The organism is Cupriavidus necator, from assembly GCF_040578825.1.
GTDB classification, from domain to species: Bacteria; Pseudomonadota; Gammaproteobacteria; order Burkholderiales; family Burkholderiaceae; genus Cupriavidus; species Cupriavidus necator_E.
Genome location: NZ_JBEFLI010000058.1, coordinates 1 through 47,938 on the forward strand (window position 1 = coordinate 1; position 47,938 = coordinate 47,938).

The window sequence follows — 47,938 nt, forward strand, 5'->3', positions numbered from 1 at the left end:
CTCGATGCCTGCCCCCACCCTGCCTCCGCGCATGCCTGCCGTGCGCCTCGCCATCGTCACCACCGCCCTGCTCGCCGGCTGCGCCACCGGCCCGCAGGCGAATCCCGACGATCCGCTCGAGCCGATGAACCGCGCCGTGTACACGGTCAACGACAAGCTCGACCAGTACGTGGCCGTGCCGGTGGCCAAAGGCTACAAGGCGGTCACGCCGGAGCCGGTGCGCACCGCGGTCACCAATTTCTTCTCGAACCTCGCGGACGTGGGCAACTTTGCCAACAACCTGCTGCAGGGCAAGGGCGTGGCGGCGGCGGAGAGCTTTATGCGGGTGGCGGTCAATTCAGTGCTGGGGATCGGCGGGCTGATCGATATCGCCACGCCGGCCGGGCTGCCGAAGCATTCGCAGGATTTCGGCCTGACGCTGGGCACGTGGGGCGTGCCGTCGGGGCCCTACCTGGTGCTGCCGTTCTTCGGTCCCAGCTCGTTCCGCGACGGCGTGGGCCTGTACGTGAATTTCTGGTTCGACCCGGTCACCTATACCGAGCCGGCGGTGCGCAATTCGCTGTTCGGGCTGAACGTGGTCGACACGCGCACCAACCTGCTGGCCGCGACCGACCTGCTGAAGCTGGCGGCGCTGGACAAGTACGCCTTCGTGCGCGACGGCTACCTGCAGCGGCGCCGCTCCCTGCTGGGCGATAGCGCGGCGCTGCCGGACTATGGCGAGGACGAGGACGACGCCGGGGCTGCCGCGCCAGCGCCGGCCGCGCCCGCTGAACCGGTTGCGCCGGCCGGCACGCCGGTGCCCGCGCAGCCGTCGGCGCCGCGCTGAAGCAACCGATAGCTGCCAGCCGTCAGTTGCCCCAGCCGTCAGTTGCCGATACCCAGCAACACCACCTCGAACGTCAGCGTGGCGTTCGGCGGGATCGTGCCCGGCACGCCGCGCGCGCCGTAGGCCGTCGACGCCGGGCAGGTCAGCTTGGCCTTGCCGCCCACCTGCATCGCCTGCACGCCTTCGGTCCAGCACGGGATCACCCGGTTGAGCGGGAACGAGATCGGCTGGCCACGCTTGTACGAGCTGTCGAACTCCGTGCCATCGGCCAGCGTGCCGCGGTAGTGGACCTGCACCGTGTCGGTGGCCTTGGGCGACGCGCCATTGCCCTTGACCAGGTGCTGGATGGTCATGCCCGAGGCCAGCGTCTGCGGCGCCGCAGCGGGAGCGGCGGGCGCGGCCGGGGCCGACGCCGCGGGAGCGGCCGCCGACGCGGCGCAGGCGAACGTCAGGGAGCCGAGGAAAAGCGCAAGTGTCTTCATGGGAAGCCCGTTGTGATGTGGTGTTGGGATGCGGCAGTTTAACCGAGGCCGGATAGTGGGCCTGCTGCCCGGCGGCGCAAGCCGCACGCGCCGCAGCGGCACATAGCGCACAACGCGCGCGCGCCGGCGGCGGCTGCGTGGGTTTTAGACGCCCTGCTCCGTTGCACATGCCGTTTTGCCGTCTACGATGGTTGTTGACGGCCCGACACCTGTCGGGCGCACGGAGGGTGTCATGGCACACACGGATTCCAGGGGCCTCGCGGTCTCGACACAGAACGCCCGCTCGGTCGAACGGTTCGAGACGGCCCTGCGCTTGCTGAACGGCTACTACGGCGACCCGCTTGCGGTGATCGACACGGCGCTGGCGTCGGATCCTGACTTCGCCATGGGCCATGCGCTGCGTGCCGGGCTGATGGTCACCTCCGGCGACGGCACGGTCGAGCCGATGCTGCGCCAGAGCGTGGAAGCCGGTGAAGCGCTGGGCGACCGTGCCAACGAGCGCGAGCGCCGCCATCTCGCCGCCGCGCGCGCCTGGCTAAACGGTGACTTCAGCCGTGCCAACCGGCTCTACGGCGATATCGTGACGGATCATCCACGCGACCTGCTGGCGCTGCAGGTAGCCCACCTGACCGACTTCCTGCTGGGCCAGTCTTCGATGCTGCGCGACCGCGTCGCACAGGCGCTGCCGCACTGGGATGCCGCCATGCCCGGCTATGGCTATGTGCTCGGCATGCACGCCTTCGGCCTCGAAGAAACCCAGCTGTACGAGCGCGCCGAAGAACGCGGCCGCCGCGCGCTGGAACTCAATCCGCGCGACCCGTGGTCCGTGCACGCGGTGGCGCACGTCATGGAGATGCAGGGCCGGCTGGCCGAGGGCATCGCGTGGCTGGACGGACGCCGCGGCGACTGGGCCGACGACAATATGCTGGCGGTGCACAACTGGTGGCACCTGGCGCTGTTCCAGCTCGAAGAGGACCGCACCGACGATGTGCTGGCGCTGTACGACCGCTATATCCAGCGGCCCGCGCCCGCGATTGCGCTGGACCTGGTCGACGCCACCGCGCTGCTGTGGCGCCTGCACCTGCGCGGCGTCGACGTGGGCAAGCGCTGGCAGCCGATTGCGGATGACTGGCTGGCGCGCGGCGCGGCCGGGTACTACGCCTTCAACGACGTCCACGCCGTGATGGCAAGCCTGGGCGCCGGCCGGCGCGAAGCCACGCGGGCCCTGCGCGCCGCGCTGCAGCGCGCGGAGCTTGGCGACGGCACCAATGCGATGATGTCGCACGACGTGGGCCTGCCGGTGGCCGACGCGCTGATCGCGTTCGAGGAGGGCGACTATGACACCGCGGTCGAACTGCTGATGCCGGTGCGGCTGGTGGCGCAGCGCTTCGGCGGCAGCCATGCGCAGCGCGACGTGATCGGCCTGACCCTGATCGAAGCGACGCTGCGCGCCGGGCGCGCCACCCTGGCCAACGCGCTGACCGCCGAGCGTGCCGCGCTCAAGCCGATGAGCCCCAGCCTGTACCGGCTGGTGCGGCGCGCCGATGCGTGCCTGTCGCAGGGCCGGCGCGCGACGGAGCAGGGGCGCTGAGCGCCGCCTATACTGCACCTATCCCGAACGGAGGCCCGCTCCATGCCAAGCATCGTCCGCACCCTGCTGCGCCCTGCCCTGGTCACCGCCTGCGCCGCGCTGGCGCTGGCCGCGTTGCCCGCCGTGGCCCACCACGGCTGGTCTACCTACGATGAAACCAAGCCGATGACGCTGACCGGCAAGATCGTCGAGAGCCACTACGAGAACCCGCACGCGCATATCCGCATCGATGCCGGCGGCAAGCGCTGGCTGGCCATCCTGGCGCCGGTGTCGCGGATGGAAGCGCGCGGCGCCACCGCCGACAAGGTCGCGGTGGGGCGCGAGGTGACGCTGGTCGGCTACGCCAGCAAGGAAAAAGCGGACGAACTGCGCGCCGAACGCATCACCATGGACGGCAAGACCGTCGAGCTGCGCTGACCTACCGCGCGCGGCATGTCGGCATGGCTGGCGCAATGGGCTGACTGGGGCGCCGCGCTCGCCCGCCTGCCGTTTTCGGCGGCGCTACGCAGTTCCGCCTGGGCCTACCCCGCGGTCGAGATCGTCCACCTGGCGGGCATGGCGCTGCTGTTCGGCTCGATCATCGTGGTCGACATGCGCCTGGCCGGGCTCGGCCGCCAACTGCCGGTGACACTGCTGCTGCGACACGCGCTGCCGTTTTCGGTGGCGGCCTTTGTCGCGGTCGCGGCCAGCGGCGTGCTGCTGTTCATGGCCCATGCCGATGAGCTCGCCGCCAATCCCGCCTTCCTGGTCAAGCTGTGCCTGATCGCGCTGGCGCTGGCCAATGTGCTGTGGTTCCACACCGGGCCATATCGCAGCCTGCGCGATGACCGACGGGGATGGGACGTGGGCACCGAGCCGCCGGCCGGCGCGCGCATCAGCGCCATCGTGTCGGTGGTGGCGTGGCTGCTGGTGATCTGCGCCGGGCGGCTGATTGCCTACGTCTAGCGCCTTCCGCGGCGCACTTCCCGGTCAGCGTCAGATCGTCTGAAGGACACGGAACGGATGAAACGGCTTGTGGTGGAGGACGAGGCCAAGACCGGCGAATACCTGCGCCAGGGGCTGAGCGAGGCGGGCTTTGTCGTCGACCTGGTGGCATACGGGCTGGACCTCGACGTGATGCTGCCCGACGTCGATGGCTGGCACATCGTGCAGGCGCTGCGTGCCGCGGAGAACACGGTGCCGCTGCTGTTCCTGACCGCGCGCGACAGCGTCGCCGACCGGGTCAAGGGCCTGGAGCTGGGCGCTGACGACTACCTGCTCAAGCCCTTTGCGTTCTCGGAGCTGCTGGCGCGCGTGCGCACGCTGCTGCGCCGGGGCACGGCGCAGATGGCGCTGGACCGCATCCAGGTCGCCGACCTGGTGCTGGACCTGAGCCGGCGCCGCGCCACGCGCGCGGGCCGGCGCATCACGCTCACCCGCAAGGAATTCGCGTTGCTTGCACTGCTGGCACGGCGCCGCGGCGAAGTGCTGCCGCGCTCGCTGATCGCCTCGCAGGTGTGGGACGTGAATTTCGACAGCGACAGCAATGTGATCGACGTCGCCATCCGCCGGCTGCGCGCCAAGATCGACGATGACTTCGCGCGCAAGCTGATCCAGACCGTGCGCGGCATGGGGTATGTGCTGGAAGAGCCGGACGACGCAGAGGACGGGGAATGAAGCTCCGCTTGTCGCTGACGACGCGGCTCACCATCCTGTTCTCGCTGTCGTCGGCGGCGGTGCTGCTTGGCCTGGGCGTGCTGATCTGGCTGGCGATGGACCGCCATTTCGCCGACGAGGACTATGCGGTGCTGGGCGACAACATCCGGCTGATCCAGAAGATCGCGGCAGAGGGCCCGCCCGCAGCGGTGCCGCAGCGGCTGGCCGAGACGCTGGAACACCATCCCGGCTTCGTCGCGCAGGTGCGTGGCGCCGACGGCAGCGTGCTGTACGCCACCCAGGGCTTCGATTTCGGCAAGGCGCTGGCTGCCGCGGCCCGGCTGCCGGCGCCGCGCGATATCTTCGCCCCGTTTGCCTGGGAACAGCATGGCCAGGCCTACCGCGGCATGCGCGCGCAGGCGCCGGTGCCCGCCGGACATCCCGGGCCGCTGCAGATCGTCGTCGGCATGGACACCGCGCTGCACGCCCACTTCATGCACGCATTCCGGCAATCGCTGGCCTTCTACACCGCGCTGGCCGCGCTGGCCAGCGGCCTGCTTGGCTGGTGGGCCGCGCGCCGCGGGCTGGCACCGCTGCGCACCATGGCCTCGCGCGCGCGCACCGTCACCGCGCACAAGCTCGACGAGCGCATGCCGGTGGAGGCCGTGCCGGTCGAGATGGCCGACCTGGCCACGACGCTCAACGCCATGCTGGAACGGCTGCAGGACGATTTCCGGCGGCTGTCCGAGTTCTCGTCAGACCTCGCGCATGAACTGCGCACGCCGCTGACCAACCTGATGACGCAGACCCACGTGGTGCTGTCGCAGCCGCGCGATGCCGCCAAGTACCGCGACGTGCTGGCCTCCAACGCCGAGGAACTGCAGCGGCTGGCGCGCATGGTGTCGGACATGCTCTATCTCGCCAAGATGGAGCACGGCATCACGCTGCCCAGCGCGGAAGCCATCGACGTCGCCGATGAAGTGGCCGCACTGTTCGAGTTCTACGACGCGCTGGCCGAGCACAAGGGCGTGCGCCTGCAGCAGCGCGGGACCGGCCGCATCACCGGCGACCGGCTGATGCTGCGGCGCGCGCTGAGCAACCTGCTGTCCAACGCGCTGCGGCACACACCCGCGGGCAAGGGCATCGTGGTCGAGATCGCGCCGCGCGCCGACGCCGTCGCGGTGATCGTCGAGAACGAAGGCGAGACCATCCGGCCCGAGTTGCTGCCATCGCTGTTTGACCGGTTCTTCCGTGAGGACAAGTCGCGCGCGCGGCCCGATTCCGAAGGTGCGGAAGGTGCAGGGTTGGGGCTGGCGATCACGCAGGCCATCATGGCCGCGCATGGCGGCAGTATCGCGGTGGAATCGGCGGCGGGAAGGACGCGCTTCGTGCTGACGTTCCGGGTGCCGGACGACCGTGCGGGCGGCCAGGCCGACAGTATCGCCGGGGTCTCCGGCACAGCAAAAAAAGCCACCCACGCCAGGTAAAGACATTGGGGGAGCTGGCGTGGGCGTGAAGACCGCCAGATGCGGCTCCGGCGGCGCTTCGATGCTACGCAAATCCGCCTTCGGCGAATGGCAACAATTGTCACGGCGGGCGTCCCGGCGGGGAGCCGGCAAGACTCAGCCAGCCGGCAGCTCGATGCGGAACACGGCCCCCGCGCCGGCGGCGCTGCGCACGGCGACCTTGCCGCCATGGCGTTCCGCCACCGCACGCACCAGCACCAGGCCCAGGCCGGTGCCATCGGGTGCGCCCTGCTGGCCCTGGTGCAGCCGCACGAACGGCTCGAACAGCCACGCCTGGTCCGCCTGCGCGATGCCGGGGCCATGATCCTGCACGGCGATGACGAAGTGCCCGGGCTCGCGCGCCAGCGATACCGTCACGGGCTGGCCCGGCGGGCTGAACTTGATGGCGTTGCTGACCAGGTTGGCGATGGCGCGCGCGAGCAGCGCGGGCTCGCCCTGCATCAGCACGGGGTCGTCCGGCAGCTCGACCTGCAGCGGCACGTTGCGCGCCTTGGCGAGCGCCCACAACTGGTCGGTGGCATCCAGCACCAGGCTGCCGAGCTCCACTTCCATCAGCGCCAGCGACTGCGACTCGGCGCGCGCCACGCTGATGAAATCGTCGGCCAGCGTCATGGTGCGGCGCGCGTGGGCAGCGATGCGGGCAAGCACATTGCCATCGGCAGCGTCGGCGCTGGCGCCTTCGCCATCCTTGCGCGCGCGCCGTTCGTGCAGTTCGATCAGCGCCAGGATCGAGGCTTGCGGCGAGCGCATGTCGTGCGACAGGAAGCGCAGCATCTGCTCGCGCTGGCGCTCGGCAATGCGGATCGCGGTGATGTCGATGACGCTGACGATCAGGCCCGCCACCGCGCCGGTCTCGCCATGCAGCGGCGCGCCGTGCAGCAGGTAGCGGCGGTCGCCGCGGCCGCCGACTTCGATGCCACCTTCGGGCACCTGCGCCGGCGCCGTGCTGGCGCGGGCGTGGCGCTCGTGCAGCGCCTGCCAGTAGGCCAGCGCCGGCGCGGGGGCCGGGAACAGCGCCTCGATCACGGCGCGGATCGCGGGCCGCGGCCGTTCGACGTCGCCGGCCTCCCTGGGCGCTGGCGCGGCCGCGCCGCCGAGCACCGCCGGGGCCAGTGCCACGCAGCGGCGGTTGGCCAGCATCACGCCGCCGTCGAGGTCGCACATCGCGGTGGCATCGGGCAGGCTTTCCAGGCCGTCGGACAGGAAGCGGCGCATGCCGCGCAGCCGCGCGCTCATGCCGTAGACCGCGCGCATGCGGCTGTCGAGCGTGGCGCCACTGTGGCGCGGCGCCGGCATCAGGCCGGGTTCGCGCTCGAGCCGCGCCAGTTCGTCGGACAGGAAGCGCAGCGCCGCCTCCTGCCGCAGCCAGCTCCATAGCGGATAAAACAGCAGGCAGCCCAGCACCGCCGCGGCCGGCGCGAACCACAGCCGCGCCAGCGCCAGCAGCGCGAGCGAGCCGAGCAGCAGTCCGGCCAGCAGCACCCCGGTGGCCACCAGCGCGCCGCGCGGCGGCAGCCGCAGCGCGGCCAGCGCCGCCAGCAGCACCGCCAGCAAGGTGCAGGCAATTTGCCAGCCACGCGGCACGGCGACGATGGCATCGCCATCGGTCAGCGCTTGCAGCGTATTGGCGAGGATCTCGACGCCGGTCATGCCGCGGCCGTCGCGCGACACCGGCGTGGGCAGCACGTCGCCCATGCCGGTCGCCATGGCGCCCACCAGCACAGCCTTGCCGGCAAAGCGCGCCGGATCGACGCGCCCTTCCAGCACGTCGCGCGCGGACACGCGGGCAAAGCTGCCGGGCGGGCCGGCATAAGGAATGCGCACGCGGCCGCTGCGTTCCCAGCCGTTGGCTTCGGTGCTGTGCGCGCGCTCCTGGCGGTAGCTGTCGAGCGGCCGCGGCGCGCGCCCGAACGCCGCCATTACGGCGGCCAGGTGCGGCACGCCGGTGCCGGCCACCGGATGCGGGCCTTCGCGCAGGTAGACCTGGCGCGCCACGCCATCGGTATCGACCACCATGTTGATATGGCCCACCGCCGCGCCCAGCCCGGCCAGCGGGTAGCGCACCAGCATATCGGCACCGGCATGTTCGGCCACCACCGGCAGCACGACGTTGCCGGCCTGCGCCAGGCTGCGCGCCAGCACCGCGTCGTCCTGCGGATAGCGGGTGTCGCGCTCGGAGAGGATAACGTCGACGCCGATCACGCGCGGCCGGGCCGCGGCAATGCGTTCGACCAGTTGCGCCAGCACCGCGCGGCGCCACGGCCAGCGGCCGATGGCGGTGATGCTGGCGTCGTCGATGGCGACGAGGACGATATCGTCGCGCGCGGGATGGTGCTGGGCGCCGATGGCGATGTCATAGGCGGCCAGGTCGGCGCGCTCGGTCCAGCCCTGGCGCCCCGCCAGCGCCACCAGCGCCAGCACGGCCGCGGCCAGCAGGCACCATTCGACCAGCGTGCGGCGCCCGAAGGCACGGCCGGGCCCGGCCGTGCCGGCCAGGGTATCGCCGTCAGCGGAGCCTGATGCCGCCACCGCTGTCCGCCCCCTCGCCGGTGCCACCCGTGCCCACGCCGACCGCGCCGCCGTTCCCGTCGCGCAGGTAGGCGAAGATCTCGATGCGCTGCGGCGCCGAGAACGCACCGGCCTCAGGCGCCGCACCGGGCGCAGCGCGCGCGACGCGCACGTAGTAGACGCCCGGCGCGGGGCGCGGCAGGTCGATGGCGTTGGCGCCGACCCGCTCGTCGGCCAGCAGCGTGGCAAAGCCGGCATCCGCCGACACCTGCACGCGGTAGCCGGCGCCGGCGGCCGTGTCGTCAGGCCAGCCGATATGCAGGGCGCTGCCGTCGTCGCGCAGGTCGGCACCGGCGGCTCGGGTTCGACGCGGAAGCCGACGGGCGCCGACCACGGGCCTGGCAGGCCCTTGCCATCGACGCTGCGCACGCGCCACCACCAGCGCCCCGGGGCCAGCGTTTGTGCGGCGGTGGTGGCGGTGGCCGAGTGCAATGCGGCCTGCCGCGTGAAGCCGGCATCGGCGGCAAGCGCCAGCTCGTAGCGGGCAGCGGTTGGCACCGCGGCCCATTCGAAGGCCACCGACCGGCCATACCGCACCGCATCGACGGCGGGCTGCAGCGTGAACGGGGCCGGCGGGTTCAGGCGCACGGACACCGGTGCCTGCGCGCCGTGGCCGGTCAGCTGGTTGGCGTCGACAGCGCTCACGCTCAGGTACAGGGTGCCTTCGGGCAGGCCGTCGATGCGGGCCGTGGTGCCGGTGGTGGTGCCGGTCCAGAGCAACTCGCTCAGCGCCGCATCGCGCGCCACCAGCACGCGGTAGCCGGTGGCGCCGGCCACCGGCTGCCACGTTGCGTCGAAAGCGGGCCCCAGCACGGTCTCTTGCGGCGGCAGCAACGCCGGCGCCGGCAGCAGCGCCACCGGTACCGACAGCCGGCCGGCGGCCGACACGCCGATGCCGTAGCCGGCCCCGACCGATGCCGCCGCCGTCATGGCATGACCCGCGGCAGCGCTGCCACCGCGCGCCGCGCGCACACCGACGCGGCCCTCCAGCACCTCGCTGCGGCTGCCGGCCTCATCGGCGGACACGCGGTAGCGCGTGCCGCGCACGCCGGTCACCATCATCGGCGTATGCAGCTCGAAGCGGCCCACGCCGCCGCCCTCGGGCGCCACGCGGGTATCGGCGGCGCCCTTGTCGATGCGGATCACGGTATCGGTCAGCCCGCTGCGCGCGAACGTGCGCAGGCGGCGCACCGCCACCGTGGTGGCGGGCGGCAGCGTGACGCGGGTGCGGTCGGGCAGCTCCAGCGTGACCGAGCCGCCCGCGGGCGTTTCGATGCGAGCGTTCTCGTCCAGCGTCATGCCGGGCTGCACCGGGCGGCCATTGGCGCGCACCTCGCCCGCCACGTACACCACGCGCGCCGACGAAGCTTGTTCGGGAATCTGGCTCAGCGGGATGCGCAGCTGCGAGCCGGGCACCAGCCGGTAGGGATCGGCCACGCCGTTCAGGCGCTGCAGGATGCGCCAGCCCTCGGGCGAGGCCATATAGCGCCCGGCCAGCGCGATCAGTGTGTCGCCGGGCTCCACCACATAGAGGAAATCGGCGCCCTGCGCGCCGGCGGGGCCGGCCTGGACCGGGCCGCTCGCGCCAATCGAAAGCACCGTTGCCAGCAGCGACGCCAGCACGGCATCGCCCCTGCACTGATTCCACTTACGCATCCGCCCCGGCCTCGTCCACCTCCGCTTCGGCAGCGGTGATGTCTTCAAAGCGATAGCCGTGCGAATACACCGAGGTCAGCCGCACGCCGTTCTCGGGGCGCAGCGCCAGCTTCAGGCGCAGCCGCGAGATATGCGTGTCGAGCGTGCGCGAGCCCGCGCCCATCGAGCGGCCCCACACGGCCTGCTCCACCACCTCGCGCGCCAGGAGGCGGCCGGTATTGCGGAACAGGAAGAGCGCCAGCTCGTATTCGCGCGGCGACAGCGTGGCGGGCTGGCCGCCGATGGCGACGGTGCGCGTGCGCGGGTCGACGGTGTAGTTGCCGCGCCGGATCAGCTCGACCTCCTGCGCGGCCTCGGGATAGGCGCGGCGCAGCAGCGAACGCACGCGGGCGATCAGTTCGCCGGCGCGGATGGGCTTGAGCATGTAGTCGTCGGCGCCGACGGCCAGGCCCGCGACAATGTCGGCCTCGTCGGTGCGGCTAGTGACGAACAGGATCGGCGGCATATTGCCGGACTTCTGCCGCACCCAGCTCACCAACTCATAGCCGCTGGTGCCGGGAAGCTGCCAGTCGACCACCAGCAGGTCGTAGGCCCGTTCGCGCAGTGCGCGCAGCAGGTCGGCGCCGTTGGCCAAGGACTCGCATTCGAAGCCCGCCTCGCCCAATATCTGCCGGATCAGTTCGGCCTGATCCGGATCATCCTCCACGGATGCAATTCGCATACCTCTACACCCTTCTGCCAGCTTCCGACTGCAACTGCGGTCTCTGCCACGGCATGTCTACGGCTCGGCCGGCAAGTCATTCCTCGTATTCATCCCAGCGGGGGGACGCGGCCGTCGATCTGATCCGACGGGCCAGGCCGAAGCCCGCCGGCTGCCGCAATGTTACCTAATCGCGGCCCCATGCGTCGAGACTCCTGTCGTGGGGTATGGGCCTCAACTCCGCATCAACTGCCTGCCAACTGCACCGATCCGTCAGTCATCGCCCCGGCATCTGGCCGATTCCCTGCCGCGCTCGCGCCTTGGCCCCCGGCTGCGGCCGCTTACTGGAGCATGTAGGTCTCGTACTCCAGCCGGTCCAGCTTGCGGTCCAGCAGGTACAGCGCCAGCGCCACCACGACCAGCAGCGACACCGCGAATCCGTAGCCATACCAGGCTGGCCCCAGCCGCAGCGTGGCCGCGGTCAGCACCAGGTTCAGCACGACGAAGGTGGCGGTCAGCAGCAGCACCTCGCGACGCCGGTCCAGGTAGAAGTAGATGTTGAGCACGCCCAGCAGCACCACCTGCAGGCTGGCGCCGATCACATCCACGTACAGCAGCGGCATGTACAGCTCGGAAATGCCCAGCAGCCGCAGCACCCACGCCCCCACCACGAACAACAGCAGCGCGGCGATGGCCTGCACCTTCACGATCTCGTACAGCCCCAGCCGGATGGTCTGGACCATGGTGTTGCGCATGTCCTCGATATGCTCGAGCGAGCTGCCGCCGCGCACCGCGTTGTAGAACGCGTCGTAGTACTCGACGAAATCGGTCTCGATGCGCACCAGGAACACCGCCATGCCCGGGATGATCGCCAGGTAGGCCAGGAACACCGGGATGTCGTAGATGATCGACGCATGCAGCGGCCCGATCACCTGCTGCCCGGTGGACGGCGAATACCAGAACATGAACTTGTCGATCCAGATGCCGAGGTTGTACAGCAGGCCGATCGCCACCAGGCTGGGGTAGGCGTAGCGGCGCTCGAACACCTCGAACGACATGAACTGGCGGCTGGTGTAGTTGCGGTAGATCAGCGTCACCATGCCGCTCAGCAGGCAGAGCTGCCCGGCGACGAAGCCGCCCAGCAGGCCCTCCAGCCCGTGCCCGCGCAGCGCCAGCGCGGCGCCGACCGAGATCGCGTAGCCGAGCAGGAAGGTCCAGACGATGGCCTTGTACTGCTTCATGCCCGACAGGAAGATCGCGGCGATCCAGATATTGCTGAGCACCACGAAGCCCGCCACCATCAGCAGCCGGTACAGCACCGACTGCGCGCCGAAGCTGAATACCGCGCAAGCCAGCCCGATACCGCCCGACAGCACCGTCACCAGCAGCGCCACCGCGTGGTAGTTGCTCAGCACCAGGTGGTCGCGCTTCTCGAACAGCCGGTCCGAGGTAAAGCGCGTGAACGACAGCTGCATCGGCCCGGTCAGGATCAGGCTGCCCGCGATCAGGTAGGTCACCGACACCTGGAACTGCGTGATCAGCGAGCCCGGCACCACGAACGGCAGGCTCAGCATGCCGATCAGCAGGATGCCGACGATCGACAGGATCCACGGCCCGGAGCTGATGATGCCCGCATAGGCATAGGCGCCCAGCATGCCGGACAGGTTGTCCCGCCGCAGCATCTTGCGCAGTTCGAATCCAATGCCCGCCATGCTCAGGCTCCTCCGTGGACCGGGCAGCGCGCGGGACGGCCGCCCTGCCGGTCTTGCCTGTCGCCGTCCGGCTGCGCCATCAGCCGCTGGTACAGGTCGCGGTAGCTGCCGACCATGCGTTCCTGCGTGTAGTAGCGCTCCACCCGCGCCACGCCCGCGGCCTGCGCGGCCCGCCAGCGCGCCGGGTCCTGCAGCAGCGCCAGCGCTTCGGCGGCCAGCGCGGCGGGGTCGGCAATGCGCACCACGCCGCCGGCCGAGCCCAGCGCCGCATCCTCGCCCGGCAGGCCGAACAGCAGCTCGCGGCACGAGCCCACGTCGGTGGTCACGCACGGCACGCCGGCGGCAAAGCCTTCGAGCACCACCAGCGGCAGCGCTTCGCTGATCGAACTCAGCACCAGCACGCCCACCTGCGGCAGCAGCGCGTCGATGCGCTGGAAGCCCAGGAACCTGACCTTGTCGCCCAGCCCCAGGCTCTGCGCCAGGCTGCGGCATTCGCGCGCGTATTCCGGATCCTCGTCCTCCGGGCCGGCGATCCAGCCTTCGGCCTCGGGGTATTCGCGCACCACGGTCAGCATCGCGCGGATAAAGGTCTTGACGTCCTTGATCGGCACTACCCGGCCGATCAGGCACAGCACCGGCGGCACGCCCGGCTTGCGCTGTTCGCGCAGCGGCGCGAGGCGCGGCAGGTCGATGCCGTTGGGGATGCTGCGCGTGCGCGCTTCCGGGGCGCCGTCCAGCACCTGGCGGCGGCGGTTGCCTTCGTACAGCGCGATGATGTCGTCGCCGGCGTCATAGCAGACCCGGCCCAGCGTCTCGAAGAAGCGCACCCACAGCTCGCGGAAGTAGCTGATCTGGGAGATGTCGCGCTCGAACACATTGCGGTTGTCGCGGATCCACTGGCTCTGGAACAGGTCGATCTTGCGTTCCTTGGTGTAGATGCCGTGCTCCGACACCAGCAGCGGGCGCTGGTTGCGGTGGCGCAGCAGCGCGCCCAGGAAGCCCGCGTAGCCGGTCGACACCGTGTGGTAGACCCGCGCCGGGATCAGCCCGTCGGCGATGCGCACGAGCTGCCACAGCGGCTTGTGCATGATGCGCACGGTCCAGAAATAGTCGGTGAACGACGGATCGGTGCAGAAGCGCCGGTACTGGTCGGTGATGGTCTGCCAGGCGCGGCGGCTGTACAGGAAGGCGTCTTCGCCCAGCGCGCCGCCCGCGCGCAGCGCCGGCATCAGCGCGCGGATCATGGCGCCGGCCTCGGCCTCGTGGCCGGGTTCGCGCAGCAGTTCGTGCAGCCGGTCCGAGGCCTCAAAGGCGGCGGGGTCGCCGGAGCTGCCGTGGACCATCGGCGGCGGCGGGAAGTCGTACAGGAAGTGCGTTTCCAGGTGGACCACGTTGGGCGGCAGCTTGTAGGCCATCTCGCCATAGTCCTGGCGCCGGCTGCCGATAAAGACGATGCCGAAGCGCAGGCCGGGGAAGGCGCGGATCATCTGGTTGACCCAGCTCGACACACCCCCGCTCACATAGGGGAAGGTGCCTTCGAGCAGCAGCATGACGTCGGCCGACGTGCCTTTTACCAGGGTCGCGCTCATGTTTGCGCTCCGGATCTTGCGCCCCGCCAGTAACGCAGCAGGGGCCGCACCAGCGGCAGCGGCGAGGGACTGTCGAACGATGCCATCAGCTTGCGGACCGCGGCGTAGTCGCGCTCCAGGTAGGCGGCTTCTGCCAGCAGCGGCACGACGCGCTCGCGCGCGAAGCCCAGGGATTCGGCGCGCTGCAGCCATGCGCGCGCCTCGCGCGGGGCGTTGCGCGCCAGCGCCAGCCGGCCGCGCATGTACCACAGCGAAGCGTTGCCGTCGTCATGCTCCAGCGCCGCGCTGGCGTAGCGTTCCACCTGGCTGGCGGTATAGCGGTACACGTCGCCCTGCACCAGGTTCTGGTAGATCAGCTCCCAGTACAGGTCGGCCAGGCGCTTGTTGATCTCGGCGCGCTCGGCCGCGCTGGCGGCGTTTTCCAGCCGCGGCAGCTCGGCCAGGATCTGCTGCGTCAGCTGCTTCTCGGCGCCGTCCAGCATGCCGTAGGCCAGCAGCCGGATATCGTCGGCGCTGTCGGCCAGCAGCTCGCGCAGCACCGGGCTGGCGGTGCGCGCCGGCATCGACTGCATCGCCACCAGCGCGGTCAGCCGCTCCGGCAGCGGCGCGCGCGCATTGCTCAGCTGCGCGCGCAGCCGCGCGCCGCCGCCGTGCGTGACGCGGGCCATCAGGTGGGTCACGAATTCCGGCAGGCCCACGGTGCCGATGCCGCTGGCCTCGGCGCGGCGCGGGAACAGCTTCGAGAACAGGTAGCTGCCCAGGCACACCAGCACGCCGCCCAGCGGCACGAAGAAGCAGAACAGCGCCAGGAAGCCATAGCTCCACGCAAACGGCACGCGCATGCGCCGCGGCAGCAGGCGCCACAGCACCAGCGCGGTCAGCGCGGCGGCCACGGCCTGCATGCCGACGAAGGCCAGCAGCAGCGCGGTGCTGTTGCCGGCGCGCGCCAGCAGCGCGAGCGCGGCGAGCTGGGCGGCCAGGCCGCCGGCGCCGAGCTTATACATGGGGCGCTTCTCCGGCCAGCAGGCGCGGCGCGATGGCCCCGTCCACCTGCGCGCGGTGCAGCAGCTTGACCAGCGCGTCTTCCGCGCCGGTGCCTGGCACCGCCAGCGAATAGATGCCGATGCCGGCGCTGGTGAAGTCGGTGCCGAACTGCGCGCGCAGCATGTCCTCGATCCGCACCAGGTAGGCGGAAACCGCCTGCGCATCGGACAGCGGCATCAGCGTCAGCATGGCGCGATGGTGGTCGTTGACCAGCGGCCAGGCCACGTCCAGCGCGCGGCGGCTGCGCACCACCTGCTCGAACAGCGCATCGCGCTCGGGGTCCAGGTCGAACACCAGCGCGACCACCGAGCTGTCGATGCCGGTCTCGCGCCGCAGCCGCGACAGCCTTGCGTAGTCGAGCGCGAACGGGTACGGGCAGGCCGGCAGCGCCGCCTGGATGGTGCGGGTAGCGCCGGCATGCTCGACGCCGTCGGCGTAGTAGCCCAGCAGCACCATCAGCATCTGCAGGTTTTCGTAGCTGAGCGACAGGAACGGCATGCGCTCGACCACCAGCACGCCGATCAGGTGGTCCGAGCCCGCCAGCACCGGCGCCGCCGCGACGTAGCGCGTCTGCGCGTCATGCTGCAGCCCCTCGGCCTGCAGGTGCGCGAGCTGGCGCGTTTCCAGGCAGTGGCGCACCAGCGGGTCGTCGCGGTCGACTTCGAAGAGGGTGCCCACGCTGGCGACCGGCGCCGCATCCACCCGTGCGCCGTCACAGGCGTAGAGCGCCGCGGCCTCGAGCTGGCAGGCCTGCGCCACCACCTGCAGCATCGGCTGCGCGCCGGCCAGCGCCTGGCCGGTGCGCGCGGCCTCGTCCTGCGCCACGCCGCGCAGTTGCTGCAGCGTGTCGCGCAGCGTGGTGGGGCGCGCCAGCAGGTCGTTTTCCAGCCGCGCGTGCGAGATGCGCAGCAGGTAGTGGTTCTTGGTCAGCGCCGCCAGGCGCTCGTCCAGGTAGCGGTTGACCGCGCGGGCGCGCGCCAGGCGCGTGCCCCAGATATCGCCGAACTGCCCGGCCACCAGCACCAGCAACAGCCCGCCCAGGAAGAACATGCGCGGGAACGGTCCCAACGGCACGCCGGCCTGCTGGAAGAAGAACCAGCCGCCCAGCAGCATCAGCACGCTGCCCACGCCGATCAGCGTGCCGTAGCGCAGCGCCAGGATCACCGGCAGCAGCCAGGCCCACGGGAAGCCCATGCCCAGCAGCAGCGGGTTCTGCGGCAGCACCAGCCATGCCAGCGCCAGCGCCAGCACCATCGACACCACCAGTTCGACCACGGCCGCGCGCCCGTTCACCGCGGGCGCCAGCAGGCGCGCATAGCGCCCGCCCAGGCCGATGCCCTGCCCCTGCCGCGCGCGATATGGTTTGTCAGCCGTATTGGCCACGCTCATCCCCTTGCTTCATTCGGTTCGCCGCACGCGTGCGGCGTTGTCGTTCCCGCGCCGTTGCCCTCAGCCGCGCATCAGCGGCGCCAGCAGCCGGCGCAGCAGCTTCTGCGCGGTGCCCGACACCGAGGCGCGGCTCCAGCCGCTGTCGCTGCCCGTGGCCGACCACACCACCTCGCCGCTGGTCACGTCCAGCAGCTGCAGCGAGATGCCCACCGCCGGCTCGCCGTCGACGCCGACCTTGTAGCGCCATTCCTGCACCGCGCCGGTCAGCGCGTAGCGCGCCTTCTCGGCGCGCGCCCATTCCAGCGCCTTGCCCACGGCCTCGCGCTCGGCGGGCTCGAACAGTGTTTCCGGGTTCAGGCTGGCCGGATAGCGCTTCAGGCTGGCCACGCCGCCGGTCTTCAGCAGGCTCTCGGCGATCGCCTCGGCGCGCAGGCCGGCCTGCGGCGTCTCGGTGTAGTTGACGATCGGCAGTACCGCGATGGTGTCGCCGCGAGCGAGCTGCGGCGCGCGGCCCACATCGGTCACCGCGCAGCCCGCCAGCCACAGCGCCGCGCCCGCCGCGCCGCACCATGCCGCCAGCCTTCTCGCCAATGTCGTTCCCGTTTGCTTGTTCATGGTTTTCCCCTTGTGCCCTGTGTCCATATCCTGTTGTCAGTACAGCCAGCGGTAGCGCAGCCCCAGTTCCGTCAGCGGCACGCCGCCGTTGCGCGCCGCGGTCTCGTGCAGCAAGTACAGCGACAGGTGGTCGTTGCCGAACACCGAGCCGGCCAGCCCGAGGCGCATGCGGAAGTTCTGCCGCGCGCGCGTGTCGCGCAGCAGCCCCACTTCGCCGAACGGGCGCCACTTGCGCGTGTAGTCGTCCAGCAGCTCGGTGCCGAAGCCTAGCAGCACGCCCGCCTGGGTAAAGCCCTGCGGCATGTAGAACGCCGGCGTGGCGGCGGCATCGGCAGGCACCAGCGAAGCCAGCCGCGGCGTGAGACTGCCGCCGTTGGCGCTGTAGCTGGCATGCGTGCCGACCACGCGCACGGTGTAGTCCGGGTACGCGGTGCGGATCTTGTAGCCGGCCTCGACGTCATAGACGATGCCGTGACCAAGGGCGCTGCGGTCCTGGCCGCGGAAGCTGCTGTATTCGATGCGGCCGCCGACGAACTCGCGCAGCCCGAAGCGGTAGGTCGCGCCCAGCCCGACCACGTCCTTGGCCCCGCCCACGCGCAGCGCCGCCGATTCGTCGGCGGGCTGGTTCAGCCCGGCCAGCGTGCTGAACTGCAGCCGGCCCTGCTGGTTCCATTCGCCAAAGAAACGCGCGGTCGCCATCTGGTCCAGGCCCTCGCGGTAGCCCGCGGTAGCGCTCCAGCGCCTGCCGTTGTCGCGGTAGCCCAGCGACAGGTCGGCACGGCGGTCGGACGACGGCACGTGCGCCAGTTGCGCGGCATCGGTGCTGCGCTGGTCGCGCCACGTGCCGCGCAGGTTGAGGTGATAGCCCTCTCCCAGCCGCACACCGCCGGCCAGGCTGCTTTCGGTGTATTCCAGCGGCTTCTGGTGCGTGAAGCTGACGCGCGGCTCGATCGCCTGTGCGTTGTAGAGCAGTGCGTCCTGCAGGGTTTCCTGCAGCGCGTCGTCGGTGCGCGCCACTTCCTGCGCCGCGAACGCCTGGGTCTGCGCCGCACCCACGCGGTTCAGCCGCTTGTTGGCCTCGATCTGGCTGGCCACCGGCAGGCGGCCGCCCTGGCGCTCCAGCACGCGGTCCAGTGCCTCCAGGTCATTGCTGTCCAGTGCCAGCGCGATCTCGGCATAGGCCGGGCGCGTCAGCGTGCGCGCGTAGTGCTTGGCCAGCCAGGCGCGCGCCAGCGGGTTGGCCTCGGACGACAGCGCCCACGCCAGCGCCACGTCGCGGCCGGCCGCGGACAGCGCCGCGTCGCGCGCGGCCTCGCGCTGCACGATGGCCGCCGGCGGCGCCACGTCCAGCGGCGGCAGCCCCGCGATCTCGCCCAGCTTTGACTTCGCGCCGGCGGGGCGTGGCGCGTGGCGCGCCTGTTCGGTGGCGGCGCGGTCGTCGCGCAGCATCTGGATCACCAGCGCGCGCGACACGTCGCCCGACGCAAATACCTGCCCCAGCGCCACGGTCTGGCGGCGCAGTTCGGCGCGCGACGGCAGGCCGGCGTCGTTGGCGTCATCGCCTGCGTAGTCCTCTTCATCGGTGCTCAGCCGCGCAGGCTTGCGGCCGCCTTCGGACCGGCCACGATGCAGCGCCACCCACGCCTGGCGCCGGATGCGCCAGGCGGTGTCGGTCTGGCCGATGGCTTCATACGCGTCAGCCGTCAGTCCCAGCCACAGCGGGTCGGCCTGCCTGCCGTCGTTGAGCTTGCGCAGGTAGTGCAGCGCCGAGCGGCCGTCCTGGAAGCGCATATGGCCCGCGGCGAAGGCGCCCCACAGGTCGGGGCTGTCTTCGGCTTCGCTGCCGAGCCGGCGCATCAGCGCGCGCACTTCGGTGTCGGTACCCATGTCGACCTGCGCCCACAGCAGCGCGCCCAGCGCCTGGCTGCCCGCGTGCGGCAGGCTGGCGGCGCGGCGCAGGTCGGCCATCGAGCGCTCGTGCTCGCCGATGGCGCGCAGGTATTCGGCGCGGCTGGTCAGGAAGCGGCCGGATTGCTCGGCGGCCTGCAACTGCGCCGGGGTCAGGCTGTCCAGGAGCTGCGCGACGCGCGGCCACGCGCGCGCCTGCGTGTAGTAGTACACCGCAAGCTCGAGCGCATTGGCGCTGCCGTGCTTGCGCCAGTAGCCTTGCGCGATGCGGCCGGCATCGATCGGGCTGCGGTCGTAGAACTCCAGCAGGTTGGCCAGGTCGCTTTCCCGCGTGCTGGTGCGCGCTTCCTCGCAATCGCTGCGCTGGTGCCCTTCGGGCAGGCGCTGGCACAGGTCCTGCTGCGGGCCGAAGGTCGAGGCCGCGAGGTTGCGATAGCCTTCGCCGAGCAGGTCGTCGCGCTGGTTCAGCCGGGCCAGCTCGGTGAAGGTGCGCCAGTACAGCGCATCGCCCTGCGCGGTGCCGGCGGCGGTTCGCGCTACCAGCATGGCATCGAGCGCCTGCCGCATGCGGCCGTGCGCATAGTTGAAGTTGGCGAGCTTGAGCGCATACGCCGGGCTCGGGCCGAAGCGCTGCTGCAGCTCGGTGTACAGCGCGAAGGCGCGGCCGTCCTTGCCGGCGCGCTCGGCCAGCGCGGCGTTGCGCTCCATCACCGCGCGCGCGTTCGGGCCGCGGGCGAGGCCATCGAGAAAGGCCATCGCCTGCTCCGGCTCACCCAGCCGCTCGTAGGCAGCGACGACTGCGTCGACGGTGCGCAGGTCGCCGGCGCGGGCGCGGTGGCGCAGCGCGATCAGGTAGGTGGCATCGTCCGACAGGCCCGGCGCCAGGCGCATCACATGGTCCCAGGCGCGCTCGTCGTTGCTGGCCTGCGCGTACGCCAGCCAGTTCTGCAGCGCGACCGCGGGCTGGCGGTTCCATTCGGCTACCTGGGCCAGGCGTTCGCGCCACAGCAGCTCGCCCGGCAGCCTGCGCACCGCGGTCTCGGCCACGCGCTGGGCCTGATCGAGCTTGCCAGCGGCGAGGAAGACGCGATAGGCGAGGTCGTGGTCTTCGGCGTTGAAGGGTTTTTCGGGTTTTTCGGGTTTTTCGGGTTTTTCGGGTTTTTCCGCGGCCGCGGCACCTTCAGGCTTGTCTTGCGCAGTGGCGGCCGCCTTGCGCGTGTTGAGCATGCCCGCGGCCTGCAGCGCCTCGCGCAGCGCCAGCCCGCGCGCACCGTCCAGGAACACCACGCCCTGCGCGGCCCACGGCTGTGCCGCGGCGAGCGCGCGCGCGGCCTGCGCGGCGGGACTGTGCCGTAGCGAAGACAGCTTCAACAGCCGCGCCACATAGCGGCTGGCCTGCTCCGGCCGGTTGGCGGCCAGCGCCAGCCTGGTCAGGTAGCGCAGCACCTCGGGATCGTCGAGCAGCGGCCCGGCGTGGCGCTCGGCTTCGGCCAGCGCCTCGTCCAGCAGGTTGCCCGACTGCAGCGTCTGCACGCCCTTCAGGAACAGCGCGCGCTGCTCGGCCAGCGTGCCGGCGCGCGCCTGCGCGTCGAACAGCGCGCGCGCGGCGTCGCGGTAGTTGCCGCCGGCGACCGCGATCTCGGCAAGCTTCCGGTTCCAGAAGTCGGCATTGCCACGGTCGGCGCGGGCGAGTTCGCGGTAGAAGCGTCCCTGCGCATCGGTGGCGCCGAGCTCGCGCGCCTGTGTCGCCAGCATCTGCAGCTCGGCAATGGTCCAGCGGCGCGCCGACGCCTGCCTCAGCAAATCCTGCGCCTGCGCGACAAACTGCTTGCGCGCCGGCGTATCCGGCTGTGCCGCCCACGCGCGCTGCAGCGCGATATCGATGCGCGTGCGCAGGATCGCCCCCGACAGGTCGCTGCCCTGCAGCGCCTGCATGCGCGTCAGCATCGCCTCGGCCTCGTCGAGCCGGCCGCTGCGCGCGTATTGCTCGGCCAGCACTGACATAAAGGCGGGATCGTCCGGGGCGGCCTTCGACCATGCCTCCAGGTAGGCCACGGTCAGGCCGTCCATGGTGCGTCCCTGCCCCAGCAAGCGCTCGCGCAAGGTCTCGCGCGGGAACATCAGCGCCAGGCCGATGCCCACCATCGCGGTAAAGGTCAGCACCAGCGCCGGCGGCAACAGCCGCTCGCGCTCAGCCGGCGCAGCGGATTTCGACGTCTTGCCGGGCATGGTTCAGGTCGGTCAGGGGCGCGGTATCGACGCGCACGGTATCGCGCTCGCGCACGGCCTGGACGGGCTTGCCGTCGATGCTCACGCGGCAGTTGCCTGCGCCGCTGAGCCGGAAGAACGGCTTGTAGTAGCCGCCGAACCGGAAGCGCGTGACGGTGCCCTCCCGTTGCCAGTTGCGCACGACGCCATTGGCTTCCACCAGTTGCGGCGCGCTCATGGGCGCTGGCGCGGCGCGGGTGGCGAAGCGCACGTCGCCGCCGTCCAGGTGCAGGTAGACGCCGCCGCCGGGCGCGGCCGAGGTGCCGGTGACGCCGCGCGCGGTTGCCACGTCGGGCACGCCCGCGCCGGTCCAGCGCAGGTTGCGCAGGTTGCCGTCGCCGCGCACGATCCAGGCGCCCGGCCCGGACTCGTCGCCCAGCTCGCGCGCCACCGCCATGTCCTGCCAGTCGAGCACCTTGCGCACATAGTCGGTCGAATGCAGCGGCAGCAGCGGCTGCGCCAGCGCGTAGTCATAGATCTTGCGCAGCGCCTTCAGCGACGCCACCTTGGTGCCGGAGTAGCTGTGGTAGTAGATATTGACCGGCTTGAAGCGGTACGGCTTGTCGGTCAGCTCGAAGGTCTCGAGCACGCGCTCGAAGCCGTAGTACGGGCCGCGCCACAGGTTGGTGTAGACGTTCTCGTTCTGGTTGGGCGCGAACACCTGGAAGGTGCCGTCGGGCTTGTTGATGCCCAGCGGCGCGATCGCGGTCCAGCTCGGGTTGCTGCGCGTGATCACGGTGTCGCCGCCGTTCATGTTGAGCACGCGCGCCTGCGCCGCCAGCGTGAGCGCCTGCGCCGGCGGCTGGCAGTCGCCCGACCACAGCAGCAGCGTGACCGGCTTGCCGGCGGGCGCGAGCTTGCGGTTGATGTAGTCGATCGAGCCGCCGATCTCGCGGTTCAGGTCCATGGTGTAGCCGGGCACCTGCAGATGGTAGGCCTCTTCGGTCTTGTCGTGGCCCTTGTGGCCCTTGTCGTGACCCTTGCCGGCCTGCGCCTGCCGACGGCCCTCCGGCACCGTCAGCGCCCAGGTGAACGGGTGCGAGAAGGTATGGCTGGCTACCTCCACGTACGGCTGCGCGAAGATCTTGCGCGCGATCGGCTCCAGCTCGGCGGTGAGTTTGGGGTACATGCCGTCGGCGCTGAGCTCGGCCTGGATCACCGACATGGTCATCGGCAGCCGGTAGCGGTCGAAGATCTCGCGGAACAGCACCTCGCCGGAGAAACCGCCGCCGGGCATCTCCGCACGCGAGGCGAAGCCGTCGCCATCGATGTGGATGGTCAGCAGGCGCCGGCCGTTCTCGGTGGTGACGTCGGGGACCGGCATCGGCGGCAGCCGCAGCGCCTCGCGCAGGAAGGCCAGCGGCTGCACTACCCAGCGGTCGTGGTCGTTGTTCTGCATATCGGGCAGCACCGCGTACGGACTGATCGCGTAGCCGCCCCACGGCGTGATCGCGGCGGCGTCGTAGGTGACGGAGCCCGAGCGCAGCCGCAGCAGCGAGCGCGAATCCGCGCCGACCTGCACCGGCACCACGCTGGAGCGGTCCGGCGATACCGGCGCCTCGAAACCCATCATCGGGTCCTTCGACACCACTTCCACGGGGCCGCCGGCGCGCCCTTTGGCCAGGGTCAGCCCCAGGCTTTGCGCCAGCGACCCGCTCATGCGCAGGCCGAAGTCGTTCAGGAAAGCCACCGGGATGCCCTTCTCCACCTGCTTGCCGAGCCACTGGCGCAGCCGCGCCGCGGACGCATCGTCGACCGGCCCTTCCAGCCAGGTCACCACGCCGGCATAGCGGTCCGGGCCCAGGTCCGGCAGCGGCGCGCCGACTTCGGCGAATTCCACGCGATAGCCGAGGTAATTGAGCGGCATCGACACGAAGCGCACGCCCTTGGAATCGTCGATCGACACGCCGGGGCGGCGCTCCTGCACCACCAGCACGCGGCGCGGCAGCACTTCGACGCTGCCGATGCCAACCGTCTGCAGCCCGGCATCGGCGACGTAGGGCGTGATGCCCAGCGCGCGGATGCGCTGCGCGGTCTCGCGCGCGCAGCGGCGGTCCGCCGGCGGGCAGTAATCGATCGAGATGACCGGCAGCCGGTATTGCTCGCGGATGGTGCGCGCCTGCCCGAGCAGCCAGTCGCGGTCGGCCTGCGGCACTTCGACATAGCGTCCCCTGGCCTGGTCCCAGCCGCGGAACAGCGATTCGAAGGCGACGGCATAGGCCAGCCCATGGACCTTAGGCAGGATCTCGAAACCGCGGTTAAAGATCAGCCGCGCCTCCGGATAGCGGGCCTTGATCGCCTGGATCACGCGCACCATGCCCGCTTCCTGGCGGACGCGCTCGGCATCCGTTTTGGCCACGAGCTGGTAGGAATCGAGCGTATCGAGGAAGAAGCCGCGGAAGCCGCGCGCCCACAGCGGCGCGATCACCTTGTCGACGTAGAAGGCGGGCCAGCCTTCGGCGGCCTGATCAACAACGCGCGCGTTCCAGGCGTCGTTGCGTCCGGTGAGCCAGGCCGGCGGGATGTCCTTGTAATAGCCGCGTCCGGGCAGCACCTCGCCGACGCTGACGTAGGCGAACCATGCGGTGGCGGGCGTCGCCGCCTGGCGCGGATCGAAGCCGCTGTCGGGCTCGACCACGGCGATATCGAACGCCTGCAGCGCATCGACCGGCGGCCTGGCGCCATAGTGGAACGCGATCGACGGCATCGCCGCCGGCGCGGAGGCGGCCACCGGCGCCGGCGCGGCCGCCAGGGCGGCGTGCGCGTGGGCAAGCGACAGCGCCAGCGCGATACCCTGGACTGTCCGCCTTGCCACCTGCCCAATCACCCCGTGCAAGCGGGACGGCCTGCGCCCGTCCCGGCTTCGTTTCTCCACCAACTGCTTCACTGGCTAGCTTCCTGTTGTCTGCGCGCTTGCTTTAAAGTGATTTTTACGCGACATTTCTTGAGACGGTCGCCGCTGCCTTGCCCGGTCCCCGTCCGACTCTGGGACGGTGAACCAGGAAAAATCCGATAGTATTTGACCCTGCCACTGTAGGACAGACCCCCGTGTCGTACTGTCAACAATTGTTCCGAAATGGATACATTGTGCCAGCGCGCGATGGTACCCCCTGGACGGCGCATCAGACGCGGGCCGACAGCCTAGCACGCGCGCGGCTGCCGCCCGCGGCGCAATGCGCCAGCGAGGCGGCACCGCTGCGCAGATTAGAAACAAAGGAGACCCGATGGTGCCCCGGTGTTTAACTTGGGGCGAGAAGTGTCCGCAACGAAAATTGCGGACAGTTATGTTTGAAGGCCATCATTGTTACCCGTTCCTGTTTTTTATGTATGGCCTCGCATACAGTCGACGCGCTCACGTATGTCCATGCATAGCGATGTCAACGCCAACCGCCTCGGCTTTATTTTCATAATGATATATCCGGCCGTCCCTGACGTCCCCCAAAGGGGGGATGTCGCGCCGTCGTAAGAATTTGTAAAAATGATGGCACGGCCATGCACCGGACGGCAGCCATTATGCACGAGCTTGCGGCATGGCGCCCGTTGGCGGTGCACCTGCCCGCTTGCGGCGTTCGAAAAAATAAGGGAATTCACTTAACTGACGCCGAAGTAGAAAACGCTAATATCTCCTATCGGAACCTCTCATCATGATTAGGCGCTTTGCCTGATTGACACACCGGAAAAATTCGGCAGAATGATTCCCACTTGTGCAGCAGCCTTTTGGTGTGTTGTTCCGTGACGTTTTTGGCCATGACGTTATCGGTTGTCACGACAGCGACATATCGAGGTCATCAGGACGCAGTAGTGCGTAACGGACAGAGACACACTGCTTGCGTTGCACACGGTGTATAACGAGCGTTTTCGCTCATTTTGAAATTCAAGGTTGAGATAGATATGGAAACCGGTACCGTTAAGTGGTTCAACGACGCCAAGGGCTTCGGCTTCATCACGCCGGACGCAGGCGGCAACGATCTGTTCGCGCACTTCTCCGCGATCGAAGGCTCGGGCTTCAAGTCGTTGAAGGAAGGCCAGAAGGTTCGCTACGTCAAGGCCATGGGCCAGAAGGGCGAGCAAGCCACCAAGATCCAGGCCCTCTGATACCGGTTGGAAGACCGGGCCGGTCCCGACGGGACCGGCCGGAGCAGGCAAGGCCCCGCAGCTTCGGCGCGGGGCTTTTTCATTGGTCCTCTCGTCCGGCTCTGTCGTTGGTCACTCAGCCCCGGCCTCAGCCACAGCCTCAGCATCCGCCTCGGACCCACCGCTGACCGCATCACCAATACGGGGCCGTTTCGGACGATGTTGCTATAATCGCCCGACCCACAACCACCGGCCCGCCTGTGGGCGCGCACGCGCGGCGCGATCATCGCGGGATCGGTTAGCAGCGTGTCGAGGAGTTACGTGGCCGGTACTCAAATCGCAACGCCAGACGCCCCCGCCGCCGCAGTGCCCGGCGCCATGGCCGGACCCGCTGCCGCGGCCGGCAGCTCTTTCCACGCCGCGCTGCGCATCCTGCCGCCGGCACAGCGCCAGGCCATGTTCGAGATCTATGCGTTCTGCCGCGCGGTCGACGACATCGCCGACGGCGACGCGCCGCACGCCGGGCGCCTGGCCGCGCTCGATGCCTGGCGCGCCGACATCGCCGCCTGCTACGCCGGCGCCCCGCCGCCGGCCCTGCATTCGCTGTGCGCGCAGATCCGCGCCTTCGACCTGCAGCAGCAGGACTTCCTCGCCGTGATCGACGGCATGGCCATGGACGTGGTGCAGGACATCCGCGCCCCCGATGCCGCCACCCTTGACCTGTATTGCGATCGCGTCGCCAGCGCGGTCGGCCGGCTGGCCGTGCGTGTGTTCGGCCTGGACCAGGATTGCGGCATCGCGCTGGCGCACCACCTGGGCCGCGCGCTGCAGCTCACCAACATCCTGCGCGATATCGACGAGGACGCCGCCCTCGGCCGGCTCTACCTGCCTGCGCAGGCGCTGGCCGACGCCGGCATCCCGGCCGATATCGCGGCAGGTCCGCCGCAGGCGCTGGTCGCGCATGCCGCGATCGGGCGGGCATGCGCCTTGCTGGCGCAGCAAGCGCAGGCCCACTACGACCAGGCCGACGCGATCATGGCGCGCTTCCCGGCGCGGCTGGTGCGTTCGCCGCGGATCATGGCCGAGGTCTACCACCGCATCCTGGCGCGCCTGCGCACACAGGGCTGGCGCGCACCGCGACAGCGCGTGCGGCTGCCGCGCGCGCAATTGCTCTGGATCGTGCTGCGCCACGCCATCGGCTGAGCGCCGCAACCCGATGCATGCCGGGCACGGCACCGCCGTGCGCCGGCACAAGGAGTCTGCATGTCGATGAACGAGACCGCCTTCGCCACGGACGGCCCGCAGATCGAAACACTGACTGAGCCGGCCGCATCGGCCCCGGCCCCGCGCCACGCCGGCCAGGCGCTGGACCACGGCATCAGCCGCGCCATCGACACGCTGCTGCACCAGCAGCGCCCCGACGGCCACTGGGTCTACGAGCTGGAGGCCGACGCCACCACCCCCGCCGAATACGTGCTGATGGTGCACTACCTCGGCGAGCCCCCTGACCTGGACCTGGAAGCGCGCATCGCGCGCTACCTGCGCAGGATCCAGAACCCAGACGGCGGCTGGCCACTGTTCCATGAAGGCCGCTCGGACATCAGCGCCAGCGTGAAGGCGTATTTTGCGCTGAAGATGGCCGGCGACGATCCCCAGGCCGCGCATATGCAGCGCGCGCGCCAGGCCATCCATGCGCTGGGCGGGGCCGAGGCGACCAATGTCTTCACCCGCACGCTGCTGGCGCTGTATGGCGTGATGCCGTGGTCGGCGGTGCCGATGATGCCGGTGGAAATCATGCTGCTGCCGCAGTGGTTCCCGTTCCACCTGTCCAAGGTTTCGTACTGGGCGCGCACCGTGATCGTGCCGCTGCTGGTACTGAACAGCCTGCGCCCGCTGGCGCGCAATCCGCGTGCGGTGGGCATCAACGAGCTGTTCGTCGGTCCGTGCCACGCGGTGCGGCTGCCACGGCGCGCGCCGCACCAGCACGCCGGCTGGTATACGGTGTTCCGCGGCCTCGATGCGCTGCTGCGCTCGGCCGAGCCGCTGTTCCCGCGCATGCTGCGCAAGCGCGCCATCGACGCCGCGCAAGCCTTCGTGCGCGAACGGCTCAACGGCGAGGACGGCCTGGGCGCGATCTTTCCGGCCATGGCCAACAGCGTGCTGATGTTCGACGTGCTGGGCGTGCCGCCCGACGATCCCGCGCGCGCGGTGGCGCGGCGCTCGGTCGAACGGCTGCTGGTCGAGCATGGCGACGAAGCCTACTGCCAGCCGTGCCTGTCGCCGGTGTGGGATACCGCGCTGGCCGCGCATGCGCTGCTCGAGACCGGCGAAACGCGCGCGGTCGCGGCCGTGGGGCGCGGGCTCGACTGGCTCAAGCCGCTGCAGGTGCTGGACGTGCGCGGCGACTGGATCGTGCGCCGCCCGCTGGTGCGCCCCGGCGGCTGGGCGTTCCAGTATGCCAACGACTACTACCCCGACGTGGACGACACCGCCGTGGTCGCCGCCGCGATGGACCGCTACATGCGCGCCCACGGCGCGCCCGGCCGCTACGACGAAGCGGTGGCGCGCGCCACCGAGTGGATCGTCGGCATGCAGAGCGGCAACGGCGGCTGGGGCGCGTTCGAGCCGGAGAACACGCACCTCTACCTGAACAACATCCCGTTCGCCGACCACGGCGCGCTGCTCGACCCGCCCACCGCGGACGTCTCCGCCCGCTGCCTGTCGATGCTGTGCCAGACCGGCGCCACGCCCGGCAAGAGCGAGCCCGCCGCGCGCGCGCTGCGCTACCTGCTGGCCGAGCAGATGCCCGACGGCAGCTGGTTCGGGCGCTGGGGGACCAACTATATCTACGGCACCTGGAGCGCACTGTGCGCGCTCAACGCCGCCGGCCTGCCGCCCGAAGCGCCCGAAGTGCGCCGCGCGGTGGCGTGGCTCGCGCAGATCCAGAACGCCGATGGCGGCTGGGGCGAGGACGGCAGCAGCTACCGGCTCGACTACCGCGGCTATGAGGCGGCGCCCAGCGCGGCCTCGCAGACGGCCTGGGCGCTGCTGACACTGATGGCTGGCGGCGCCACGCAGCATCCGGCGGTGGCGCGCGGCATTGACTACCTGCTGCGCACGCAGCAGGCCGGCGGGCTGTGGCATGAGCCGCGCTTTACCGCGGTGGGCTTCCCGCGCGTGTTCTACCTGCGCTACCACGGCTACGCCCGCTACTTCCCGCTGTGGGCGCTGGCGCGCTACCGCAACCTGCAGCGCGGGTCGGGCCACCACGTGGCATGGGGCCTGTGACGGCGCGTTTTGTGCTGGTGGTCACCGGCATGGATTTCGAGGCACGCATCGCGGCGGGGCCGCAGTGCCGGGTGGTGCACGGGCTCAGGGGTATTGCGCTGGAACAGGGTGTGTCGGCGATGGCGAGCCGCGAGTGCGTCGGCATCGTCAGCTTTGGCGTCGCGGGCGGGCTCGATCCGGCGCTGGTGCCGGGCGATATCGTGATTGCGGACCGAGTCTGCGCTGACGGCGAGCGTTATGACGCCGATATGTCATGGGCCCGGGCGATGCATGCGGCGATGGCGCATGCGCGGGTGGGCACGATCGCCGGCAGCGACCAGCCGGTGCTTGCCGTTGCCGACAAGCAGTCGCTGCATCAGGCCTGCGGCGCGCTGTGTGTCGACATGGAATCGCATATCGCCGCGCGCATGGCGGCGGCATGCCGGCTGCCGTTCGCCGCGTGCCGCGTGGTGATCGATCCGGCCGGACGGGCCGTGCCGGCTGCTGCGGCGGCTGGCATGGGGGAAGACGGCAAGACGGATGTGGGCGCGGTGCTGGGCGGGTTGTTGCGGGCGCCGTGGGAATTGGCGGGGCTGCTGAGGCTGGCTGGCGACGCGGCGGCCGCAAGGGGGGCGCTACGGGCGGCCAGGTTGGCGATGGGGGGGCAATTCGGGTTGCCGGAAGGATTGGCGCAGTAAGCGTTCGCTGGCGCGGGCATGAATACCCGCTGGCGGCATTCGCTTGCCAATTGGGTACTCCCTCTCCCGCAAGCGGGAAAGGGGAGCAAACCGCCAGGCTGTCAAAAGCTTGCGCGTGAACTCACCCAAACTTCCTCACCGCATCCAACGCCAATCCACTCCCGATACTCCCAAACCGATCCCCCTCCACGCACCGCGCCTCCGGCAGCAAGCCGGCCAGCCGCTGCCGCAGCAACGGCACACTGCTGGACCCGCCGGTAAAGAAGATGGTATCCACCGCAGACCCCTCCACACCGGCATCCACCAGCAATTGCTGCACCGTCTTCTCGGTCTTCGCCACCAGCTTGTCGATCGACTCGTCGAACGCGTCGCGCGTGATCGTCAGGGTCAGCCCCTGCTCCAGCCGATGCAGGTCCACCTCGGTACTCGCGGTATCCGACAGCGCGATCTTGGCCGCTTCCACCTGGATCGCCAGCCAGTGGCCGGCGCGCTCGCGGATCAGCCGCACCAGGCGGTCGAGCTTGATGGTGTCGGCCGCGTCGCGGTAGTTGTCCATCACCAGCGACCACGCCTTGCGCGTGTAGACCAGGTTGATGGTGTGCCAGCTCGCCAGGTCGAAGTACTGGCTCGACGGCATCGCCTTGCCGTTGCGCAGCGCGCTGCCCAGCCCCAGCAGCGGCATCGCCTGCGCCAGGCTGAGCGCGCGGTCAAAGTCGGTGCCGCCGATATGCACGCCGCCGTTGGCGAGGATATCGTTGCGCCGGTCGCTGCGGCGCGCGCCTTCCGGCGACAGCCGCACCAGCGAGAAGTCGGAGGTACCGCCGCCGATATCGGCCACCAGCACCAGCTCCTCGCGCGCGATCCCCGCCTCGTAGTCGAACGCCGCGGCAATCGGCTCGTACTGGAACGCGATCTCGCTGAAGCCCGCGTCGCGCGCGATGTCGGCCAGCGTGTCTTCGGCAAGCTGGTCGGCGGCGGGATTCTCGTCGATAAAGAACACCGGGCGCCCCAGCACCGCGCGCGAGAACCCGGTGCCCGCGGCCTGCTCGGCCCGGGTCTTCAGTTCGCGGATGAAATGCGCCAGCAGCTTGCGGAACGGCATCGCCTGCCCCATCACCTCGGTGCTGTCGTCCATCATCGAGGTGCCGAGCAGGCTTTTCAGCGAGCGCATCAGCCGCCCTTCATAGCCGGCGAGATAGTCGCCCAGCGCGGCGCGGCCGTAGCTGACCAGCGGGTCTTCCGCGTGGAAGAAGATCACCGAGGGCAGCGTCACCTTGCCGTCTTCCAGCGGCAGCAGCGCCGGCCGGCCGGGGCGGCTCCAGCCCACCGTTGAGTTGGACGTGCCGAAGTCCAGGCCGCATGCGTTTGACATCATCGAATTCCGTTTTCCTGCAAGACACCACTGAAAGTGGCCCGCGCGGCGCCAGGCCGTTGCGGGCGGGGGGCGTTATTGTAGGCGAGTCGCGCGAGCCGAGCCGGGACGATGTGCAAACGGTGTTGCAGGCATGCCATTTTCAAACAGCGATTGAAAGCAGCAGCAAGCCGAGCCCGCTTTTTCAAGCGGACGGCAAATGGGATCATGGCGCCCTCAGCCATAACAACACCGGAGCCTTGCCGTGAATCTCGCTGACATCGTTGACACCCGCCATACCGTAAAGGCCTTCGACGCCGGCCGCGCCCTGCCGCAAGCCACCGTCGACCAGTTGCTGGCCGTACTGCACAAGAGCCCGTCGTCGGTCAATTCGCAGCCGTGGCACTTCGTCGTCGCCGCCACGCCGCAAGCGCGGGCCCGGATGGCGCGCGCCACCGCCGACCACCATGCGTACAACGCGGCCAAGATCCAGGACGCCTCGCATGTGATCGCGCTGTGCGTGCGTACGGACATGAATGACGGCCCGACCTGCATCGCTATGACCTGCGCGACCTGCAGCCGTGGATGGCCAACCAGGTCTACCTGGCGCTGGGCGCGCTGCTGATGGCGGCGGGCACGCTGGGCGTCGATGCCACGCCGATGGAAGGCTTCGACGCGCGCGTGCTCGATGCCGAACTGGGCCTGCGCGAGCGCGGCCTGACCAGCGTGGTGCTGGTCAGCCTGGGCTACCGCAGCGCGCACGACTTCAACGCCACGCTGCCGAAATCGCGGCTGGCGCGCGAACAGGTCTTCACCTTCCTGTAAGCACCGGGCGGGGCATGGCGGCTTGTTGACAGCGCCAGCCCCGTCGCGCCCGGTCGGTGTCCAGCGCCGGGATCAAGCAGGCGATCAGCCAGCCGGATCCGGCGCCGGCCCGAGCAAAGGCGTGGCCATCGCGCGCGCCGCAGCCGGGGCGGGCATGGACGAAGCCAGCACATAGCGGTCGCGCCCGTGCTCCTTGGCGTGGTACAGCGCGCGGTCGGCATCGGCAAACAGCGCGCGCCACAACCCTTCCTTGCTGCCCGGGCCGCCGCGCAGCTGCGCCACGCCGATGCTGACGCTGGCATAGCCCTGTCCCGCCGGCAGCTCGATGGCGCGCACCTTGCGCAGGATGCGGCTGGCCAGCGCCGACGCCTGGTGCTCGTCGGTATGCGGACACAGGATGCAGAACTCTTCGCCGCCGTAGCGCCCGGCCACGTCCGAGGCGCGGCGCGAATTATCCAGCGCCAGCGCCACTTCGCGCAGCACCGCGTCGCCGGCGTGGTGGCCAAAGGTGTCGTTGACCTGCTTGAAGTGGTCGATATCGATCACCAGGCAGGCCAGCGGCGCGCCGTCGCGCTGCCAGCGCGCCACCAGGCTGAGCGCCGACATCTCCAGCGCGCCGCGGTTGAGCAACCCCGTCAGCGCATCGACGCGCGCGCCGCTTTCGTTATGCGCGACGATCTGCTCCATCGCCATCACGGTAAAGCCGAACAGGCCCAGCAGCGTGGCGATCAGCGGCGCCAGCACCCAGGCCGAGCCGGCCGGGTTGGCAAAGAACAGCGTCACCGGCGCCGCGCCCGCGACAGGAACGCCCATGGCATGGCTGAAGCCCGCCAGTTGCGTGGCCAGCTGCACCAGGCTGGCCACCAGCACCAGCGGCGCGCCGATGCTGCGGCGCCCGCGGCCGACGCGCGCCAGCGTGGCGAAGGTCGCCAGCGACACCAGCGCCAGCACGCCGTAGACGATGCGCAGCGCGAGCTGCGGGCCGTCGGGCAGGCTGCCGGTGATCACCATCAGCCCCAGCACGATCACGCCCGCGCCCACCAGCGCGCCGGGATGCGCCGGCACGCCATAGTAGAGGCGCACCCCGCGGTAAATGATCAGCCAGCCGCAGACGAAGCCCCCGGCGCCGAACAAGCCGAGGTGAACGGCGCCGCCGGCCGCGCTGACCGCAAGCGCCAGCCCCGCGGCGGACACCAGCACGTGACCGAACGCCCATAGCCGCCCCGCCTCGCTCGCGCGCAGCGCGAACACCAGCCCCGCCGCGATGATCAGCGTGCTGCAGAAAAACACCATCATGACGACCGCAATGGTCTGCTGGTCCAGGTGCACGGGGTTCCTCAAGGATTCCGTTTGCCGTGCCGTCAATATCGATCGGCGGGCATCGGGTCAGGGACTGTCGCAAAAGGCGAGTCATGGCGCAGTTTGTGACGCAATCTGCGTCTGGACTCGCACGAGACAGCGCATGATAGCCCGCCCACGCTGCCGTATGGCACCCCCGACAAGCCGGGTCGGGTATGCTGCTCTCCCCGCTGTTCGCCCGGGTCGAGATTACGTGGCTTCGGGCCCCCAAATCGCATGATGTCCGGCAATGCGCGGCCGCTTCCCTCACTCACCCCGGATCATGGTGCTGCTGCTTTTCTACAACACCGTTGCCGGACAGCCGCTGCGGTAATACCGAGGCGCCAAGCGCCTTTGGCTACGCCCGCCGCAACCGATGCACCACATTATCCTGCCGCTTTCGCCACGCCGCCATCACTCCGCCATTGCGCCACCATCATCCGCCCGCGGTGCGGCGGAATTAGAGGGCAACTACCCCGCTTTTGGTTAAGCAGGCACTGCACGGCGTAGATAGAATCATGCGTTGCCTGTCCCTGTCGTATTTCGCGGCAGGGCTTCGCAGCCGTGCTATCCCGACCTGGTATGACCGTTCCCGTTCTCTCGCTTGGCGCTATCCTGGATGATCTGCGCAGCGCTCCGCGCCCGCTCACTTCCGCCGAGTACACATACCTTGCCCACCTGCGGCAACGCATCGTCACGGGCGACGCCGACCTGTGGACCACGCTCGAGACCGCGGGCGTGCCCTGCAGTGAGCGCCGCCTGTCGCCCGAGGTGGTGCTGGCGCTGACCGCCATCGGCCAGCTCCCGATGCACTGACGGTGCCCGCGCACGCCAGCCGGGCGCAGCCCGATTGCTGACGATTCGCCTGGCAATCTCGGAAATCGCCACCTGTAACCTTGCCGACGCCGCGGCTACGATCGCCTCACTTCGATCCGCCGGTGTCGGGCCATCGCGCAAGCGCGCTGTGCAGGACCCCGCCCCGGCAAGGGCAAAGGCATGGCTTTCCATCTCAACAACAGGCGCGTCAGCTTCCTGTCGTTGCGCGCCTTCGTGGCATTGATGCAGCACCGTGACACTGCCCGCGCCGCGCGCGCGCTGGGCATCCAGTCACAACGACTCCACTACCAGATCCGCGGCCTCGAGGCCGCGCTCGGCACACCGCTGTTCCGCGTGGGCAGCCCGTCGTGGCTGCCCACGCCGGTCGGCGTCAACGCGCTGCCCAAGATCATCGCGATGCTGGCGATCTGGGACCAGCTCGCCGCCGGCACCTGCAGCAGACACCGCGACGCCGCGGCGCTGGCACCGGCCGTCGACTCGGCCGGGCGCGACGGTATCGCGTTCTGGGTCAGGCAGGCGACGATGTAGGGCGCAGTGCAGCGCTCACACGAGCCGCGGCGTGAACTTGCCGGTGCCTGCGCCCAGGTCGAGCACGGTGCGGCCGGCGCGCAGGCCGAGCGTGTCGCGCAGCCAGGTATCGATGGCAACGGGATAATCGGGACGTCCGCGCGCGTAGGTATCGGCCTGGCTGGCGAATCCCTGTGCGGCGGCGTGGTGGATGGCGGTCATGCGGGGCTCCGGTGGGGTACCGGTGCGCTAGCCTACTCCGCATGAGCGGGCGGGGCAAGGCTAGTGCTGCATGCCCCAGCGGCGCACCGTCAGCTTCTCCAGCGTGGTGAACACCAGCCCCTCCACCAGCAGCCCGATCAGGATCACCGCGGCCAGTCCGGCAAAAACACGGTCGGTGTACAGCTCGTTGCGGTTCTGGAAAATAAACCAGCCCAGCCCGCCCTGCCCCGACGACGCGCCGAATACCAGCTCGGCCGCGATCAGCGTGCGCCAGGCAAAAGCCCAGCCGATCTTCAGCCCGGAAAGAATCGCCGGCAGCGCGGCGGGCACCAGCACCAGCGCAACATAGCGCAGCCCGCGCAGGCCGTAGTTGCGCCCCGCCATGCGCAGCGTCTGCGGCACCGCCTGGAAGCCGGCGTACATGTTCAGCGCCAGCGGCCACAGCACCGAATGGACCAGCACGAAGACCAGGCTCTTGCTGCCGAGCCCGAACCACAGCAGCGCCAGCGGCAGCAGCGCGATCGCCGGCAGCGGGTTGAACATCGCCGTGAGCGTGTCCAGCACATCGCGGCCGAAGCGCGTCGATACCGCCAGCGAGGTCAGCACGAAGGCAAGCACGATGCCGGCCGCGTAGCCGCGGAGCAGCACCGACAGCGACAGCGCCGCCTTGCCCGGCAGCTCGCCACTGGCCACCGCCTCGGCAAAGGCGCGCAGCGTGGCCAGGCAGGACGGCAGCAGCAGGTCGTTGTCCTGCAGGCGCGCCACCAGCTCCCACACCAGCGCGAGCGCCAGCAGGATCACCGCCTTGCGCAGCCAGCCTTGCTGCCACAGCCGCTGCGGCCAAGGCAGCGCCCGTGCCAGCGGCGCCTCGGTAAATGGTTCGGGCTCGCGTTCGTATTCGGGGCGAAGCACGTCGGCGAGCGCCACGGTCGGTTGCGTCATGATGCGATGTCCTTCATTCAGCGGCCCGCGGCGCTGCGTGCGCGCGGTGCTTGCCTGTTATCGGCGGTTTTGGCGGCGGCGGTTTTGGCGGCGGCGGTTCTGACGGCCGGTTGGGCGGCCGGTTCGCCGAACAGCAAGCTATGGATGCGCTGCGCCGCGGCCTGGAATTCGGCGCCGCCCTGGCTGGCCAGGCTGAACTGGTGGCTGTTGAGCTCGGCCCGCACGCGGCCCGGATGCGGCGACAGCAGCAGGATGCGGCTGCCCACCACCAGCGCCTCTTCGATCGAATGCGTGACGAAAAGCAGCGTAAAGCCGGCGTCGTCCCACAACGCCAGCAGCTCTTCCTGCATGCGCCGGCGCGTCAGCGCGTCCAGCGCGGCGAAAGGCTCGTCCATCAGCAGCACCTTGGGCCGCATCGCCAGCGCGCGCGCGATCGCCACGCGCTGTTTCATGCCGCCCGAGAGCGTATGCGGGTAGGCATCGGCAAAGTCGGCCAGCCCCACCTTCTCCAGGCTGTCCAGCGCGCGCTCGCGCGCCTCGGACCGCGACAGCCCGCGCGCCTGCCGCAGCGGGAACATCACGTTCTGCGCCACGGTCTTCCACGGCGGCAACTGGTCGAACTCCTGGAACACGACGATGCGGTCCGGCCCCGGCTGCTGCACGCGCCGGCCTTCCAGCCGGATCTCGCCTTCGCACGGCGGCACGAAACCGGCCACCGCCTTCAGCAGCGTGGACTTGCCGCAGCCGGACGGTCCCAGCAGCACGAAGCGGTCGCCCGCATGCACATCGAAGCTGACGCGATGGGTGGCGCGCACGATACGCTCGGGCGTGCGGTACTCCAGCGAGACCCCATCCACTTGCAGCAACGGGGCGGCGCGGTCAGACACCACGCGCAGGCTGTGCGACGCCATGGTCAGCTCCCCTGTGCGGTAACGGGATCCTGGAAGAAGTAGTCCTGCCAGGACCTGGGCTGGTTGCGGATCGCGCCCACGCGATGCATGAACGACGCCAGCGCAAAGGTGTTCTGCGGCGCCACGCGGAACTGCACCTGCGGGTTCTTCAGCACGCGCAGCAGCAACGCGCGGTCGGTCCGGGCCTTGCTCTGGCGCAGGTAGATATCGGCCGCGGCTTCCGGATTGGCGGTGGCAAACGCGGCGGCCTCAGCCAGCGCATCGACAAAGGCGCGGTACGTCTTGGGGTTGTCGTTGCGGAACTTCTCGGTGGCGTACAGCACCGTGGAAGAGCTGGGGCCGCCCAGCACGTCATACGAGTTCAACACGATGCGCGCGTTCGGGTTGCCGGCCAGTTCCTGCTCCTGGAACGGCGGGTTGCCGAAGTGGCCGGTGATCTCGGTGCCGCCGGAGATGATCGCCGCGGCGGCGTCAGGGTGCGGCACCGCGACGGTCCACTTGTCGAGCCGGTTGAATTCCTTGTCGCCCCATTGCCTGGCGGCGGCGAACTGCAGCACGCGCGACTGCACCGACACACCCACCGCCGGCACCGCGATGCGGTCCTTTTCGGTGAAGTCGGCAATCGATTTCACCTTGGGATTGTTGCTGACGAGGTAGTACGGGAAATTGCCCAGCGACGCCACGCCGCGCACGTTCTGCTTGCCGTGGGTGCGGTCCCACAACGTCAGCAACGGCCCGACGCCGGCGCCGGCGATATCGATCGCGCCCGACAGCAGCGCGTCATTGACCGCGGCGCCGCCGGAGAGCTGGGTCCATTCGACCTTGATGTCGACGCCCTGCTGCTTGCCGTGCTTCTCGATCAGTTGCTGGTCGCGCGCCACGTTGAGCAGCAGGTAGACCACGCCGAACTGCTCGGCGATGCGCAGCTTGCCTTCGGCGTGCGCGGCGCCGGAAAAGGCCAGCCCTGCGCTCAGCGCCAGCACGCCGATCTTGCGGGAAAAACGAGAGAACATTGTTGAAGCTCCGGAAATAGGGGGATGAGCGCGCGCCGCTGCGGACGCCTTGTGAATGCCTTGCAAAAGGGCCTGCCGCGTCAGCGCGGCACGTCGCCCTCGATGGTGGTGCGGTACATCACGCGCCGCAGCGCGGGCGGACAGCCCGCGGCCAGATGCAGCAGCGAGCGGTTGTCCCAGAACACGAGGTCGTGCGGCTGCCACTGGTGGCGATAGATATGCTCGGGCCTGACGCTGTGCGCGAAGAGCTGGTCGAGCAGGTCGCGGCTTTCATCGTCGGGCAGGCCGGCGATGCGCGTGGTGAAGTGCTCGCTGACGAAGAGCGCCTTGCGGCCCGTTTCCGGATGGGTGCGCACCACCGGCTGCAATACCGGCCTGACCTGCGCGATCTGTTCCGGCGTCAGGTTCGGGCGCCACGGGCTGCGCTGCTGCAGTTCGGCGTAGCGCGCCAGGTAGGTGTGCTCGGCCTGCCGGCCGTCCACGGCCTTCTGCAGCGCGGGCGGCAGCGTGTCCCACGCCAGATGCATATTGGCGAACAGCGTATCGCCGCCTTGCGCCGGCAGCTCGCGCGCATGCAGCAGCGAGCCCAGGCTCGGCTTCTCCTTGTACGACAGGTCCGAATGCCAGAAGTGGCCGGCGTCGCCCAGTCCGATCGGCTTGCCGTTCTCGACCACGTTGGACACCACCAGCACTTCCGGATGGCCCGGCAACTGGAACTGGTGCAGCACGTGGATCTGCAGCGGCCCGAAGCGGCGGCTGAATGCGATCTGCTGCGCGGGCGTGATCTGCTGGTCGCGGAACACCACCACGTGGTAGTCGAGGTGCGCGCGGTGGATGCGGGCAAAGTCCGCATCGGACAGCGGCTGCGACAGGTCCAGCCCGATCACTTCGGCGCCCAGCGGGGCGTCGAGCGGTCGGATCTCGAAGGCATCGGTGGCGAATGCGGGGGCGGGCGGTGCGCTCTGGCGGCGCGAAACACTGGCGTGGGCGGTAGCGGTCGTCATGGCAAGCTGTGGCATATGGGGGAGCCGGTGCGGCCCGGGTGGCTAGCGCCCCCGGAAGCCGCGTACAAGCTTGCACTGTAGGGATCGGGCCATTGCACGGTCAACGAATCAAATCGCTGGCCCTTATCCGCTTATCGCATATCCATGTCTCGACATTGTTAGCGATCACGGCTTGCGCATGCCGATATGCCGGCGTCGCGCCTCGCGCCATATGCGCAAAGCCGATAACGAATGCCGCAATCATTCGTTCAGCTCCGGCCGCGGCGCCGCTTATCGTGGAGCGGTCTTCCACTCCGACCAGGCCTGCACGATGAAGCCCCTGCGCCCCGATGCCGAAGCGCCGCATACGCTCAACCGCCGCGACATGCTGCGCTGTGTTGCCTGGTCCGGGCTCGGGCTGGCGGCATCGCTGTCGCCGCTGTCCGCGTTCAGCGCGAGCGCTTCGGCGCGGCCCGACGTGATCCGCATCGGCGTGGCGCAGCCAGCCACCGGCACGCCGCCCAGCTTTGCCGGCAGCTCGCTGGCGATCGCCCATGCGCGCGGCTGGCTCGAGGAATCGTTCAAGCCGACCGGCACGCGCGTCGAGTGGTTCTTCTTCAAGGGCGCGGGCCCCGCGGTCAACGAGGCGCTCGCCAACCGGCAGCTCGACTTCGCGTTGCAGGGCGACCTGCCTTCGATCGTCGCGCGTGCCGCCGGGCTCAAAACACGGCTGGTGCTGGCCACCGGCGTGCGCGCCAATATTTACGTCGGCGTGCCGCCGGACTCGCCGCTGAAGACGGTCAGCGACCTGCGCGGCAGGCGCGTGTCGCTGTTCAAGGGCACCAATATGCATCTGCCCGCGCTGCGCCTGCTCGAAGCCAACGGGCTCTCGGACAAGAACCTGCGCCTGCTGAACCTGGACACAGCCGGCTATCTCGCCGCGCTGTCGACGCGCGATATCGACGCCGCCATCGGCGCCATGGACATCCTGCGGCTGCGCGACAAGGGCGCGGTGCGCATCCTGTACTCGAGCAAGAACCAGTCGCCGGTCTACACGCGGCAAAGCCATGTGCTGGTGACCGATGACTTCGCCACGCGCTATCCCGAGGCCACGCAGCATCTGGTCAAGGCTGCGGTCGAAACCGCGCACTGGGCCTCCGACGAAAGCCATCGCGAGGAAGTGCTGCGCACCTGGGCCCGCGCCGGCACACCGTATGACCACTGGAAAGAAGACTTCGACGGCGAGCCGCTGCGCGTGCGCCTGAACCCCAACTTCGATCCGTTTCTGGTGAGCCGCTACAAGGATGCCGCCGAGCAGGCCTATCGCTTCCGGCTGAGCCGCGCGCGCATCGATGTCGACCAGTGGATCGACCAGCGCTTCCTGAAGGCTGCGCTCAACGACCTGAGCCTGCAGAGCTACTGGCCCATCTACCAGCCCAACGGCAAGATCCTCGGAGCCTGACGCCATGTCCGCCGTCGATTCGCTTTCACTGCCCGCCGCCGCAGCGCCGCGCGCGGCGTCTCCCCGCAAGCCCCTGCGCTGGCAGCACGCCACGCGCTGGCTGCTGGCCTGGCCGGTGCCGCTGACGCTGCTGCTGGTCTGGTACGTCGCGGCGCGCAACGCATGGATCCCGCCCCAGGTATTGCCCGAGCCCGAAGCGGTGGCGCGCACACTGGCGGACCTGTGGCAAAGCGGCGAACTGCAGGCCAATCTCGCGATCAGCGCGCTGCGCGTCGCCGGCGGCTTTGCCGTGGGACTGGCCGGGGGGCTGGCGCTGGGCGCCGCCATGGGCTTGTCGCCGACCTTGCGCGACTACGTCTACCCCACCTTCAAGGCCTTCAGCCAGGTGCCGGTGCTGGGCTGGCTGCCGCTGCTGATGCTGCTGGTCGGCATCGACGAGGCGCTCAAGGTGATCCTGATCGCCAAGGCCGCCTTCGTGCCGGTCGCGCTGAACACGTACAAGGGCATCGGCAGCGTGCCGGTGCGCTACCTGGAAGTGGCGCGCGTGCTGCGGCTCACGCCCTGGCAGACGCTGTCGCGCGTGGTATTGCCGGCGGCGGCCGCGCCGGTGTGGAACGGCGTGCGCTACGGCCTCACGCATGCGTGGCTGGCACTGGTGGTGGTGGAGCTGCTGGCTTCGTCCGAAGGGCTGGGCTACATGATCGTTTACGGCCGCCAGCTGTTCCAGCTCGATCTGGTGATTGCCGCGGTAGTCGTGGTCGGCCTGGTCGGCTTTACGCTGGACAAGGCGCTGGCGCTGGCCGAAGGCGCGGTGCTGCGCTGGCGCAAGCCGGGTTTCTGAAGCGAGGCCGCGATGACGAGATCCGCAAACGTCGTGCGCCGGATCGCACTGCCGCGCGCCCTGCGCGGCTGGGTGCTGCCGCTGGTGCTGCTCGCGTTGTGGTGGGCCGCGGTGCGTTTTCACTGGACCACCTCGCCGCTGCTGGTGCCGGTCTCCAGCGTCTGGGACACCGCTGTGCGGCAGGTGCAGAGCGGCGCGCTGTTCGTATCGCTGTCAGCCAGCCTGTGGCGCGACCTGGCCGGCTTTGCCATTGGCGCCAGCGTGGGACTGTTGTTTGGCGCGGCGCTGGGGCTGTCGCGCCTGTTCGAACGGCTGGTGGGCCCGAGCTTCCACACCGTCAAGCAGATTTCGCTGTTCGCATGGATCCCGCTGATTTCGGTGTGGTTCGGGCTGGGCGATGCCGCCAAGGTGGTGTTCCTGTCGCTGGCGGCATTCTTTCCGGTGGTGCTCAACACCTTCGAGGGCATCCGCGCGGTGCCCGCCGACTTGCTGGAAGTGGCGCGGGTGCTGCGCTTTACCCGCGCGCAGGTGCTGTGGCGCGTGGTGCTGCCGTCGGCGGCGCCGTCAATCTTTGCCGGCATCCACCTGGGGCTGATCTATGCCTGGCTGGCGACGCTCGGCGCGGAGTACCTGCTGGTGTCGGGCAAGGGCATCGGCAACACCATGGTCGACGGGCGCGAGAACTTCTGGATGGACCTGGTGATCTTCGGCGTGATCGTGGTCGGCCTGGTCGGCTTCACGCTCAACTGGATCGCCAGCCGTATCGAACGACGGTTGCTGGCGTGGCGCGGACGCTCGGTGGCGGCCGGCTGAACTTCCCCTGACTGACGGAGAACCTGTATGCCACATGCCGGCACGCTCAGCATTGCGCACCTGCACAAGCAGTACGAAGTGAAGGGCCGGGCCCTGCCCGTGCTCGAGGACATCACGCTGACGATCGCGCCCGGCGAATTCGTCAGCATCGTCGGTGCCAGCGGCTGCGGCAAGTCGACCTTGCTGCGGCTGGTGGTGGGGCTGGAAGAGGACTACCGCGGCGAGATCCTGCTCGACGGCAAGCGCGTGTCGGGCACCAGCCTGCAGCGCGGCATCGTGTTCCAGGAGCACCGCCTGTTCCCCTGGCTGACGGTGGAACAGAACATCCGGCTGGCGCTGCTCAACCTGCCCGGCAGCAGCGCCGACAAAGAGCGCAATATCGCCGGGCATATCGCCCTGGTCGGGCTGCGCGGCTTCGAGCAGGCGTATCCGCACCAGCTCTCCGGCGGCATGTCGCAGCGCGTGGCGATTGCGCGCGCCCTGGTGACGCGCCCGGAAATCCTGCTGCTCGACGAGCCCTTCGGCGCGCTCGACGCGATGACCCGCACCTACCTGCAGCAAGAGCTGCACCGCATCTGGCAGGCCGAGGGCATCACCATGATCCTGGTCACCCACGACGTCGAGGAAGCCGTCTACCTGGGCGACCGCGTGGTGGTGATGGAGCCCCGCCCGGGCCGCATCCGCCGCATCGTGCCGGTCGACCTGCCGCACCCGCGCGAACGCGCCGGGCTGCCCTTTGCCGGCGTGCGCGATGCGGTGCTGCGCGAGTTCGCCGGCCAGGTGCCGACGCAACAGCCCGAACTCGCCGCTGCCTGACCCACCCACTTTCCACCCGGAGCCTCGTGATGACCCAAGCCAATATCCCGCAAGACCAGCCGGTGCAACTCGACATCCGTCCGGTGGCCGGCCGCATCGGCGCCGAAGTGCACGGCGTCGCGCTGCACGGCGACCTGCACCCTGCCACCTTCGCCGCCATCCGCGATGCGCTGCTGCGGCACAAGGTGCTGTTCTTCCGCGACCAGGTGCATCTGGACGATGCCGCGCAGCAGCGCTTTGCCAGCCTGTTCGGCGACACCGTGCCGCACCCGACCGTGCCGTCGCGCGACGGCACGCATCTGCTCGAACTCGATTCCGAACACGGTGGCCGTGCCAACTCCTGGCATACGGACGTGACCTTCGACCTCGCTTACCCCGCGGTGTCGGTATTGCGCGCGGTAACGGTGCCCGCCGCCGGCGGCGACACGGTATGGGCCAATACCGCGGCCGCATACCAGGACCTGCCCGAGCCGCTGCGCGCGCTTGCCGACCAGCTGTGGGCGCTGCACAGCAACGACTACGACTACGCGGCCAGCCACGTCAACGCCAACAGCGCGGGGCTCAGGCGCTACCGCGAGCTGTTCACCTCCGCGCTCTACGAGACCGAGCACCCGGTGGTGCGCGTGCATCCCGAGACCGGCGAACGCACGTTGGTGCTGGGCCACTTCGTCAGGAAGCTGCTGGGCTATTCGGCGACGGATTCCGCGCACCTGGTATCGGTGCTGCAGGGCCATGTGCACCGGCTCGAGAACACCGTGCGCTGGCGCTGGCGCACCGGCGATGTCGCGATCTGGGACAACCGCGCCACCCAGCACTACGCCATCAACGACTATGGCGATGCGCGCCGCGTGGTGCGCCGCGCGACCGTCGCGGGCGACGTGCCGGTCAGCGTGGACGGGCGCCGCAGCGTGGCGGTCAAGGCGGGCGTGCGCCGCGACGGCGCCGCGCCGGCCAACCAGTCCGCCGACCCGGGGCGGCAGCACGCCGCCTGATCGCACCCGCCACGGAGCCCGTTCCATGTCACAGTACGAGCCGACGCGCCAGCTCGCGCGCTGCAGTGCTGGCCCGCTGGTACCATCGGCTGGCCCGCATGCGCCTGCGCGGCACTTGCACGGCGCATGCGCGGCATGCCCGGCGCCACGGCAACCAATGCCCCGGCGCGCCGGTCCGGCACAACAACAAGAGAGAAAACATGAGACTGGAAACCCTGGCCGTCCACGGCGGCTATTCGCCTGACCCGACCACGCGCGCCGTGGCGGTGCCGATCTACCAGACGGTGGCCTACGCCTTCGACAGCGCGCAGCACGGCGCTGATCTGTTCGACCTGAAGGTGCCGGGCAATATCTACAGCCGCATCATGAACCCCACCAACGACGTGCTCGAGCAGCGCCTGGCCGCGCTCGAGGGCGGCGTGGGCGCGCTGGCGCTGGCCTCGGGCATGGCGGCGGTCACCTATGCGATCCAGACCATCGCGGAGGCCGGCGACAATATCGTGGCGTCGAGCCAGCTTTACGGCGGCACCTACAACCTGCTGGCGCATACGCTGCCGCAGTCCGGCATCGAGACGCGCTTTGCCGATGGCCGCAACCCGGCCAGCTTCGGCGACCTGATCGACGCGAAGACCAAGGCGGTGTTCGTGGAGTCGGTGGGCAATCCGCTTGGCAACGTGGTCGATATCGAGGCGATCGCGCGCGTGGCGCACAACCACGGCGTGCCGCTGATCGTCGACAACACCGTGCCGTCGCCCTACCTGTGCCGGCCATTCGAGCATGGCGCCGATATCGTCGTGCATTCGCTGACCAAGTACCTGGGCGGCCACGGCAACAGCGTGGGCGGCGCCATCGTCGACAGCGGCAAGTTCCCGTGGGCACAGCACAAGGCGCGCTTCAAGCGACTGAACGAGCCCGACGTGTCGTACCACGGCGTGGTCTACACCGAGGCGCTGGGCCCGGCCGCCTATATCGGCCGCGCGCGCGTGGTGCCGCTGCGCAATACCGGCGCGGCGCTGTCGCCGTTCAACGCCTTCCTGATCCTGCAAGGGATCGAGACGCTGGCGCTGCGGCTGGACCGCATCACCGGGAACGCACTGGCTATCGCGCGCCACCTCCAGCGGCATCCCAAGGTGGAGTGGGTCAACTTCGCCGGCCTGCCGGACCATGCCGACCATGCGCTGGTGCAGAAATACCTGGGCGGACGCGGTCCCGGCATCCTGTCGTTCGGGCTCAGGCAGGGCGGACGCGAAGGCGGCGCGCGCTTCCTCGATGCGCTGCAGCTATTCACGCGGCTGGTCAATATCGGCGATGCCAAGTCACTGGCCACGCATCCGGCTTCGAGTACGCATCGGCAGCTCAATGCCGAGGAGCTGAAGGCGGCGGGGGTCAGTGAGGATATGGTGCGGTTGTCGGTGGGGATCGAGCATATTGATGATCTGATCGAGGATCTGGAGCGGGCGCTGGCGGCTGCGTAGACGCGCATCCGGTCTGATCACGCTTGCAGCAGGCTCCCCTCTCCCCCTGAGGGGAGAGGGCGAACACCTTGCTTAGGCTAGTTCGGGCGGCTTCATCCGGCGTGGTTTATTTCAAGCTCCTTCGTGCTTCCCCTTGGCCTCCAGCACAAAATACCCCACCGCCCCCACCACCAGCGGAATCAGGTAATACAACGCCCGGTACGCGATCAACGCCGCCACCAGCAGCGCATGCGGCACCTGGTCCCCCAGCATCGCAAAGAACACCGTCTCGATCACGCCCAGCCCGCCCGGCACACGGACCACCACACCCGCCAGGCCCGAAGCCAGCAACACACCCAGCACGGTGAAATAGTCGGCATGCGTATGCAGCAGCGCATGCATGATCGCCGCCACCGCCATCCAGTTGGCGGCAGACACCAGGCATTGCAGCACCGCGAAGCCAACCGACGGCACATGGATATCATGGTCGCGCACGGTGCGATGGCGTCCGCGCCAGACCACACAAGCTGCCAGGTAGGCCGCGGGGGCCGCCAGCATCAGCATGCCCAGCAGCCGCGTGGCCAGCGGCGGTATGCCCCACTCGGGCGGCAGCACCACCAGTTGCCCGGCCAGGATGGTCCCCGCCAGCAGCGCATACCCCAGCCAGTTGCTGCTCACCGCCACCGCGAACACGCTCCAGACCTGCGGCGCGCTCAGCCCCGCGCGCGAATACAGGCGATAGCGCACGCCCGCGCCGCCCAGCGTCGCACCAAGGTTGAGGCTCAGCGTATAGCTGACATAGGCGATTGCCATCACGCGGCGCGCTGGCAGCGGGTGCTCGGCATAACGCACGCCAAGCACGTCGAACTGGCTGTACAGCAGCCCGCTCAGCGCGACGAAGCCCACGGCCGGCAGCAGCGTGCGCGCGTCGAAACCGCGCAGCGCGGTGATGACCGCATCCCAGTCGATGGTGCCGAGCTTGCGCGCGATCAGCGCCACCACCGCCGCAATGAAGAGGATGCCGATGGCACGCCGCCACATCGGCCAGCGCGCATGCTGGCGGATCGCCGAGATGGCTTGCGCGACCACTATTCGGTCTCCCCTTCCAGCACGATCACGCGCGCCGGACGGCGCGGATCGCCCGCGCGCGGCGACACCAGCCGCGGCGTATGCGCGGGCAGCCAGCCGGCCCAGGCCGGGAAGCGGCGCAGGAAGTGGAACATCAGCGTGGAGCCGACCACGTCGAGCAGCGTGCGCTTGTGCTTGCGCGGCGGCACTTCGCGGCAACGCTCGGCGATCAGCGCCTGCAGCCGGCCGCGCAGCATGCGCGCAAAGGCGGGCTCGCGGATCACCAGGTTGGCTTCGAGGTTCAGTGACAGGCTGAGCGGGTCAAGGTTGCTCGAACCCACGGTGGCCCACGCCTCGTCGACCACCGCGATCTTGCCATGGAAGGGCCGCTCCACGTACTCGAGGATCTGCACGCCGGCGTCCTGCAGGTGGCTGTACAGCAGGCCGCCCGCGCGCGCCACCCAGGGCATGTCGGGCTTGCCCTGCAGCAGCAGGCGTACCTGCACGCCACGCGCTGCCGCTTCGCACAGGGCATGCAGCAGCCGGTAGCCCGGCAGGAAATACGCATTGGCAATCACCACCTCGTGCCGCGCGGCGCGGATGGCTTCGAGGTAGGCAAATTCGATGTCGTTGCGATGGCGGTGGTTGTCGCGCGTGACCAGCCGTACCGTGGTGGGTGCGGCCGGTGCGGCGCGGTTGTGGATGCGCGGTGGCGGCGGACCAGGACAGGCACCGGGCATCGCCCGCAGCAGGAAGTCATGCACCTGCCGCGCCGCGGGTCCCTGGATCTCGACCGCATAGTCCTGCTTGGCCAGCGGTCCGTAGTCATAGAGATGGTGGACCGAGAAATTGATGCCGCCGACGAACGCCACCTCGCCGTCGATCGCGATCAGCTTGCGGTGCATGCGGCGGAAGATATGCGTGCGGATGCCGAACAGCCGCCGCCGCGGCGAGAATGTGCAGAAATGCACGCCCGCCTTCACCAGCTCTGTAATAAAGACCGGTGTCAGGTCGTGCGAGCCGAAGCCGTCGACCGTGACCGCCACGCGCACGCCGCGGTGCGCCGCATTGAGCAGCGCCGCGTGCAATTTCTTTCCTACCTCGTCGTCGAACAGGATAAAAGTTTCCAATAGCACGCTTTCCCGCGCGCGCGAGATCGCGTCGAATACGCGGGGAAAGTACTCTTCGCCGTTCTCCAGCAGGCGAATGCCGAGGGGGGCGGACTGCAGCGGTGTCATGGCCGGAAGGAAGTCGCAAACAGCATGCCAGCCGGCGCGTGATGCCCGATGCTCGCGGGTGCCTGCGCTACTGATGCCAGCGGCCGCTCCGCCAGCGCGACAGCAGCGCCGCCACCAGCAACCCCACCAGCAACCCGATGGCGGCGGCCATGACCACCGCCATCGATGGCGCATCGTCCTTGCTGGCCTTCGCCAGCGGGCCCAGCGACTGCCAGTCCGCCGGCGTGATCTGTGTCATCGCTGCGGCGCCGTCGAGGCCGTACACGCAGATCTCGCCGCCGGGAAGCTGGCAGAAACGCTCGCGCGGGCAGGTCTTCAGGATCTGCTGCGGCAAGCCTTCGCCGCAGCGGGCACCTGCGCTGCGCAGCACCTGGAGGGTGACATCGGGATGCCGGGTGAGTTGCTCGGGCATGGCGGCCTCGCATCGGGGTGGCGATGCCATTCAGCGTAGTGCAACGGTGAGAGTGCGGACGCGCGGCCAAATTCGCCGGCCGTGGACAACAACAGCACGAGCCGCCGATCAACAACACCAGCAGCACGAGTCCTCTCTGCATGCGCCCATCACCCCTTGTGCGCAGCACGACAATTGCTCCCGCCAACCCTCCGCAAATGCCCTACACTCGACTACACGTCCTGCGCAAGCCCACGAAGCATGCCCGGGATCACAACACGACACGCGCATCGAGAGACCTGCCATGTCCACGGTTGCGAGCTTCGAGATCGGCTACACCCGTTACCTCGCCCCGCCGGGCGACGCGTCTTCCCCCACTTCCCCTC

37 protein-coding genes and 3 pseudogenes are annotated in these 47,938 nt (G+C 69.6%); 19 read left to right on the forward strand and 21 right to left on the reverse strand.

Annotated features, from left to right (window positions below; all coding sequences use genetic code 11):
• Nucleotides 1–4 precede the first annotated feature (4 nt).
• Nucleotides 5–826, forward strand: a complete 822-nt coding sequence (locus tag AB1I47_RS24350) for an MlaA family lipoprotein (protein ID WP_407935904.1) — start codon at nucleotides 5–7, stop codon at nucleotides 824–826.
• Nucleotides 827–864: 38 nt separating this feature from the next.
• Here AB1I47_RS24350 and AB1I47_RS24355 read toward each other — a convergent pair whose 3' ends face one another.
• Complete coding sequence (locus tag AB1I47_RS24355) at nucleotides 865–1,308, reverse strand: FKBP-type peptidyl-prolyl cis-trans isomerase (protein ID WP_354686277.1); 444 nt, start codon at nucleotides 1,306–1,308, stop codon at nucleotides 865–867.
• Between the two features lie 232 nt (nucleotides 1,309–1,540).
• Between AB1I47_RS24355 and AB1I47_RS24360 the strand changes: the two genes are divergently transcribed.
• Genes AB1I47_RS24360 through AB1I47_RS24380 form a run of 5 tightly spaced genes read left to right on the forward strand, consistent with a single transcriptional unit; the run spans nucleotide 1,541 to nucleotide 6,021 of the window.
• Entirely contained in the window at nucleotides 1,541–2,899 is a 1,359-nt protein-coding gene (locus tag AB1I47_RS24360; RefSeq protein ID WP_354686278.1) for a tetratricopeptide repeat protein, read from the forward strand.
• A gap of 42 nt (nucleotides 2,900–2,941) precedes the next feature.
• Nucleotides 2,942–3,316 (forward strand): DUF6152 family protein, encoded by a 375-nt coding sequence (locus AB1I47_RS24365; RefSeq protein WP_354686279.1) that lies wholly within the window; start codon nucleotides 2,942–2,944, stop codon nucleotides 3,314–3,316.
• A 15-nt stretch (nucleotides 3,317–3,331) separates the two neighbouring features.
• On the forward strand, nucleotides 3,332–3,844 hold the full coding sequence (locus tag AB1I47_RS24370) for a DUF6644 family protein (RefSeq protein WP_354686280.1): 513 nt from the start codon (nucleotides 3,332–3,334) through the stop codon (nucleotides 3,842–3,844).
• 57 nt (nucleotides 3,845–3,901) lie between these two features.
• Nucleotides 3,902–4,555: a heavy metal response regulator transcription factor gene (locus tag AB1I47_RS24375; protein ID WP_354686281.1), complete on the forward strand. Its 654-nt coding sequence runs from the start codon at nucleotides 3,902–3,904 to the stop codon at nucleotides 4,553–4,555.
• The gene (locus tag AB1I47_RS24380; protein WP_354686282.1) at nucleotides 4,552–6,021 is read left to right on the forward strand and encodes a heavy metal sensor histidine kinase; all 1,470 of its coding nucleotides are present in this window, start codon (nucleotides 4,552–4,554) and stop codon (nucleotides 6,019–6,021) included. Before AB1I47_RS24375 ends, AB1I47_RS24380 begins: the two co-directional genes overlap by 4 nt.
• Before the next feature lie 135 nt (nucleotides 6,022–6,156).
• Here AB1I47_RS24380 and AB1I47_RS24385 read toward each other — a convergent pair whose 3' ends face one another.
• From AB1I47_RS24385 to AB1I47_RS24430, 10 genes and pseudogenes are all read right to left on the reverse strand, one after another.
• Nucleotides 6,157–8,589 carry a CHASE2 domain-containing protein gene (locus AB1I47_RS24385; protein WP_407935903.1) on the reverse strand — a complete coding sequence of 811 codons (2,433 nt, stop codon included), beginning with the start codon at nucleotides 8,587–8,589 and terminating at the stop codon, nucleotides 6,157–6,159.
• Nucleotides 8,567–10,284: pseudogene (locus tag AB1I47_RS33875) on the reverse strand (FecR family protein). Before AB1I47_RS33875 ends, AB1I47_RS24385 begins: the two are co-directional and overlap by 23 nt.
• Nucleotides 10,277–11,005, reverse strand: coding sequence for a response regulator transcription factor (locus tag AB1I47_RS24395; protein WP_354686283.1), 729 nt, complete (start codon nucleotides 11,003–11,005; stop codon nucleotides 10,277–10,279). Before AB1I47_RS24395 ends, AB1I47_RS33875 begins: the two are co-directional and overlap by 8 nt.
• 320 nt (nucleotides 11,006–11,325) lie before the next feature.
• Nucleotides 11,326–12,696 carry an exopolysaccharide Pel transporter PelG gene (gene pelG, locus AB1I47_RS24400; RefSeq protein ID WP_354686284.1) on the reverse strand — a complete coding sequence of 457 codons (1,371 nt, stop codon included), beginning with the start codon at nucleotides 12,694–12,696 and terminating at the stop codon, nucleotides 11,326–11,328.
• A gap of 2 nt (nucleotides 12,697–12,698) precedes the next feature.
• Entirely contained in the window at nucleotides 12,699–14,285 is a 1,587-nt protein-coding gene (gene pelF, locus AB1I47_RS24405; protein WP_354686285.1) for a GT4 family glycosyltransferase PelF, read from the reverse strand.
• Nucleotides 14,282–15,289 (reverse strand): tetratricopeptide repeat protein, encoded by a 1,008-nt coding sequence (locus AB1I47_RS24410; protein ID WP_354686286.1) that lies wholly within the window; start codon nucleotides 15,287–15,289, stop codon nucleotides 14,282–14,284. Before AB1I47_RS24410 ends, pelF begins: the two co-directional genes overlap by 4 nt.
• Nucleotides 15,282–16,718 (reverse strand): PelD GGDEF domain-containing protein, encoded by a 1,437-nt coding sequence (locus tag AB1I47_RS24415; RefSeq protein WP_354686287.1) that lies wholly within the window; start codon nucleotides 16,716–16,718, stop codon nucleotides 15,282–15,284. Before AB1I47_RS24415 ends, AB1I47_RS24410 begins: the two co-directional genes overlap by 8 nt.
• 60 nt (nucleotides 16,719–16,778) lie before the next feature.
• On the reverse strand, nucleotides 16,779–17,333 hold the full coding sequence (locus tag AB1I47_RS24420) for a penicillin-binding protein activator LpoB (RefSeq protein ID WP_354686288.1): 555 nt from the start codon (nucleotides 17,331–17,333) through the stop codon (nucleotides 16,779–16,781).
• 36 nt (nucleotides 17,334–17,369) lie between these two features.
• On the reverse strand, nucleotides 17,370–21,470 hold the full coding sequence (locus tag AB1I47_RS24425) for a tetratricopeptide repeat protein (RefSeq protein ID WP_354686289.1): 4,101 nt from the start codon (nucleotides 21,468–21,470) through the stop codon (nucleotides 17,370–17,372).
• On the reverse strand, nucleotides 21,433–24,216 hold the full coding sequence (locus AB1I47_RS24430; RefSeq protein WP_354686311.1) for a bifunctional glycoside hydrolase/polysaccharide deacetylase family protein: 2,784 nt from the start codon (nucleotides 24,214–24,216) through the stop codon (nucleotides 21,433–21,435). The genes AB1I47_RS24425 and AB1I47_RS24430 overlap by 38 nt, the downstream gene beginning before the upstream one ends.
• A 1,184-nt stretch (nucleotides 24,217–25,400) precedes the next feature.
• Here AB1I47_RS24430 and AB1I47_RS24435 point away from each other — a divergent pair.
• From AB1I47_RS24435 to AB1I47_RS24450, 4 genes are all read left to right on the forward strand, one after another.
• Nucleotides 25,401–25,604 carry a cold-shock protein gene (locus AB1I47_RS24435; RefSeq protein WP_022539497.1) on the forward strand — a complete coding sequence of 68 codons (204 nt, stop codon included), beginning with the start codon at nucleotides 25,401–25,403 and terminating at the stop codon, nucleotides 25,602–25,604.
• Between the two features lie 300 nt (nucleotides 25,605–25,904).
• Complete coding sequence (hpnD, locus tag AB1I47_RS24440; RefSeq protein ID WP_354686290.1) at nucleotides 25,905–26,786, forward strand: presqualene diphosphate synthase HpnD; 882 nt, start codon at nucleotides 25,905–25,907, stop codon at nucleotides 26,784–26,786.
• 60 nt (nucleotides 26,787–26,846) lie between these two features.
• A complete protein-coding gene (gene shc, locus AB1I47_RS24445; RefSeq protein ID WP_354686291.1) occupies nucleotides 26,847–28,871 on the forward strand; it encodes a squalene--hopene cyclase in 2,025 nt (674 codons plus the stop codon).
• Nucleotides 28,868–29,548: a phosphorylase gene (locus tag AB1I47_RS24450; protein WP_354686292.1), complete on the forward strand. Its 681-nt coding sequence runs from the start codon at nucleotides 28,868–28,870 to the stop codon at nucleotides 29,546–29,548. Before shc ends, AB1I47_RS24450 begins: the two co-directional genes overlap by 4 nt.
• Before the next feature lie 121 nt (nucleotides 29,549–29,669).
• Here AB1I47_RS24450 and AB1I47_RS24455 read toward each other — a convergent pair whose 3' ends face one another.
• Nucleotides 29,670–30,923 (reverse strand): Hsp70 family protein, encoded by a 1,254-nt coding sequence (locus AB1I47_RS24455; protein WP_354686293.1) that lies wholly within the window; start codon nucleotides 30,921–30,923, stop codon nucleotides 29,670–29,672.
• A 241-nt stretch (nucleotides 30,924–31,164) separates the two neighbouring features.
• Here AB1I47_RS24455 and AB1I47_RS24460 point away from each other — a divergent pair.
• Nucleotides 31,165–31,724 (forward strand): annotated as a pseudogene (locus AB1I47_RS24460) (nitroreductase family protein).
• Between the two features lie 84 nt (nucleotides 31,725–31,808).
• Here the strand turns inward: AB1I47_RS24460 and AB1I47_RS24465 are convergent.
• Entirely contained in the window at nucleotides 31,809–33,053 is a 1,245-nt protein-coding gene (locus AB1I47_RS24465) for a GGDEF domain-containing protein (protein ID WP_354686294.1), read from the reverse strand.
• A 591-nt stretch (nucleotides 33,054–33,644) separates the two neighbouring features.
• On the opposite strand from AB1I47_RS24465, the gene AB1I47_RS24470 reads away from it, so the two are divergent.
• Both AB1I47_RS24470 and AB1I47_RS24475 read left to right on the forward strand, forming a co-directional pair.
• The gene (locus AB1I47_RS24470) at nucleotides 33,645–33,878 is read left to right on the forward strand and encodes an IclR family transcriptional regulator (protein WP_354686295.1); all 234 of its coding nucleotides are present in this window, start codon (nucleotides 33,645–33,647) and stop codon (nucleotides 33,876–33,878) included.
• Between the two features lie 180 nt (nucleotides 33,879–34,058).
• Nucleotides 34,059–34,427 (forward strand): helix-turn-helix domain-containing protein, encoded by a 369-nt coding sequence (locus AB1I47_RS24475; RefSeq protein WP_354686296.1) that lies wholly within the window; start codon nucleotides 34,059–34,061, stop codon nucleotides 34,425–34,427.
• A 21-nt stretch (nucleotides 34,428–34,448) separates the two neighbouring features.
• Here the strand turns inward: AB1I47_RS24475 and AB1I47_RS24480 are convergent.
• The 5 genes and pseudogenes from AB1I47_RS24480 to AB1I47_RS24500 form a co-directional block, all read right to left on the reverse strand.
• Nucleotides 34,449–34,628, reverse strand: a pseudogene (locus AB1I47_RS24480) (class I SAM-dependent methyltransferase); the annotation flags it as partial.
• Nucleotides 34,629–34,688: 60 nt separating this feature from the next.
• Nucleotides 34,689–35,570 carry an ABC transporter permease gene (locus tag AB1I47_RS24485; protein ID WP_354686297.1) on the reverse strand — a complete coding sequence of 294 codons (882 nt, stop codon included), beginning with the start codon at nucleotides 35,568–35,570 and terminating at the stop codon, nucleotides 34,689–34,691.
• Nucleotides 35,571–35,587: 17 nt separating this feature from the next.
• Nucleotides 35,588–36,481, reverse strand: coding sequence for an ABC transporter ATP-binding protein (locus tag AB1I47_RS24490; protein ID WP_354686298.1), 894 nt, complete (start codon nucleotides 36,479–36,481; stop codon nucleotides 35,588–35,590).
• 2 nt (nucleotides 36,482–36,483) lie between these two features.
• Nucleotides 36,484–37,494, reverse strand: coding sequence for an ABC transporter substrate-binding protein (locus AB1I47_RS24495; RefSeq protein ID WP_354686299.1), 1,011 nt, complete (start codon nucleotides 37,492–37,494; stop codon nucleotides 36,484–36,486).
• An 80-nt stretch (nucleotides 37,495–37,574) separates the two neighbouring features.
• A complete protein-coding gene (locus tag AB1I47_RS24500; protein ID WP_354686300.1) occupies nucleotides 37,575–38,498 on the reverse strand; it encodes a TauD/TfdA dioxygenase family protein in 924 nt (307 codons plus the stop codon).
• A 310-nt stretch (nucleotides 38,499–38,808) separates the two neighbouring features.
• Between AB1I47_RS24500 and AB1I47_RS24505 the strand changes: the two genes are divergently transcribed.
• The 6 genes from AB1I47_RS24505 (at nucleotide 38,809) to AB1I47_RS24530 (ending at nucleotide 44,876) form a co-directional block, all read left to right on the forward strand.
• A complete protein-coding gene (locus AB1I47_RS24505) occupies nucleotides 38,809–39,939 on the forward strand; it encodes an ABC transporter substrate-binding protein (protein WP_354686301.1) in 1,131 nt (376 codons plus the stop codon).
• 4 nt (nucleotides 39,940–39,943) lie between these two features.
• Nucleotides 39,944–40,780 carry an ABC transporter permease gene (locus AB1I47_RS24510; protein ID WP_354686302.1) on the forward strand — a complete coding sequence of 279 codons (837 nt, stop codon included), beginning with the start codon at nucleotides 39,944–39,946 and terminating at the stop codon, nucleotides 40,778–40,780.
• Nucleotides 40,781–40,792: 12 nt separating this feature from the next.
• Nucleotides 40,793–41,593, forward strand: coding sequence for an ABC transporter permease (locus AB1I47_RS24515; protein ID WP_354686303.1), 801 nt, complete (start codon nucleotides 40,793–40,795; stop codon nucleotides 41,591–41,593).
• Between the two features lie 27 nt (nucleotides 41,594–41,620).
• Nucleotides 41,621–42,409: an ABC transporter ATP-binding protein gene (locus tag AB1I47_RS24520; protein ID WP_354686304.1), complete on the forward strand. Its 789-nt coding sequence runs from the start codon at nucleotides 41,621–41,623 to the stop codon at nucleotides 42,407–42,409.
• A 29-nt stretch (nucleotides 42,410–42,438) separates the two neighbouring features.
• A complete protein-coding gene (locus tag AB1I47_RS24525) occupies nucleotides 42,439–43,401 on the forward strand; it encodes a TauD/TfdA dioxygenase family protein (RefSeq protein ID WP_354686305.1) in 963 nt (320 codons plus the stop codon).
• Nucleotides 43,402–43,601: 200 nt separating this feature from the next.
• Nucleotides 43,602–44,876, forward strand: coding sequence for an O-acetylhomoserine aminocarboxypropyltransferase/cysteine synthase family protein (locus AB1I47_RS24530; RefSeq protein ID WP_354686306.1), 1,275 nt, complete (start codon nucleotides 43,602–43,604; stop codon nucleotides 44,874–44,876).
• Between the two features lie 111 nt (nucleotides 44,877–44,987).
• On the opposite strand, the gene AB1I47_RS24535 is transcribed toward AB1I47_RS24530, so the two are convergent.
• From AB1I47_RS24535 to AB1I47_RS24545, 3 genes are all read right to left on the reverse strand, one after another.
• Nucleotides 44,988–45,896, reverse strand: coding sequence for a lysylphosphatidylglycerol synthase domain-containing protein (locus AB1I47_RS24535; protein ID WP_407935905.1), 909 nt, complete (start codon nucleotides 45,894–45,896; stop codon nucleotides 44,988–44,990).
• 47 nt (nucleotides 45,897–45,943) lie between these two features.
• Complete coding sequence (clsB, locus tag AB1I47_RS24540) at nucleotides 45,944–47,161, reverse strand: cardiolipin synthase ClsB (RefSeq protein WP_354686307.1); 1,218 nt, start codon at nucleotides 47,159–47,161, stop codon at nucleotides 45,944–45,946.
• A gap of 67 nt (nucleotides 47,162–47,228) precedes the next feature.
• Nucleotides 47,229–47,573 (reverse strand): hypothetical protein, encoded by a 345-nt coding sequence (locus tag AB1I47_RS24545; protein ID WP_354686308.1) that lies wholly within the window; start codon nucleotides 47,571–47,573, stop codon nucleotides 47,229–47,231.
• Between the last annotated feature and the right edge of the window lie 365 nt (nucleotides 47,574–47,938).

Coding starts and splice junctions, on each gene's coding strand:
- AB1I47_RS24350 (WP_407935904.1), top strand. CDS start 5: ATGCCTGCCCCCACCCTGCCTCCGCGCATGCCTGCCGTGCGCCTCGCC.
- AB1I47_RS24355 (WP_354686277.1), bottom strand. CDS start 1,308: ATGAAGACACTTGCGCTTTTCCTCGGCTCCCTGACGTTCGCCTGCGCC.
- AB1I47_RS24360 (WP_354686278.1), top strand. CDS start 1,541: ATGGCACACACGGATTCCAGGGGCCTCGCGGTCTCGACACAGAACGCC.
- AB1I47_RS24365 (WP_354686279.1), top strand. CDS start 2,942: ATGCCAAGCATCGTCCGCACCCTGCTGCGCCCTGCCCTGGTCACCGCC.
- AB1I47_RS24370 (WP_354686280.1), top strand. CDS start 3,332: ATGTCGGCATGGCTGGCGCAATGGGCTGACTGGGGCGCCGCGCTCGCC.
- AB1I47_RS24375 (WP_354686281.1), top strand. CDS start 3,902: ATGAAACGGCTTGTGGTGGAGGACGAGGCCAAGACCGGCGAATACCTG.
- AB1I47_RS24380 (WP_354686282.1), top strand. CDS start 4,552: ATGAAGCTCCGCTTGTCGCTGACGACGCGGCTCACCATCCTGTTCTCG.
- AB1I47_RS24395 (WP_354686283.1), bottom strand. CDS start 11,005: ATGCGAATTGCATCCGTGGAGGATGATCCGGATCAGGCCGAACTGATC.
- pelG (WP_354686284.1), bottom strand. CDS start 12,696: ATGGCGGGCATTGGATTCGAACTGCGCAAGATGCTGCGGCGGGACAAC.
- pelF (WP_354686285.1), bottom strand. CDS start 14,285: ATGAGCGCGACCCTGGTAAAAGGCACGTCGGCCGACGTCATGCTGCTG.
- AB1I47_RS24410 (WP_354686286.1), bottom strand. CDS start 15,289: ATGTATAAGCTCGGCGCCGGCGGCCTGGCCGCCCAGCTCGCCGCGCTC.
- AB1I47_RS24415 (WP_354686287.1), bottom strand. CDS start 16,718: ATGAGCGTGGCCAATACGGCTGACAAACCATATCGCGCGCGGCAGGGG.
- AB1I47_RS24420 (WP_354686288.1), bottom strand. CDS start 17,333: ATGAACAAGCAAACGGGAACGACATTGGCGAGAAGGCTGGCGGCATGG.
- AB1I47_RS24425 (WP_354686289.1), bottom strand. CDS start 21,470: ATGCCCGGCAAGACGTCGAAATCCGCTGCGCCGGCTGAGCGCGAGCGG.
- AB1I47_RS24430 (WP_354686311.1), bottom strand. CDS start 24,216: ATGCCGTCGATCGCGTTCCACTATGGCGCCAGGCCGCCGGTCGATGCG.
- AB1I47_RS24435 (WP_022539497.1), top strand. CDS start 25,401: ATGGAAACCGGTACCGTTAAGTGGTTCAACGACGCCAAGGGCTTCGGC.
- shc (WP_354686291.1), top strand. CDS start 26,847: ATGTCGATGAACGAGACCGCCTTCGCCACGGACGGCCCGCAGATCGAA.
- AB1I47_RS24455 (WP_354686293.1), bottom strand. CDS start 30,923: ATGATGTCAAACGCATGCGGCCTGGACTTCGGCACGTCCAACTCAACG.
- AB1I47_RS24470 (WP_354686295.1), top strand. CDS start 33,645: ATGACCGTTCCCGTTCTCTCGCTTGGCGCTATCCTGGATGATCTGCGC.
- AB1I47_RS24475 (WP_354686296.1), top strand. CDS start 34,059: ATGGCTTTCCATCTCAACAACAGGCGCGTCAGCTTCCTGTCGTTGCGC.
- AB1I47_RS24485 (WP_354686297.1), bottom strand. CDS start 35,570: ATGACGCAACCGACCGTGGCGCTCGCCGACGTGCTTCGCCCCGAATAC.
- AB1I47_RS24490 (WP_354686298.1), bottom strand. CDS start 36,481: ATGGCGTCGCACAGCCTGCGCGTGGTGTCTGACCGCGCCGCCCCGTTG.
- AB1I47_RS24495 (WP_354686299.1), bottom strand. CDS start 37,494: ATGTTCTCTCGTTTTTCCCGCAAGATCGGCGTGCTGGCGCTGAGCGCA.
- AB1I47_RS24500 (WP_354686300.1), bottom strand. CDS start 38,498: ATGACGACCGCTACCGCCCACGCCAGTGTTTCGCGCCGCCAGAGCGCA.
- AB1I47_RS24505 (WP_354686301.1), top strand. CDS start 38,809: ATGAAGCCCCTGCGCCCCGATGCCGAAGCGCCGCATACGCTCAACCGC.
- AB1I47_RS24510 (WP_354686302.1), top strand. CDS start 39,944: ATGTCCGCCGTCGATTCGCTTTCACTGCCCGCCGCCGCAGCGCCGCGC.
- AB1I47_RS24515 (WP_354686303.1), top strand. CDS start 40,793: ATGACGAGATCCGCAAACGTCGTGCGCCGGATCGCACTGCCGCGCGCC.
- AB1I47_RS24520 (WP_354686304.1), top strand. CDS start 41,621: ATGCCACATGCCGGCACGCTCAGCATTGCGCACCTGCACAAGCAGTAC.
- AB1I47_RS24525 (WP_354686305.1), top strand. CDS start 42,439: ATGACCCAAGCCAATATCCCGCAAGACCAGCCGGTGCAACTCGACATC.
- AB1I47_RS24530 (WP_354686306.1), top strand. CDS start 43,602: ATGAGACTGGAAACCCTGGCCGTCCACGGCGGCTATTCGCCTGACCCG.
- AB1I47_RS24535 (WP_407935905.1), bottom strand. CDS start 45,896: ATGTGGCGGCGTGCCATCGGCATCCTCTTCATTGCGGCGGTGGTGGCG.
- clsB (WP_354686307.1), bottom strand. CDS start 47,161: ATGACACCGCTGCAGTCCGCCCCCCTCGGCATTCGCCTGCTGGAGAAC.
- AB1I47_RS24545 (WP_354686308.1), bottom strand. CDS start 47,573: ATGCCCGAGCAACTCACCCGGCATCCCGATGTCACCCTCCAGGTGCTG.